Raw genomic sequence first — 56632 nt, 5'->3', positions numbered from 1 at the left:
CTACTACCAGAGTGATACCATCCGTGCGCTGCTCGCGCTCCTGACCGTGATCTTTCTCATTCCCTACATCGTGGTCCAGTTGCTCGCCGGCGGACTGGCGTTGGAGGGAATCACGAACGGTCTGGTCTCCTTCGAGATGGGCGCGGCGTTCATGACCGTCGTCATCATCGTCTACACCGTCATCGGCGGGTTCCGGGCCGTCACCTGGACCGACTCCATCCAGGGTGTGTTCTTCTTCCTGATGGCGTGGATCCTGATGGTATACTTCCTGATCGACCACGGCGGCGTTAGCGCCTTCTTCGGCGACTACGTCAGCCAGTTCTCCAAGGGCATGAGCTACACCGGCCTCCTCGGGGTCGACCTCATCACCTTGCACGTGGCACTGTTCCTGGCGTTCGTCGTCGGGTTCATCTTCCAACCGGAGTTCTACCGGCGCGCCATCGCGTCGAAGGACCTCTCGACGCTGCGAACTATCTCGATCGGTGCCGGTGCCATCGTGCTGCTCGCGTACATCCCGACGATGTTCCTCGGGTTCGGTATCAAGATGGCCATGCCGGGCATCGAGAACGCCGACAGCGCGTTGCCGGTGTTCCTCGGGGAGCAGTACCCCTACCTCGGCACGGTCGTCATCGCGGCCGCAATCGCAGCCATGATGTCGACGGCCGACTCACTGCTGTGTACCATCTCGGCGACCGTCGTCGACGACTTCTACCGGCCGTACGTCAACCCCGACGCTGACGGTGACTCCCTCGAGCGGATCGGCTGGGCCGTCATCGCCGTCTCGATGATCGTCGCCTTCGCCGTCAGCCTCACCGAGCCTGGATTCATCGCGGAGATCACCGCCATCGCGTTCACGGGCTTTCTGGTCCTGTTCTGGCTCACCATCGGGATGTTCTACTGGGACGGCGCCACGGCGGCAGGCGGTATCGCGTCGCTCGTCGCCGGCCTGGTCACCATCTTCGGCGTCAAGTACGGCGGCCTTGGCCTTCCCCAGCTCGTGTCGAGCTTCGGGTTCGTCATCTACACATTCATCGTCACCGGCGTCGTGTTCTTCGCCGTCAGCCTGGTGACCACGCCGCTGCCCAAGGAACACATTGCCGAATACCAGTCACTGTTCGACAGGCACCTCCCCGGCGATGCCGACGGTAGGGAGCCGAACCCGGCCGAGGTCCCGGCGGGCATGGACGACTGACTGGGCCGTCCCACCGCGGCGCTTTTGCCGGTCGCCCGCGAGCAACCACTATAAACGTGACAGGGATCTCCGGACTCCCGGAGTTCGAACCGAACGACGACATCGCCGACCCCGTCGAACGCGAGACGACGGTCCGGGACGGCGACGTCCTCGTCGTCGCGAGCACCATCATCTCGAAGGTAGAGGGCCGCACAGCCGACCTCGCGGCGTTCCCGCCGAGCGAGAGCGCCAAGCAGATCGCCGCTACCCTTGAGGAGGCCATGAGCGAACAGCGGGACCTGCGGTTCGTCCAGGCCGTCATCAAGGCGAGCGACGAACTGTTGCTGGAGACGCCGTTCGTACTGGCGGTCACGCCGTTCGGGCACATCTCTGTCAACGCGGGCATCGACCGCTCGAACGTCCCCGACGCGAACCTGCTCCTGTTGCGCCAGCCCGTCGGCAAGCGCGGCTCGCATCCCCGAACGCCTGTCCGCCGACGCGGCGCTCGTCATCACCGACAGCCCGCGCTGGCCGTTCCGCCACGGCCAGCGCGGGGTCACCCTCGGCTGGGCGGGCATACCCGGCGAATCGGGACTGGCGTGGCGAGCACGACCGCGAGCGCCGGAAACTCGGCGCGACGGTCCAGTCGGTCGTCGACGAGTTGGCGGGCGCAGGGAACCTCGTCACCGGCGAGGGCGGCGGGGGCGGCCCGCGCCACTTGTCTGTGATTTCGCATGCGGCAACCGCGCCGACGACACGCTGTTCCGCACACCGGCGGAGGACGTGATTCGAGAGGTGCTGCTGGCGTACGAACTCGAGCGAAAGAAATCGTAGTCCGGACAGACGGGCCGTCGGTTACTCCTCAGCGTGTTCTTTGAGGTTGTCGAAGAACGTGTTCATATCGGATTTGATCTTGCGCTTCATGATGCGCGAGCCAAGCGTCGCCAGCTTGCCGGTGAACTCGACGTCCATGGTGTAGGCGAGTTCCGTGCCGTCGCCGTTCTCCGAGAGGCCCATCTGGGCGTCCGCGGTCATAATGCTCCCCGTCAGTTCGTCCTCGCCCGTGACGTCGGCGACCATCCGGTCGGGCGGCGTGAGTTCGGTCATCTCGACCTCTCCGTTGAGCTCGACGTTGACGCCGGCGATGCCGCGTTTGATTGTCCCGTTGTAGTGCGTCTCGCTGATCCGTTCGACCTCCTCGGCGCCCGGAACACACAGGACGAGCGCTTCCGGGTCAGAGATCGTCTTCCATACCGTTTGCTGGTCGGTACCGATACCGACCTCTCCATCGAATTGCATATGGTATGACCTCACACCGGACGACTAAAGGTTTTACCGTTGCTCGGACTACCGCTTCCTCAGAACGAAAGCGTCAGCGGACGCGGTCTGGCTCCCGGCCCGGTCGACCATGCAAACTGGCCGCCGCAAAGGCTACAAGTCATTTACTGGTCCGTTGAGAACGGCTTTGACAACGTCGGACGTACGATCCTGTGGACGTGATGAATTTCTATATGCTTCGGACACTGATAGCAATTCTGTTCCGGGAGCTGAAGCAGTTCTAAAGGTACGAGAGGAAGTTCGCGACGGTGCCTGCGGCACCGGGGACGATCCCAATTAGCCAGCTGGTGATCGAATTCTGGGCTTAACACTGCCCTGGTTCTCCCCTTCTACCGTTGACCGGCAAGCGGCTCATGACTATCAATCAATGAAAAAGGTTATACTCAGTAGCTGATTGAATATAACTACATTTGCCATGGTCACGCTAATCCAACGTTCTGAATTGGGGGCGGGCGGCCGAACACAGTGGCGGCGTTACGTGGGTGATTCGCGATGACGCTACTCGAGGTCTCGGATCTCCGCACTGGGTACGGAGATCTGCAGATTCTGGATGGAATCGACCTCTCCGTGGAAGACGGCGAGTACGTCACTATCATCGGCCCGAACGGAGCCGGCAAGAGCACATTGATGGACTCGATATTCGGCCTGACCGACCACAAGGGCGGGACGGTCACGTACGCCGGGGAAGACATCACCGCCCTTGAGACCGAAGAGCGCATCCGACAGGGGATGAACTACGTCCCCCAGGATGACAGCATCTTCGAGAAGCTCTCGGTCATCGAGAATCTGAAGATGGGCGCGTACACCGAGGGTGAACTCTCCGACGCGAAGCTCCAAGACGTCTACTCGCGGTTCCCCGTCTTGGAGGAGCGGACGGCCCAGATCTCCGAGACCATGAGCGGCGGCCAGCGGCAGATGCTCGCCATCGGCCGTGCACTCATCTCGGAGCCGGACCTCCTGTTGCTGGACGAGCCGAGCTCGGGGCTGGCCCCGCACCTCGTCGACGATCTCTTCGACAAGATCGACGAGATTAACGCCGACGGCACGGCCGTCCTCATCGTCGAGCAGAACGCCGAGGAGATCCTCCACCGGGCCGACCGCGGCTACCTGCTGACCGACGGCCAGATCCAGCGCGAGGACTCCGCCGATGGCATGCTGGCCGACGAGGAGATCCGCCAGAAGTTCCTCGCAGGCTGACTCCCCGGCGCGTCCCGATTCGCGGCCATCCGAGCCGTAGATTTATATTCTTCGCTCGTAATCTCAACCTGTGACAACCCTCGACCTACAGCTTCAGCGACAGGGAGTTTCGAGTTCCGAAACCGTGAGCGTTACCGTCGACCGCATCGCTAACTGCGGGTGGACGGGCCGCAACGAGGAGGAACTCCGCAAGCACATCGAGGAACTCGAGGAAGAGGGCATCGAGGCGCCCGACGAGTTCCCGGTCATCTACCCCAAGCCGTACCACCTCATCACAACGAGCGACGACATCGAGGTCCTCTCTGCGGAGACCTCCGGCGAGGCCGAGTTCGTTCTCTTTCCCCAAGAAAAAACTGATGAGGTATACGTCGGCGTCGGGAGCGATCACACCGACCGGGAGATGGAGACCGAGAGCATCGTCGTCGCCAAGGGCCTCTGCCCGAACGTCGTCGGCGAGAACCTCTGGGTGCTCGACGACATCATCGACCACTGGGATCAGATCGAACTCCGCAGCTGGACCGGCAGCGACGGCGAGCGTGTGCTCTACCAGGACGCGACCCTGGAGGCCATCCTCTCGCCGGCGGACCTCTTCGACCTCGTCGAGGAGAAGACGACCGAGCCTACCAAGCACACCGCCGTCTTCTCGGGCAGCGTCGGGACCGAGACCGGTGACCTCATCCACGGCGACTTCTTCGAGGTGGAATTGCACGATCCTGTCCTCGACCGCACCATGCGCGCCGAGTACGATGTCTCGCGGCTCGGCTGGGTCGTCGACGACTGATACGGACTACTGTACGTCACTGCCGGTGCAGCCGCGACCGTCCTGCGGTTGCACCGGTACATCGGTACAGCAGACCGTATGACAGACGCGCCGCTGTCCGTTCGCGGCACCCGAAAAAATCGCAGTAGTCAGTGAACGCGCCGATCAATCGGGATGCGAGGCGCCGGGAAACGGAGTCAGTTACCGTCTTCGTAGTAGCGCGTCTCGAAGGTCATGCAGCCGATGGGGGTCTTGTAGGGGCCGTGTTTCATGCCCGGCGTTCGGCAGGCGTAGGTGCCGGCCTGAAAGACCTCGTCGAGCGTCGTGTCGATGAGGCCGCCCGAGATGACGTAAACCTCCTCGTAGAAGTCGTGGCTGAGGACCTCGTCGGTCTCGACGCCCGGCTCGAACTTGAGGATGCGGCTGTGGCTGCCGTCCTCGTCCATGTAGAGGACCTTCTCGTAGATTCCGTCTGGGTACCCTTCGACGGGCTCCCACTCGATGTCGCTACCCTCCGCTAACGGGTCGAACAGCTCCTTGTCTTCGGTTGGCATTCGATCTCAAAGTTGTCTGTACCGGTTATTATAAGTTGTGGTCGGCGGGGTCGTGCCTGGTGAGCGGGTGCGGCGACGATGGTCGCGGCCTCGCTGCGCCGGCGTGACAGCGAGCAACAGTTAAGGGCAGACCCGCCCGTTGTGTTTGTATGCAAATCGCGAGCGTTCAGTTAGAGGCAGGAGCGAATGCGGAAGACAACGTGGCGAACGCCGAGGAACGGATCCGCGACGCCGCCGACAGCGGCGCGGATCTGGTCGTTCTCCCGGAGATATGGAACCTCGGGTACTTCGCGTTCGACGACTACGAGTCGGGCGCGGAGCCGATCGACGGCCCGACGATGACTCGCCTCCAGTCGCTGGCGGACGAACTCGACCTCTACCTCCACACGGGGAGTATCGTCGAGGCGGACGGCGACGACCTTTACAATACAAGCGGGCTCGTCTCGCCCGAAGGCGAACTCCTCGACACGTACCGGAAGATACACACTTATGGATACGGCTCCCGCGAGCAGGAGCTGCTGACGCCCGGCGAGCGCGTCGTTACAGTCGAGACGGAGTTCGGCACCGTTGGGCTGGTTACCTGCTACGACCTCCGGTTCCCGGAGCTGTTCCGGGCGCTGGTTGACCAGGGTGCGGACCTGTTCCTGGTCACCTCGGCCTGGCCCATCCCGCGGCTGGAGCACTGGCTGATGCTCAACCGGATGCGGGCGGTTGAGAACCAGGTGTTCCTGGCCTCCTCGAACCTCGTCGGACAGAACCAGGGCGTCGAACTTGCGGGCCACAGCCTCGTCGTGGACCCGTGGGCGACGCCGCTCGCCAACGCTGGGTTCCACGAGCGAACCGTCGTGGCCGACGTCGACATGGACATGGTCGCGGAGGCGCGCGACGACTTCCCCGCGCTGGCCGACCGACGGTTCGACCTCTCCTACGACCTGTAGGGCGGCGAAAACCGTAGGAAATTTCCGATAGATTGCTGCAACTCACGTGCCACATCGCCCTAGAGACGGGTGACCGGGTGAGCGCCTTCGAGACCATCGCCCGCGGAGAAGCCCTTGACGTGACAGAGCCGACGGACGAGACGAACCCACATCCTCGTTCGGTCCCTCTTAGCGGTTCTCTCTTCGATTCACCGGCGATCGTCCGCGCCGGGTCAGACCGATTCGTCGATGCGTGGGTGTATCGGTCCCTCCCGTTCCTTGACGTGTTTCGGGTCGCGGTCGTTGTGGACCGCGAGGAGTTCGGCGACGATGCTGTGGGCGATGCCGTAGGGCGTGCCGCTCCCGAGGTCGAGCCCGACTGGGGTGTATATCCGCTCGCGGTCGCGCTCGCCGAGGTCGACCCCGTCCGTGGCCATGTCGTCGCGAACCTCCTCGAAGCGGTCGCGCGGGCCAAGTAGCCCAACGTAGGGCACCGGCGTCGCGAGCAGTTCCTCGAGGGCGAGTCGGTCGTCAACGAAGTTGTGCGTCATCAAGACGGCGTAGGTGGACTTATTGAACTCGACGGCAGACCGGAGGTCCGCCGGGGAGGTCGATAGGACCTCGTCGGCATGGGGGAACCGGTCCGGGTCCGCGGCTGCGCCGCGGAACGCGACGACGGTCACGCGGAAGTCGCAGTTGTTCGCGAGTTCCGTCACCGGTCTGATGTCGGGGCCGCTGCCGAGGACGACCAGCTCTGGCGGCGCGGCCATGACGTCGACAAACGCGGTCACTGTTCCCTCGGCCGTCTCGACGGTCACGGTCGCAGACTGGTCCTGGTCGAGTAGCGCCGTGACGGTCCCCTCGATTTCCGTGTGGATCCACTCGGGCAGGTTCTCGTCGTCGGTGAACCCCACGTCCGGGCGGTAGACAGCCCGTGCACCGGCGGGGGCGTCGCCGTCGAGGATGGTGACCGTCGCGATGCCCTCCCCGGCCGCACTCGCCTCGACGACCGGACGGAACGACTCGTCGATCGGTTCGAGCAGCACGTCAATGATGCCGTTGCACCCGACGCCGAGTCCCCAAACGTCGTCCTCGTCGTTCATCAGGTCATAGGTCTCGACGCGGGGTTCGCCAGTGTCGAGTACCTCGGCCGCGAGCCGTCGCACTTCGTCTTCGAGACAGCCTGCGGTAATGTTGCCGACGCCGTCGCCGTCGGCATCGATGATCATCTTCGCCCCTGGGCGGCGATAGGCGCTCCCCTCGATATCCACGATGGTCACGAGGACTGCCGACCGTTCGGCCGCGAGGGCGTCCCTGATGCCGTCGATGACGTCCGCTTCCGGGACGCTCCAGTCGGATTCCATGTCCATAGGTAGGATCACTGATTCACAAAAGCGTTCTCCCCATCGGCCCTGGCGACGTCGACTCCGCTCTCGTCCACGTCGAGTTCGACGGTCCCGCCGAGGTACTTGCGGGCGCGGCTGTCGCCATGGAGGAGTACCTCGATGAGATCGGCTGGTTTGTCTCCGTCCATCGCGAGTCGGAACGAGTCGATCGCCGCCACCTCCGGGCCCATCCGCTCGGCGATGGCCCCGGTGGTCATGGAACAAGGCGCCGTGGTAGTCGACCCGGAACACGAGCGACCGGATGACGAGGGTGCTGTGCCGCCGCGCCGCCCCGGTGCGACGACGACATCGGCCTCGGGGGCGAAGGGTCGTTCGAACGCGGTCGGTATCGCGAGCGCGAGGTCGGCCATGACGACGGCAACAGAGTCCAGTCGCTGGAGTCCCAGTCGCCGAAATTCCGTAGGAATCTTTTTGTAACCACGAACTGCACGTTCGTGCATGACACGTTTCGTCGTCGGGACACAGAGTGTAAAGGACAGCAAACGAATCGGTGAGTACCTCGCCGAGCGAGCGACAGGGGACGATGAGATATTCGTCGTCAACGCCCTCGCGGACGGGTCGGACGACACCGACCTCGTCAAGGCCGGCAAGCGGGCGGCCGACGAACTCGAGTCGGCCCTCGGAAACCTCGACGTCGAGACCCACCAGTTCATCCGGGACAAGGACCCGTCCGAGGAACTCCTCGCGTTCGCAAGCGAGCACGACGCCGATGAGCTCGTCATCGGCATCCACGAGCGCAACCCAACAGGGAAGGTAATCTTCGGGAGCACCGCACAACAAGTGCTTTTGAACACATCGATCCCCGTCGTCTCTGTCCCAATCCGGGACTAGAGCGCTACTCTACCCCTTCGTACTCGCGGAGTTCGAAGCGCTGTATTTTCCCGGTCGCCGTCTGGGGCAGGGTGTCGACAAACTCGATTGCTCGGGGGTACTGGTACTTCGCCAGCCGGTCCTTGACGTGGTTCTGGAGCGTCTCGACTAGGTCGTCGCTGGATTCATACCCCGGCGCGAGGATCACGAACGCTTTGGGAATCTCGCCGCGGCGCTCGTCGGGCACGCCGATGACGCCGGCGTCGACCACGGCGTCGTGGCCGGCCAGCGACTCCTCGATCTCCTCGGGGCTGATCCGGTAGCCCGAGCAGATGATGACGTCGTCCTTGCGGCTCTCGAAGTAGAGGTAGCCGTCCTCGTCCATTCGGCCGAGGTCCTCGGTGAGGAGCCAGCCGTCCTGGATCTTCGCGGCGGTCTTCTCCGGCTTATTCCAGTACTCCTTGAAGCAGATGGGCCAGCTGGTTTCGTAGTCGACGGCGATCTCGCCGAGCTTGTCGCGCTCCTCGTAAGGTTCGCCCGTCTCGGGGTCGACGATCACTACGTCGGCGCCGAGCGTCGCCTTGCCCATCGAGCCCTCGCGAGAGACGCCGATTGCCTCGCACTCGCAGACGATGGGGTCGGCCTCGGTCTGGCCGTACACCTCGTTGACTGCCGCGCCGTCGAACACGTCGTTGGCCCACTTCTTGATGCTCTCGCCAACGGACTCCCCGCCGCTGGAGATGGCGCGCATGCTGCTGACGTCCACGTCAAGGTCGTCCGTTTCGACCTGCATCATCATCCTCAGGGCGGTCGGTGGCGCAAAGAAAGCCGAGACGTCGAAGGTCTCGATGACGTCGAAGGCCTCCTCGGAGTCGAACTTGTCGCTCTCGACCGCGACGGTGGGCTGGCCGTAGAACAGCGGCGGGAATACGACGAGGTAGAGCGTGCCGATCCACGCCCACTCGGTCGGCGACCAGAACACGTCGTCGTCCCGAACGTCGTGGTTGCCGATCGTGTTGACGAGCATGGGCAAGAACCCGAGCAGGAGGCGGTGAGCGTGGACGACGCCCTTCGGGTCGCCGGTCGTCCCGCTGGTGTAGAGGATGATGGCGGTCTCTTCGGGGTCGGTCGTCACGGGCTCGAACTCGGAGTCACCGCCCTCGACGACGTCCCAGAGGTCGCGTTCACCCGGCTCCGGGTCGTCGACAGCGACGGTCAGGACAGTGTCGCAGCCGTCGACCTGGGCGCAGCCTTCGCGGAACGATTCGACGTTGCCCGCGTCAACGACGGCGGCGACGCAGCCGGCGTCTTCCAGGCGGTAGGCAACCGAGTCCGGCCCGTGGAGGACCGACAGTGGGACGGAGACAGCCCCGAGTTTCCACGCGGCGACGTGAGCGACGACGGTCTCGGGCTTCTGCGGCGTGTTGACTGCCACACGGTCACCCCGTTCGACCCCCTGGTCGGCCAGGTAGTTCGCCAGCGCGTTCGTGTACTCGCGGAGTTCGGCGAACGTGATCGCAGTCTCGGTGCCGTCGGCGCGTCGGGTGTAGATGGCGACCCGGTCGCCGTCCTCGGCCCAGCGGTCGCAGACGTAGTCGGCCATGTTGAACTGCTCGGGGATCTCCCACTCGAAGGCCTCGAACAGCTCGTTGTATCCGCTCCACTCCGCCTCGTAGAAGTAGTAGGCATCCAGTCTGGGAACGTTTGACATTGTCCGTTCGTGTACGAAGAGGCGTAAAAAAACTTTTTATCCGCCGCTGACACGGCCAGCGCGCCCGCCACGGGCGCACCGTCACCTGACAGCTCTCAGAGGTGTTCCTCGAGCAGCCGGCTCTATTGGTAATTCACTCCGTTTCTTCCGCGCTGTGTCCTCACTAGAGTCCGTACAACTGGGGTTGGTGGCCGGTTTGGCGGTCGGACGGCTGAATAGAAAGCCACGTGGTCGATGACTGGTATGTGCTTCTGACGGTCCGGTGAATGACGAGAACTTACTTTATCCAGGCTCCTCTCTCTGGGGTAAGGATGTCCACAGACGAAATGCGTGCGGTCGGCTTCCATAAACACGGCGGCATCGACAATCTCCAGTTGCTGTCGGTCCCGAAACCTGACCCGGGGCCAGAGGAGGTGCTCGTGGACGTGAAGGCTGCGGCCCTCAACCACCAGGACCTCATCGCCGTTCGAGAGCTCGATCACTACATTCCCGACTACCCATTCTGGGGCGGCGGGGGTATCGCTGGCGTCGTCGCCGAGTGCGGCGAGCGCGTCGACGACTGGACGGCCGGTGATCGCGTCGTCGTCAACCCCGCACTCTCCTGTGACGAGTGCGAGTTCTGCCTGCAGGGCGAGCAGTCAATGTGCGCCGACTACGAGGTCTTCGGCGAACATCGGAAAGGTGGGTTCGCCGAGTACGTCCCGGTCCCCCGGGAGAACCTGCTTTCGGTCCCGGACGACTACGACCTGCGGACGGCCGCGGCGGCGCCGATGGCCGCCGGAACCGCCTGGCGGGCGCTGGCCGACCGCGCCAAGGTTCGACCGGACGACGACGTCCTCCTCGTTGGCGCAACCGGTGGGGTCGGCACCTACGCAGTCCAGTACGCCACAGAGGTGCTGAACGTCCAGACGCTGTACGGGACCACGAGCAGCGAGGAAAAAGCCACGTTCCTCCGGGACCTCGGCGTCGACCATGTCATCGACTACACCGAGGAGGACTTCGACAGCCGCATTTGGGAGCTGACGGACAAGCGCGGCGTCGACGTGGTCTACAACAACGTCGGCGGCGACACGTGGGTCCCGTCGATGCGCTCGCTCACCCACGGCGGCCGGCTCGTCCTGTCCGGGGCGACGGCCGGACCAAACCCCGCTTCCGAACTCCGTCTGATGTTCGTCCGCCAGCTCGAAATTTACGGCAGTACAACCCACAGCCGCACCGCCTTCGAGACGGCGATGGGGTTCATCTTCGACGAGACCGTCGAGCCGGTCGTCCAGGAGCGACTGCCACTCGAAGAGTACGAGCGCGCCTTCAAGCTGATGGACCAGCGAAAGCTCTATGGAAAGGTCGTCCTGACGCAGGACTGAGCAGCGGTTCCCGCCCTGGCGAAGCCGGCACCGTCGATGGTTTGCAGCGTCTCGACGAACGCTGTGGCCCCTAGCTCGTTGAGGATTGCTTCGCTGTACAGTATCATCCGGAAAGCACGCCGGGACCTATGCCTGGCGACTATCTAAACCACCACCTCTGTCCGGGCCGGTCGCCGGCGGCCAGCGATCGTTCGGCGAGTCGATACGAAACACTATTGTTAATGTCGTTCGGCTGGAGGTGCCAGTATCCATGCTCCTTGGACGAATCCTCGACCAAGCGGCGACGCGCTGGCCGGACGCCGACGCGATGGTCCAGGGCGAGCGCCTGCTCACCTACGACGAGTGGAACCGCCGCGTCGACCGTGTCGCGACTGCGCTGGCAGACCGGGGCGTCGACCCGGGCGACCGAGTGGGAATCCTGACCCGTAACCGTATCGAACAGGCTACGGCGTACTTCGCGGCCCAGAGACGCGGGGCCGTCGCGGTCCCGATGAACTTCCGGCTCTCGCCTGACGACCTCGTCCACCTGGTGACGACGGCCAAGACGTCCGTGTTGCTGTACGACGAGGAAGTGGCAGACTGCGTCGCGGACGTCCGGTCCGACCTGACACCCGTCGAATACTACTTCTCGACGGGAGCCAATCCGGACCTGGGCGAACCCTTTGCAGCTCTGGGCACGGACGCGCCGGCGACGGCACCGGACGACGGCGACGTCGACCCGACGGACCTCGCGGTGATGATGCACACCTCGGGGACGACAGGGCGGCCGAAGCTTGTCGAGACCGACCATCGGAGCGTGTGGGCCAACGCGATGGCTTGCTTGAGCGAGTTCGACTACTGGCACACGGATCGGGTGCTGCACGTCGCGCCGATGTTCCACTCGGCAGACTACCTGAATGTGCTGGTGCCGAACGTGCTCGTCGGCGCGACGAACGTCATGCAGCCACAGTTCGATCCCGAGCGGACGCTCGAGTTGTTCGAGTCGGAATCGATCACCGTCATGCTGGGGGTGCCCACCCACCTCAAGCGGCTGATGGCCGTCGGCGCGGATGGGTACGACTGCTCGTCGCTACGCCTCGTCCTGAGCACCGGCGCGCCCGTCCCCGACGACGTCACCGAGTGGATCACAACCGAACTCAGCGAGCACAACTACAACGTCTACGGGCTCACGGAGACGACGGGAATGGTAACCCTCCGGGACCCGACGATACCCGCAGCCCGACCGGACGACTACTGCATCGGGAAGCCGTTCCTCAACGTAGACGTGCGCCTGATCGAACTGGGCGAGGACGCTGCGCCGACGGACACTGTCGAGACGGGCGAACGCGGCCGGCTCATCGTCCGCGCGCCGAAGCTCATGCACGGCTACTACGAGCAACCGGAGAAGACCAAGGCGACGCTCCACGGAGAGTGGCTCTACACCAACGACATCGCGCTACTGGGTGAGGACGGTCGCTACTACATGTTTGACCGCATCGACAACGTCGTCATCTCCGGCGGCGAGAACGTCTACCCCCTCGAAGTCGAGCGCACGCTCCGGACCCATTCGGACATCGCGGACTGCGCCGTGACTGGCGAGCCGGACGACGACCTGGGCGAGCGCATCGTCGCGTACGTTGTTCCGGCCGACGAGTCACTCACCGAGGACGACATCGAGGACTACTGGCGCTACGAGCAGACGGCCGTGGCGGACTATAAGCGGCCGCGTGCGATCCACTTTGTCGACGAGCTACCCGAGGTTCCGTAATCTCAATCCGCGCTGTGCGGGGACGTGAACCCACAGTCGGGGCAGACGATGTACCCCCGCGTTCGCTCGATCGTGGACTGACGTGAGGATCGTGTCGTCGTCCAGGTCGTCGCGCTTTTTTTGACCCTGTCTTGCCAGGCCTTTTTGGCCCGTTCGTCGGACGTGTGAAACTTTGGCCGGGTTGTCCTGGAAGATAGCCCGGCCTCGGAGAGCAATCGTCGGACGTGGCGATCACAGTATTCCACGTCGAACTCGTCACGGAGGTATGCGCTCGCGAGTGGAACAGACCACGCGGGTGCCTCAAATCCAACGTCCTGTGGAGACTCATGAAGTATCTCGACGAACTGCTCATGCTCTTCTTCAGTGAGTTTGGACGGTCTGCCGGAACGGTGTTCATCGTAGACGACGTCCTCGAACGGCTCGTCGGCGAGCCGTTCGAGTCGGTCAAGCCACCGTGAGAGCCATCCAGCGGTGTACCCGTAGCGATTGGCGATCTCTTTCAGGGTAGCATCGTCCTCCTCGAGGTAGTTGATCGCCGCCATCAGCCGCTGTGCTGGCTTCTTTCCCTCGACCTCCGCGAGTACGTTGCGAAGGTCGTCAGTAGATACGTTATCGAGAGTGGGCATACTGATACGAGACACTCTTGCTTGAAAAAGATTCAGCCGATAGTATAAATCTCGACAAACTGCCCGATCAGATACTCTGTCGGTGGGAGCGGAAATTCGACATGCGCGAACTACGCAGCCTCTCCGCACAGCCTCTCCGCACTTCGGCGGAACAGGCTGGCTGGACCGGAGAAGTCACCATCGACGCCAGTGGATTTCAGCGAGGCCAACCAGCCACCATTACCGAAACCGATCAAATCACTCGTTGCAGACGCTGAAGACGACGACTTGATCGACGTGAACTCGCTGGCGATCAAGGATGCCCACGACACGGAAGAGTTGGGACGGTCACGTCGGGATGCAGGTCTTCCGTGCTCCGACATAAGACCTGCGAGTACTAGCTGCTGACGCGAATTATTTGTAGAGCGTCCTCCGCGAGGAGTGTCGCTCCGAATCAACGCGGCCATTGATCAAGCATCGCGAACAGACGCCGTTGCAGAAGGCACACAACGCATGAATGGACGATAACGACTACTACCAGCACTGGATGAGTAAGAGGGGCTTCTCGCTGTTGAAGCAAGACGACGGCGAGCAGACACGGAAATGTATCGGCCATAACTTCACGCAGGCGGCGAGTTAGGGCTTACCGCCTGCTCCTCTTCTTCGGACGTATCCGGGAGAAGCATTACCGTCGTCACCTAATCAAAGCAGCTCAAATACCATAGTTCTGACCGTTTAGCAAATACTGCTAGTGACAGTTACTTCCTCTTCTGATATCCTGAATCCGTCACTGACGCCCTGAAAGCCCAAGCAATCGACCTTACCCCGATACAGTCTCTTGTTCAACACGGTAAAATGCAACCTTGATGACCCCCCCGTGTGAAAGGCATACCGTGACGATCATTCCCGACGATTTCACCGACTTATTCGAGCGCCCGTCACACACCGTGCTGGTGACTGTGGACCCGGACGGCACCCCGCACCCGACCGTGGTCTGGGTGGACTACGACGGCGAGCACCTCCTCGTCAACACGGCCGATGGCCGACGGAAGGTCCGGAACATGCGCAACGACCCGACGGTTGCGCTTACTGTCATCGACCCCGAGAACCCATACCGCTACCTCACGGTCCGAGGTAAGGTCATCGAAATCACCGAGGACGGGGCTGAGGAACATATCAACGAACTCGGCAAGCGGTACATGGACATCGACGACTATATGGCCGAGATGGGCGAGGGCGAGACCCGGCTGGTGGTCCGCATCAACCCCGAGGAGGCCATCCCTGTCGTCGCAGCCTGAACGATCAGCATGAGCGCGTTGACCAGCCCGCGGCCGCCGGACGGCCGGTGACTATCCAGTCCGCAAACAGGTGGTCAGACGTTCGAAATCACAACCATTATCAGGTCATTACCCTATGAGACGTGCATGGCAGACGACTCCTACAAACACTACATCGACGGCAAATGGGTAGCCGGCGACGGCCCTGAGACCTTCGAGAGCGTCAACCCGGCAACCGGCGAGGCTATTGCAACGTTCCAGCGGGGGACGCCGTCGGACGTCGACCGGGCGGTCGACGCAGCGGATGAGGCCTTCGAGGAGTGGCGCAACCTCTCCTACATTGACCGTGCCGAGTACCTGTGGGATATCTACCACGAACTCCGCGAGCGCACGGACGAACTCGGGGAGATCGTCACTAAGGAGTGCGGCAAGGAAATAAGTGAGGGGACGGCCGACGTGGTCGAGGCCTACCACATGGTCGAATGGGCGGCCGGCAACGCCCGGCACCCTCACGGCGACGTGGTCCCGAGCGAGATTCCAAGCAAGGACTCGTACATGCGGCGCCAGCCGCGGGGTGTCATCGGCTGCATTACCCCCTGGAACTTCCCCGTCGCCATCCCATTCTGGCACATGGCTATCGCGCTGGTCGAAGGCAACACCGTCGTCTGGAAGCCCGCCGAGCAGACACCGTGGTGCGGCCAGATCATCGCCGAGATGTTCGACGACGCCGGCATTCCCGACGGCGTATTCAACATGGTCCAGGGGTACGGCGACGCCGGTGCGGCCATCGTCGAGGACGACCGTGTGCCGACTGTCCTGTTCACCGGCAGTGCCGAGGTCGGCCACGAGATCGGCGACAAGCTTGGCGGCGAAGCGGGCCGCGAGGTCTCCCTGGAGATGGGCGGGAAGAACGGCATCATCATCACCGACGAGGCCGACCTCGACGTCGCCGTCCACTCGGCGGTCATGTCCTCGTTCAAGACGACCGGCCAGCGCTGCGTCTCCAGTGAACGCCTCATCGTCCACACGGACGTCTACGACGAGTTCAAAGAGCGATTCGTCGAGATGGCCGAGCAGGTCGCCGTCGACGACCCGCTTGACGAGAACACCTTCATGGGTCCTGTCGTCGACCGGGGGCAGGTCGAGAAGTTCCACAAGTGCAATGACCTGGCGCGCCAGGAGGGCGTGAACGTCTTGGTCGACCGTAGTGAACTTGACGTCTCGGAGATTCCCGACGGCCACGAGGAGGGGTACTGGGTCGGTCCATTCGTCTACGAGACCGAGTACAGCCCGGACCTGCGCTGCATCAAGGAGGAGGTCTTCGGCCCGCACGTCGCGCTCGTCGAGTACGACGGTGACATCGAGGACGCGGTCGAGATCCACAACAGCGTGCCCTACGGCCTCTCCGGGGCCATCGTCAGCGAGGACTACCGACAGATCAACTACTACCGCGACCACGCAGAGGTCGGCCTGGCCTACGCCAACCTGCCCTGCATCGGCGCGGAGGTCCAGCTCCCCTTCGGCGGCGTCAAGAAATCCGGAAAGGGCTCGCCCAGTGCCCGTGAGGCCATCGAGGCCGTCACCGACCGTACCGCCTGGACGGTGAACAACTCCAAAGACATCGAGATGGCACAGGGCCTGTCCGCGGACATCAAGACCGACGAGGACTGACGGGACATAGGGGTCTTCAAGTTCGTCTTCGAGCGTCGTGATGCTCTGGGCGATCTGATCGATCATCGCCGTCTGTTCTTCGTTGGTCGCGGCGACGTGCTTGATGCGTTCGTTGGTCGTCTTGACGCTGTCGGCGATCGTCTCAACGTTCTGCTCGGGGAGACCGTGGCCAGGGAGTTCGTCTATACGGCCGACTACGTAGACGCTGAGCAGGCGCTAGCGCGGGGGCTACTCAACGACGCGTCCCGACGCGGACCCCGAGACGGCCGCCGAGCGCGAGGCCGACCTCTGGTGGGAGAAGTTCGCCACCGAGAAGCGCGAGCGGCTCGTCGCCGCGTTCCACGAGGGTGAGGACTACCGGTCCGAGAGGCGCTCGCCCTGCGGGAAGATGGTCGCACCGACCTCGTCGGCGGCGTACTTCTCGGCGTAGCCCGCCTCGTACTCGATCAGCTGGAGGAGGATGCCGCCCGTCTCCCGCGGCGAGATGAACGCCTCGTCGTACTTGGGCCGCTGGGTCCGGTCGACCAGGCTGACGCCGTTCTCCTCGAGGTGGGCGGTGAAGTCGTCGATGTTGGCGACCTCGAAGGTGACATGGTGCAGGCCCGGTCCGGACTTCTCGATGAAGTCGGTCAGGAAGGTCCCCTCCTCAATCGGGACGAGCAATTCCACTCGGCTCTCTGGACCGATCTCGTAGTAAAGCCACCGGGAGCCGAGGAAGTCCAGTTCCTCGTCGACCAGCGTTTTGGCCCCGAGCAGTTTGAGGATCGGTTCGATGGTGTCGGCATCCTCGACCGCCAGCCCGACGTGGTCGAGCAGGATGCGCAGATCTCGCTCCTGAGACATACACTCCGGATTCGCTACGGTAGCACTTATACTTCCCTCCGGACCCCCGGGACACGCCCGAAAGCCGAGACGTATCTCGGCTCCCAAACTATTGATATGAACGTACGGGATTACTAACGTTCGTCGGCACGCCGGTCGCAGCCGAGCGCCATCCTCGACGCGGGCAACGGCAGCGCTATCGCGACCCTTTCCAGTGACGCCGAGTTCCGAGATTCGGCTGAGCACCCACTACTGCGTGTCGAAGGGTTCGGTGCGGCTGCTAACCTACTCGCTGGCCGTCGCGCTGGGTCCCAAAGGGATGCGGACCAACGCCATCCTGGGGTCATCGAGATGCCCACGACGACCGAGGACGTCCCTATCGTTGGCTCGAAGATGAGCGAACGTTACTGGGAGGTCGCCCAGAGAGGTCGCCCCACCCGGGCGGTGAGACGAACCGCAGGACGTCGCCGATGCCGCCCTCTACCTTGCGAGTGACATGGCCGGGTACGTCAACGGTGAGTCGCTCGTGGTCGACGGCGAACGTATCAACACGAACTAGCGGTGCCGAGCGTCCGCGACCGACTTACCGACTCTTCGAGCCCCAGCCGAAGGCGAGCCAGCCACCGTCGGCGTGCATGATCTCGCCGGTCATGTAGTGGTCGCCGGCGGCAAGGAACAGCGCGCAGTTGGCCATCTCCTCCAGCGTCCCGAACCGGCCCATCGGGTTGCGGTTGTGGATGTGCTGGTCATCGTAGCCGTAGTAGGGCCAGTCGTCTTCGTCGAGGGTCTCGTCGTCATCGCCGGACTTGCGGGTCTGGGCGTCCAGTTCCGTGCGGATGAACCCGGGCGCGAGGGCGTTCACCTGGATGTCGTGCTCGGCGAGTTCGACCGCCAGTGCCCGCGTGAGGTTGTTGACGCCGCCCTTCGAGGCGTTGTAGGGACCGCGGCCCTGGACACCGATGCTCCCGAAGATGCTGGAGATGTTGATGATCTGGCCGGTGCCGTCCTGCTCGACCATCTGCTGGCCGGCGGCCTGTGCGCCGAAGAACACGCCGGTCAGGTTCACATCGATGACCTCACGCCACTCCTCCTCGGTCATCTCCAGGGCCGGGCTTATGTTCGAGACGCCGGCGTTGTTGACCATCACGTCCACGCCGCCGAACTCGTCGACGGCGGCGTCCACGAGAGCCTGAGCGTCCTTCCGATCACTCATGTCGCCCTCGACGGCCAGCGCTGTCCCGCCGGCCGCACGGATGTCCTCGGCAGTCGATTCGGCGCGCTCCTGGGAACGTGAGTTCGTCACGACATTCGCGCCCGCCTCAGCGTACGCCTCCGCGATGCCCATGCCGATGCCGCTGCTCGAACCCGTTACGATGGCTGTCTTCCCGTTGAGGGAGTCTTGCATACGTCACCTCTTGCGAAGGATCCAGAATAAAACTATGGGGCGGCGAAAGGATTTTCAGCCAATTGCGCGAACCCGTGGTACATGGACACATTCAGCGTCGCACCGGATGTCTACGGGATCGAACTCGCCTTCGAGGGGACGATTGTGGCCTACCTCCTCGACGACGAGCGGCCGACGGTGATCGAGACTGGGGTCGCGGCTGCGTCGGAGACGCTCCTTGACGGGATCCGCGAGGCAGGCGTCGATCCGATGGCCGTCGAACACGTCGTGCTGGGCCACGCCCACCTCGATCACTCCGGCGGTGCGCAGGCGCTGGTCGACGCCGCTCCGGACGCGACGGTGTACCTCCACGAGTCGATGACCAAATGGCTCACCAACCCCGGCCGGTTCGACCGCCTCGTCGAGAGCTCCCGCGAAGCGCTGGCCGAGGCTTTCCCGGAGGTAGGCGCCCCAGACGGGCCGCTTCCGGCCGAGCGCGTCCAAGCTGTCCCCGACTCAGGGACCGAGATAGACACGGGCGACCGGACGCTGGAGATCGTCCATACGCCGGGGCACTCGCCCGACCACGTCTCCGTCTGGGACCCCGAGGCGGGCCTGCTGTTCGCCAACGAGGCGCTGGGGCGGTACTACCCGGCGGCCGACACCTGGGTGCCGCCGACGACCCTGCCGAAGTTCGATTTCGACCAGGTGGCGGCGAGCATGGACCGGCTAGCGGCGTTCGACGCGGAGATGCTGGTGCTTTCGCACGTCGGCGTACGACCGGACGTGGACCGGGCGTTCGAGCGGGCACGCGATCGGCTGGCAACGTTCCGCGAGCGGGTGCCGGAGCTGTACGCGGCCAACGACGAGGACCTGGCGGCCACCCGCGAGGCGGTCGGCGAGGAGCTGGTCGCCCTCCAGCCGGAGTACTCGGCGCGCGAGCACGAGACCCAGTCGCGGATGGCAACCGACTGCGTCCTCAACTCGCTGGAGCTGCGCTGACGCCAGCGGCTGGGACCCATACTTTCTTCGTCCAGTCCTGCGATGGGGAGACATGGTCGGTACTGATCAGCGGATTCGCCCGTTCCTCTGGCGTGCGGAGCGGCTGTACCCCGACGTCGAGATCGTTTCCCGGACCGACGACGCGGTCCACCGCTACGACTACGGCACCTACGGTAACCGCGTCGCACGGCTGGCGAATGCGCTCGCGGCCGCGGATATCGGCCCTGGCGACCGCGTCGCATCGCTATGCTGGAACCATCACCGCCACTTCGAGACGTACTTCGGAGTCCCATGCATGGGCGCGCAACTGCACACGATCAATCCGAATCTGCCAAAGAGCCACGTCGAGTACATCGTCGGCGATGCAGAAGACGACCTGCTGTTCGTTGACCCCCACGAGCGCGAGACCCTGGAGGCGCTGGCGGACAGCGAGGCCTTCGAGAGCGTCCAGCAGTACGTGGTAATGGGCGACGAAGTCCCCGAGACCTCCCTGGACCCGGTCGTCGATTACGAGTCGTTCCTCGCGGACCACGAGCCGTCCTACGACTGGCCCGACGTGGACGAGGACCAGCCGGCTGGAATGTGCTATACCTCGGGCACCACGGGCAAGCCAAAGGGCGTCGAGTACACCCAGCAGATGATCTGGTCGTACACGATGAGCACGCTGACGCCCCAGATGCTCGGCATCACGGACGCCGACGTGGTGATGCCGCTGGTCCCGATGTTCCACTCGACCGGCTGGGGGTTCTCCTGGGCCGCGACGGCCGCCGGCGCAAAGCAGGTCTACCCGGGGCCATCCCCAGACTCGGCCGACCTCACCCGGCTCATCGAGGAGGAAGGCGTGACGCTGACCGCCGGCGTCCCCACCATCTGGATCGACCTGCTGGAGTACCTGGAGACCCACGACGCGGACATCTCGTCGCTGGAGCAGATCGTCGCCGGCGGCGCACCGGTTCCTGAGAGCCTCATCCGCCGGCTCGACGAGGAACACGGCGTCGAGGTGCTACACGCGTGGGGGATGACCGAGCTGACCGCCATCGGGACGGTTGCCCACCTGCCGCCGGACATCGCGGCCGCCGACGCCGAGACGCGGTACACAAAGCGCCAGAAGCAGGGCCGGATCGTCCCCGGGCTGGAGTTCCAGGTCGTCGGTGAGGACGGCGACGAGGTGCCGTGGGACGATGCGACGGTGGGCGAGCTGTACGTCCGCGGGCCGTCGGTGACGACCGAGTACTATCGGTGTCCCGAAGCCAACGCCGAGGATTTAACCGCTGACCCCGGGGGCGATAGGGGCGGCGAGGGCGGCGAGTGGCTGGCGACGGGCGACCTCGTCACAGTGGACGCCGAGGGGTACGTCACGCTCGTTGACCGGGACAACGACATCATCAACAGCGGTGGCGAGTGGATCTCCAGCGTCGAGTTGGAGAACGCGATGATGGGCCACGACACCGTCAGCGAGGCGACGGTCGTCGGCGTCCCTCACGATCGCTACCAGGAGCGTCCGCTGGGGTTCGTCGTCACTGCCGAGGGCGCGACGATCGACCCCGACGTGCTCCGCGAGGAGTTGCGCGAGCGGATCCGGGCGGACTACCCGAAGTGGTGGACGCCCGACGAGATCCGGTTTGTCGACGAGATTCCCCGGACTGCGACGGGCAAGTTTGACAAGATAACGCTGCGCGACGCCTACAGGGACCACGACGTCGAGACGAACCTCGAACCGGAGGAGTAACGTCCCCGCCGTAGCTTTTACCTGCTTGCGCGCGTCGGGGCCCCTATGGCAGTATCCGACGACACGGTCTGGATGCAGGAACTGACGTGGCAGGACTTCGAGGCGTACGTCGAGACCGACGACCACCCGACGGTGATCGTCCCGATCGGCTCGACCGAGCAGCACGGCCCACATCTCCCGCTGGGGGTGGACGCCTACCAGGCGAAGGACATGGCCGAGGAGATCGCCGAGCGGACGGGCGTGCTCGCCGCGCCGCCCATCTGGTACGGCGACGCCGACCACCACCTGGCGTTCCCCGGGACCATCTCGTTGTCGAGCGAGACCGTCGTCGCCGTCCTGACAGACGTCTACGAGAGCCTGCTCTCTCACGGCGTCGAGAACATAATTACGGTCAACGGCCACCGGATGGCCAACAATTCGGCGATCGAGCTGGCGTCAGACGCGGTCAAGGATGATCACCCCGACGCGTTCCTCGCGACGATCGACCTCGTGCTGTTCGGAGTGCAGATCTACCGCGAGATGCGCGAGTGTGACCCGGAGGCCGGGTTCCACGGTGGCGAGTTCGAGACCTCGTTCATCATGCACAAGCACCCCAGTCTCCTCAAGGAAGAGGAGTTCGTCGAGCAGTCCGGCGGAGGATGGACGCGCTTCACCTCCAACGACTACATCAACCTCGACGACAAGGTGATGACCGCGAAGTCGCGCCACGACTGGCCCGAGGATGCTCTCGGCCACCAGGGCGACCCCACCAAGGCCAGCGCCGAGAAGGGAGAGGAACTGATCGAGCGCCTGTGCGACAACGCCGAGGAGTTCTTCGACGACCTCCGGGCGTTCCGGGAGGCCCAGCGCAGCGACGACGGCGACTCGCTGGGGCTGAGTTACTGAGGGTCGCCAGGGAACGGCTGGACCGGCCCGCCCTCAGGCCGGACTGGCCCGGACCGGGCGGAGGAGGAAGGTGGCCAGGCCCGCGGCCAGGATGAGGACGCCGCCCAGCAGAAAGGTGGCGTTCCAGCCGATGGAGACGACGAGACCGCTGGCGACGGTGCCGCCGGCGACGCCGCCCCAGAGCTTCGCGGAGTATAGCACTGCGTAGTTCGCCGAGGAGTGGGCCCGCCCGTAGTACTCGCCGACGAGGCTCGGAAAGATGGCGTACGGGGGTGCGCGCAGGAACGCCGCGACGGCAGCGAGGGCGACGAACGTCGGCGCGATCCCGGCCTCGGCGACGGTGACCAGGCCGGCGAGCGCCACGCCGCAGAGGGTCAGCGCGACGCCGACCGTCCGCTCGCGGCCGAACTGGTCGGAGAGCCCGCCGACGATGACGACGCCAAACGCGTCGCCGAGTGCGACCAACGAGGCGGCGCCGGTGGCCGCCCCGGCGGAGATGCCTGCGTTCGCGGCGAACGCGATGATCTTTCCGATGAGCATCAGCGTCACGCCGTTGACGATCACGAAGATGCCGTACAGCAGCCAGAACTGCCAGGTCTGGACGGCCTCACGCCAGGTGTACCCCTTGTCCACGTTGTCAGTCGTGTCCGCGTCACCCGGTTCGGTCGCGGGCTCGGCGTCTGCGCCGGTCGCGTCAGCACCGCCGTCGGTCTCCGCGTCGCCGGCCGTGAGCGCCGCCGGGTCGCGGAGGATGGGGACCGCCACGAGCGCGACGAGGCCCGCCAGCGCACCGAGACTGAGTAGCGTCCCGACGAAGTCCGTGACGATGAACTGGCGGACGAACGGGATCAGGACGAAGCTCAAGCCGCTATAGGCGACCATGGCGATGCCGGTCGCCAGCCCGCGACGGTCATCGAACCACTTTACCGGCGTATTGGCGGCGACAGAGTAGACGATGCCGACGCCCATACCGCCAAGCGAGTAGAACAGGTAGACGCCCCAGATGGAATCGGCGAGGGCCGTCCCCGCGTATCCGCCAGCGAGTAGCACGGTGCTGGCGAGCATCGGGAGCTTCGGGCCCCAGCGGTCGCGGACCCAGCCGGCCGGAAACTGGACGGTCGTCTGGGAGACGACGAACAGCGTGAAGACGGTCCCAATGGCCGCCTCCGACGCGCCAAGACGCGTCTCCAGCGGGAGCCTGATCGACGACCAGGCAAACTGGTAGGTGCCGGCGACTCCCATTGCCGCGGCCGCGACGAGGACGAGCCACCAGGGCGAGAAACCGAGTTCCTTCTGTTCCATCGTGTACTCTTCGGCACCTGCGTCCGGAGGCCTAATATAAGTATCCGCCCGCTGGGCCTGCGACGGTCGCGTCGTTTCGCCAGTAGCTTGCGATCGGTCGGGAGTTCGAGACAATAGTCCGCTTAGCATTCATTGCCCGGTACGACTGGGCACGCCCTCGATCTCTTTGACGGGCAGATTACGCCGCTCCGGGTCGACCGTGTGGAGGGCCCTGAGGAGCCCATTCACCTCGCCGCCCGGGAGTACCTGGACGCGCGGGACGGCGACCGAACGTCAGGATTCGCGTCAGAGAGGAGGGTGGTCACCAGGGCGTCGTGCGATCAATTACGCCGACCCGTCCGGGTAGCTCGAGGTCCACCCACCGCATTTCGTCGTCACCCCAGGCGGTCGGGTCTCCGCAATCCACGTGGTCGGCCGCTGCGACCGGGTCGTCCGTCCCGAGGAGGTACGCGCAGGGTAGCGGCCCGAACTCCGCGACGCGCTCACCGAGCCAGCCATCGGCCCCATGCGGTTCGGCGAGGGTCGCGGGCGTCTCAGGGAACCGCGCCAGCGTTGCGTCGAGGCTGTCGTGGTCGACCCGGGTCGGGGCGCCGCAGTCGAACAGCGAGCGGTAGTGGTCCACGTGGTCGTCGATCTCGGGCACGCCGACCACGACCTCAACAACTCCGTCCAGCGGGAGGGCAGCTAGTTCGTCGGAGATGTTCACCCGGCGCTCGCGGGGCGTCCGGTCGCTGACGAGGAAGGGGACGGCGGTCCCGAGTTCACGGTCGCCCACGATGGTGAGGTCCCACTCAACGAGCTTGCCATCCGGGCGCTCGCGCTGGTAGTGAGTGGGACCGTCGACAGCGATGCCCTGGTCGGCGATGCGCTCGGTATTTTCGTGGATGTCGTCGACGAACAGCGCCCATGCGGCGGGGCCGGCGTCCCCGTCGATCTGGACGTCCCACCACGGCGACTCCACGTTAGGGTCAAGCTTCGAGATGAGTTCGACGTACGAGCCGTTCTCGAAGCCGACAGTGTAGTTGTGGGTCACGCCGTTGGAATGCTCGCCGCCATACTGCGGCGGCAGGCCCGCCGCCGCGAAGGCGTCGCGCATGCGCTCGATGTCCCGGTCGGCGTAGACGACGTGGTCGATAGCGTCGTTCATACCGGCGGGACGGCGGCCCGCCACAAAAACAGTTCGCCCGGCGCTCATTCCTGGGTCAACACGACCTTCCCGTAGAGCTTGCGGTCGTCCATCCGCTCGAAGGCCGTCATGTACTCCTCGAGGGGGAACGTGTCGTCGATGACCGGCTCGACGTCGCCCGACCAGACGTACTCGTAGAGTTCGGCGAGTTCGTAGGAATTGGCCCCGGAACTCCCGACCACATCGAGCTGGCGCATGAAGAGCTGGCGGATCTCCGTCGCCGGGTTCGGGCCGACGGTCGCCCCGGAGGTGACGAGCCGACCGCCCCAGCGCAGCGTCCGCATCGACTTGACCCACGTGTCGCCGCCGACGTTGTTGTAGCAGACGTCGACGCCCTGCTTGTCCGTCAGCTCCCAGATGGCCTCGTCGAAGCGCTCCTCGGTGTAGTTCACGACGTAGTCGACGCCGAGGTCCCGGAGGAACTCGGCCTTCTCCTCGCTGCTGGTCGTCGCGTACAGGGTGTCCACGTTGAGGACGTTCTTGCAGATCTGAACGGAGAAGGTGCCAACGCCGCCGGTCGCGCCGACGACGAGGACGTCTTCCGTTGGCTGGACCGCCGCCCGGGGGACGAGTGCGCGCCAGGCCGTGCCGCCGGCGACCGGGACTGAGGCCGCCGTCACGAAGCCGGTGTCGTCCGGGATCGGAATCAGGTTCTTTTCGGGCATGGCGACGTATTCAGCGTGGCCGCCTCGTCGCATCTCACCCATCATCGTGAACTCCTCACAGAGCATCTCTTCGCCACGGACGCAGAACCGACAGTCGCCACAGGAGATGAAAGGGACGGCGACGACGCGGTCTCCCTCCGACCACCTGGTGACGTTGGCCCCGACCTCGGCGACGACCCCGGCCACGTCGCCGCCACCCCAGAAGGGGTACTGCGGGACGTAGTGGTCGAGTTCACGGACAGCGAACAGGTCCATGTAGTTCAGCGCCGACGCTTTCACGTCCACCAGGACCTCGTCGTCGTCGACCTCAGGGGTCGGCACGGTAAGGAGGTCGTAGTTCGAGAGCGGTCCGTGCTCGTGGAAACCAACTGCTTTCATTTCCTAAGTAGTCGACTGGCCCGTTCAAAAAGGTTGCTTGGACCCGGCGTTGCATCGCGTGACGTGGTTCGCCCCGGTAGTTTGATGACCATTACGACCGATTTATGCGACTAGATACCATGGAGTACGCCAACACGCTCAAAGCGATCGGTGAGACGCCGGTAGTGGAACTGCCCTCGATGAGGCCCGACGGCGGCGCGTCGATCTATGTGAAGTGGGAGGGCGCCAATCCCACGGGCAGCCTAAAAGACCGGATGGCGCTGGCGATGATCGAGGCGGCCCGGAAGCGCGGCGACCTCGAACCCGGCGACCCGGTCGTAGAGTTCACCGGCGGGAGCACGGGGACGAGCCTCGCGTTCGTCTGCGCGGTCCTCGACCACCCGATGCACGTCGTGACCGCCGACTGCGTGGCTGAGGAGAAACGCGCGTCGATGTCGGCGCTGGGAGCGAACCTCGAGGTCGTCGAGACGCCGAACGGGGAGTCCTACGACGGCCTGTTCGACGACCTGCAGGCGGCGGCCGAGGACCTCCAGGCACGCACCGGCGCGTATTTCACGAACCAGTTCGACAACCCCGACCAGCTGGCGGGGTACCAGGAACTTGGCGCGGAGATACTCGACCAGCGGCCCGGCGTCGACGAGTTCGTCATGATAGTCGGCACAGGCGGGTGCGCGATGGGGACGTCGAATGCGCTGGCCGAACGTGGCGCGGACGTGGACGTCTCGCTCGTAGAGCCCGCGGAGTCGCCCGTCCTCACAAAGGGGCGCGCGGGTGGCCACGCCGTCGAGGGAACCGCCATCGTCAGCTATCCGCCGCTCGTCAAGCAGGGGCGCTACGACGCGGTCCACACAATCCCCTCAGAGGAGGGAATCGAATGCGTCCGAGACCTCGCGCGCGACGAGGGGCTGCTCGTCGGCACGAGTTCCGGGATGAACGTCGCGGCTGCACGGCAGGTCGCGGCCGAGCGAGATCCCGAGGACACCGTCGTCACGGTGGCCTGCGACACCGGCCTGAAGTATCTCTCTGACGATCTCTACGACGGCCTGGAAGGGTCGTCGGTCTGCATCTGCTGACTGTGCCGCCGTCGACCCAGAAGCGACGCCACCGGACCAGCGACAGCCGCGCGACCAGCGAACGCCACATGGGCAGCGGCCGACAATCAACCGGGTGACGCCTCGCCCGATTTCCGCACCGCGGAACAGAGTAGCTCACTGGGATACTGCAAGGAGTGATTCATTCGCGCGCCCTCACTCGATTTTCGTTATTTTCGGAGGACGGGTCGACGGAACTGTTATCCTCGATGCGGAACGCTGTGGTGGCGGTCATCCCGCCTCGGCAGGGAACAGCGTGCCCAAAGAGGCGACTTGGCCGACGTCGCGGACCCGGTGGAGGTCGCGCCGGTCGACGTCCTTCGGTTTCTCGTCCAGGGACGTCCTTGAGGAGGCGAAACAGCAGGGGACGGCGTGGGAGTGCTCGGCCGCGTCGGCGGTAGCTAGCCGGACCCGCGTGGTCCGGCTAGCTACCGCCGCTCGGCGGGTATCGTGGCTATGCGGGCGGGTTGAGGTCACGACGCCTAATAGTCGGATGGCGCTGCCAGGTGGCGACGGCCACGTCGACTTTGGGGTGATCACTCCCGGTTGGATTCGAGCCGTTCGCGCCACTCGTCGGGGACGGGAATCGCGCCCTCGCGGTCGTCGTCCAACGCCACGCGGACGGCCTTGGCGGTGGCGACGGTTACGCCGTCGACGGAGAGTTCGTGGTCGAAGACTATGCTCTTCTCGCCGACCTCCGTGACCGTGACTGCCGACGTGACCGTGTCGCAGATTTCGATCTGTCGTTCGAAGTTGAGTTCGAGGCGGACGATAGCGAGCGGGACCTCGTCGATCTGAACGTCGAGTAGTTCGCCGAACATGGCCGTGGCGGCGTGTTCCATGTACGTAGAGTACACGGCGTTGTTGATGTGGCCCATCGCGTCGCTGTCGCCGTATCGAGCGGTGAGTTCCATCTCGTAATCGGACATGGTTAGCTCGCTCGCCCGGCAGTCACGTGACTGTTGTGGTTCGGCCCTTACAGCCCAAGCAGGCGGTTGCCGATAATCTCCTTCTGTATCTCGTTGGTGCCCTCGTATATCTTGGTGACGCGGACGTCCCGGAGGTACCGCTCGACGGGGTGGTCGGTGACGTAGCCGGCTCCGCCGAACACCTGGACGGCTTCGTCGGCCACCTCGAACCCGCGGTCGCTGGCGAATAGCTTCGCTATGCTCGCGAACCGCTCGGACAGCTCGATTTCGCCGGCGTCGTACAGGCCCGCAGCGCGGTAGGTCAGCGAGCGGGCCGCCTCGACGTTCGTCGCCATCTCGGCGATCTTGTGGCGGATCGCTTGAAATTCGCCGATTTTCTGGCCGAACTGCTCGCGTTCCTGTGCGTAGTCAATGGCGGCGTCGAGCGCGCCCTGGGCCGCACCGAGTGCCTGCGCGGCGACCTGGACCCGAGCGGGTGCCATGGCCTCGTTGAAGTACTGCCAGCCGCGGTTCTCCTCGCCGACTAGGTTTTCTGCGGGGACGCGCACGTCGTCGAAGACGATCTCGGCCGTGTCCGAGGCGTGTAGCCCGAGCTTGTTGTCTATCTTGCTCGTGGTGACGCCATCGGCATCGAGCGGGACGAGGATGGTGCTGATGCCGTCGTATCTTGCTCCGGGGTCCGTCTTGCAGACCAGCAGGACGGCATTGGCGATCGACCCGTTGGAGATCCACATCTTCTCGCCGTTGACGACGTACTCGTCGCCGTTCCGCTCGGCCCGGGTCTCTATACTCGCGACGTCGCTGCCGTGAGCGGCCTCGCTGATGCCGATGGCGATGGACTTCTGGCCCGCGGCGATACCCGAGAACCACTCCTCTTTCTGCTCTTCTGTGGCGTAGTTGTTCATGACGTATAGCGTCGAGTTGAACGCCATGAGGTCGATGGCGGCCCCGATGCCGGGGTCCGCGCGCCACAGCTCCTCGGTGACGATGGCCGTCTCAAGGACGTCCATGCCGGCCCCACCGTACTTGGCCGGGATGAACGGGCCGACCAGGTCGGCGGCGGCCGCCTTCTCGACGACGTCCCACGGGTACTCGTGGCTCTCGTCGTACTCACTGGCGACAGGTTCGATCTCCGCCTCACCGAACTCACGGACGGCAGCGCGAATCGCCTGCTGCTCGTCGTTCAGCATGAACTGTCCGCTGGTTTGGGATGCCATAGCAAAGCTGTGCGTGGGTGCGGGTTTATGCTTTTCGACGCCCACCGACATCGCCCCATCGCGTCGGCCAGCGGCCTCATCACAAGTGATTTGACCGTCGCGAGTGACGTCCATCCATGGCTTACGAGCACATCGTACGCAACATCGACGGTCCAGTCTGCCGTGTCACCTTTGACCGCCCGGAGCACCTAAACGCCGTCTCGGTCGAGATGTGGGAGGAATTCCGCGAGGCGCTGCTGGCCGCTGATGACGACCCCGACGTTCGGGCAGTGCTGATCGAAGGGAAGGGCGACGCCTTCTGCGCCGGCGATGACATCCAGGACATCCGTGACTTGGAGACGGCGACGGACGTGCTAGACTACTGTGAGTACATCCGCGAGGCCAGCGGCACCATCGAGCGCATCAACACTCCGGTCGTCGCCAAGGTTGACGGGATCGCCTACGGCGTCGGCTGCGAGATCGCAGGACTATGTGATGTCACCGTCGCCACCGAGGACGCCGCGTTCAGCCTCATCGAGCCGAAGATCGGCGTCAGTTCGCTGAATGGCCTGTTCCGCTTCCCCGACCTCATCGGGACCAAGCCGGCCCGCGAAATGATGGTGACCGCCCGGACGCTCGACGCCGCAGAGGCCCACCGCGTCGGCCTGGTCTCGGCCGTCGTCCCGGCGGACGAGGTCGATGACGTCGTCGACCAGCGCATCGAGGAGATAATCGAGAGCGCGCCGCTGGCCGTCGAACTGACGAAGAACCTCGTCAACGGGGAGCGCGAGGGGGCTAGCGAGGCGGCCACCGTCCTCGCGAACACCTTCATGACGGCAGACCGGGTCGAGGGGACCAGCGCCTTCCTGGAGAAGCGCGAGGCCGACTGGCAGCGCGACTGAGCGGTCGTGGGGGTCCGCGGGGACGGGCGGGCTCTCCACACGAGTACCCTGCGGCGAAGAGTATATGTCTCGGGGCGGGCTCGGTTGGTACTATGGCAGATAGCCCCACCGGTAGGCTCGCGTATCTACAGAGCCCCGAAACTGTCGAGATAAAGGAGTACGAGGTCCCGTATCCGGAACCCGGGGCGCTGGTGACCGAAATCGAGCAAGCCAACGTTTGCGGATCGGAACTGCACATCTGGAAGGGCAATCACCCGGTGCTCGACCAGATGGTACTGGGCCACGAGGCCCTCTGCCACGTGAGCGACCTCGGCGAGGGCGTCGAGACCGACTACGCCGGCGAACCCATCGAAGAAGGCGACCTCGTCTCGCCGACGTACTTCATCGCCTGCGGGAAGTGCCAGTTCTGCGGTGCGGGCGAGTTCCGCTCCTGCGAGAACGCGCTCCAGCACTGGCTGAAGGACCCTGATCAGTGGCCGCACTTCCACGGCACCTTCGGGACACACTACTACATCCACCCCGAGCAGCACTTCTACAAGGTTCCGACAGAGATTCCGCCAGGCGTCGCCGCCGCGGCCAACTGCGCGCTCTCGCAGGTCCTGTTCGGACTGGACGAAGTCGGCCTTTCCTGCGGCGAGTCACTCGTCGTCCAGGGCGGCGGCGGCCTCGGACAGAACGCCATCGCCGTCGCCAACGAGTACGGCGCCGAGACCATCCTCGTCGAGGGGGTCGACGACCGCATCGAACGCGCCCGTCGCTTCAGCGTCGACCACGTCGTCGACTTCCGCGAGTACGAGACGCCGGAAGCCCGCGGCGAGCGCGTCGCGGAACTCACCGGCGGCCTCGGCGCTGACGTGGCCATCGAACTCGCAGGCATCCCGCAAGCGTTCGCCGAGGGTCCGCACCTGCTCCGGAACGGCAGCCGGTACCTCGAGATCGGCAATATCACCCCCGGGCACACCGCTGAGTTCGATCCGGCGCTGCTCACCCGGAAGAACATCGACGTCGTCTCGACGATGCGCTACGACCCATGGTACCTCGGGAAGGCGCTGGACTTCCTCGCAGAGACCGTCGACGACTACCCCTACGCCGAACTCATCGACGCAGAGTTCGACCTAGTGGACGTGAGCACGGCCCTGGAGAAGTCCGACGCCCGCGAGGTCGGGCGGGCCTCGCTCATCCCCTCGCACGGAGACTGACCGCGGTCGAAAAAGCGGTCGCATGGGATTCGAGATGGCCATTCGCCGCCGGTCAGCGGTCCTGGTTTCGCATCTGTAGTTCCTCGATGAACGCCTCGCAGTAACCGTACTCGCGCAGGACCTCCTCGGTCGCGTTGCCCAGCGCCGGCGGCGCCTCGTGGATGTCCGGCGGCGTCTTGGTCATCCGGAAGGGGACGCCGGTGAGCTCTATCTCGCCCAGTTCCTCGTGCTCGACGGTCCGGATCATGTCGTTCACTCCGACCTGCGGATCGTCGACAACCTCTTCCATCGTCTGGACGGGACCGCCCCAGATATCGTGTTCGACGAGCTTGTCGATCCAGTAGTCGGTCGGCTCCTCGCGGAGGACGTCCTCGATGAGCGGCTTTATCTCGTCGCGGTGCTCGTAGGCGGTCTCCCAGGAGTCGTAGCCCTCGAGCGAATCGATCCCGAGGGCATCGCCGACGACGGAGGGCGTGGTCAACGAGAGGGTCATGTGTCCGTCGGCAGTCTCGTAGACGCCGAAGGGGGCCTGATAGTACGGGTGGGAGATGCCGGTCTTGCTGCGCTCGGGCAGCTCGCCGGTATTGAGGTACGTGTCTATCTCCATCGACTGGAGGTGGACCGACGCGCTCAACAGATCGGTTTTGATGTGCTGTCCATTGCCGGTCTGCTCGCGATGGTACAACGCGGAGACAGCCGCGAACGCGAGCATGGCCGCCGAGTAAAAGTCGTTCAGCGGGAGGCCAACGGGCGTCGGCGGGTCGTCGGCGCGGCCATTGAGCGTCGCCAGGCCGGAGACACCCTGGATGATGAGGTCCTGGCCCGGCCGGTCGGTGTAGGGGCCCTCCTCGCCGTAGCCAGACGCCGAGCAGTACACGATGCCGGGGTTAATCTCCGAGAGGTCGTCGTAGCCGAGGCCGAGCCGGTCGACCACGCCCGGTCGGAGGTTTTCGACGAACACGTCCGCGTCCGCGATGACGTCGTAGAGGACCTCCAGTTGCTCGTCGTCCTTGATGTTGAGTTCGACGCTGCGCTTGTTCCGGTTGGCCGTGAGGAAGGTAAGATTGACGCCGTCCTCGTAGGCGTTGGCCATTGACCACGACTGGCGCATCCACTCGCCGCCGGGTGCCTCGATTTTGATGACGTCGGCGCCCATATCGCCGAGGAACTGCGTCGCCAGCGGCCCTTGTACTAGCTGCGAGAAGTCTACAACGGTAACGTCGTCTAACGCTCCAGGCATACGTCTCCGAATCGTGGGCAGCGACAAAGAGTTAACGGTGAGGCGGCCAAACGGCCCCCTCGAGCGGTTTTAGCCGTGGAGCTGCTCGGCCGCCAAGAGGAACCAGCCCTGGCCATAGGAGGCGACTTCGAGGGGGACGTCCGGGCCACCCGGCGGGACTGCGACGCGGGTCACCGCACCCTCGTCGTCGATGACGCCCTTGCAGACCTCGAAGGCGCGCTCGGCGGCCTCGACGTAGCCCTCGTCTGCGCCGAGCAGCCCCTGCTCGACGCCCTTGTGGAAGGTGTACGCGAACTGGAGGGTGCCGGAAGCCTCCTTCGCGGTCCACGGATCGTCGGGGATGTGATGCCAGAAGCCGCTCGCGTCCTGCAGGTCGAGCATGGCAGCGCAGACCCGCTGGAAGCTATCGACCAGGGTGTCGTAGTTCTCGTGGTCGTCGGGGACGTACTCGAGCATGTTGAGGATGCCCGCAGCGGCCCAGCCGTTACCCCGGAGCCAGAAGGTGCTCTCGGGGTAGGTATTTGGCGTCTCACGCCACTCGTGGCGAAAGAGGTCCTCGTAGGGGTCCTGGAGCAGCTTCTCCTGGGCGACGACGTGGTCGATTGCCTCCTCAAGCGCGGCCTCGTCGTCCGTCACATCGCCGTAGCGCGCGAGTGGTAGTGCGACCAGGTAGATGGAGTCGACCCAGAGTTCGATGGGTTCCGAGGCGAAGGAGATGGTCCCGTCCTCGAGCCGCGTGGCGTCCTCGAGCAGGAACTCGACCTGTTTCCGCGCGGCGTCGAGGTACCGTTCCTCGCCGGTTCGCTCGTAGAACTCCAGGCAGCCGTTGACCAGGGCCGACGACTCCGACTGAGCGCGGGCACCGTCATCGAGCCACGGCTTCGGGTCGTCGTAGCCGAGCTTCCCTTCGCTGCCTTGGAGTTCGATCTGTCGGTCAATGAGGTTCCGCGCCGCTTCGACGAACTCCGACTCTCCGGTCGAGATGAGGCCGTCGATGGCGAGCGACATCTCCCAGTCCTCGCCCTGCATGTCCCGATGGTACGTTTTATGCGCTACACGTTCGACTACCGCCGCCGTCGCGTCATTCATGAGTCAGTGGTTTTCTCTCCGCCCGCGATAATAAGCGTTCGCCCCGTGAGGCTGGACAAGCGGCCGTCACCGGACCGAACGCCGAACCAATGAAAGTCACTCTCCCACCCTCCGCAAGATATGCGAACACGTAGCAATGAAGGAGGAATTGCTCGCGTCGGTCTTTCTCGACCGCGCTACCGACCTGGTGTCGACAGGGCGACCGCGTGGCGGTCCTCTTGCAGAACACCCACTGGTTCCTCGAGATGCTGTACGCTTCGACCCAGCTGGGCGCTATCCAGGTAGCGCTGAACTACCGGCTGACGCCCGACGACTATGTGACCGGCGAGGTGTGCACACCGACGGCAGCTGGCTCGCCTTCGGCTGGGGCTCGAAAGGGCGGTAGCGACAGATACCGGTGTGGACCCCGACTCAGCGGTAGGTACAGCAGTAGTCCACGACCGTCTCGACGTCGAGGCCGAACGTAGTGTCCGACGGGACGGTGAACACGTCGCCGGCCTCGTAGCTGTTCACGTTGCCGTCGACGTCGACCGTGAGTTCCCCGGCGACGATCTCTATCTCCTCCTCGTCGTCGGTCTCGAAGGTGTACCCCCCGGGGAGCATGATTCCCAGCGTCTTCCGCTGGCCGTCGGCCGTCTCGACGTCGCGGCTGGTGACCTCGCCGTCGTAGTAGATATTGGCCTGCTTTCCGATACGCGCGTCCTCGAAGTGCTCGTCCGTCATCGACAGGAATAGCGACCGTCAGCGGGATAAATTTTCCGCGATCGCCCGCAGAACCACCGAAAGCTATAACGGGGTGCCTGGGCAGTTCAATAGTATCGCCATGGGTGACTTACACCAGCAGATGGGCAGATACGGACACAACGAGGTAAAGTTCTTCAGGGACGACGCGACCGGCCTCCGCGGCATCATCGGCATCCACGACACGACTCTCGGTCCGGCCGCCGGTGGGACGCGCCGATACGCCTTCGAGTCAGAGGAAGAGGCCCTCGAGGACGTCCTCAGACTCTCTCAGGCGATGACCTACAAGTACGCCATCTCGGGTATCAACATGGGCGGCGGCAAGGGAGTCATCTGGGTCGAGGATGACGACCACGACAGCGAGGACCTCTACCGGTCGTACGGCCGCATCGTCGACAGCTTCGAGGGCCGGTTCGTTACGGGCGGTGACGTCGGGACCGACGCCAAGGAGATGCGCTGGATCGGGATGGAGACCGACTATATCATTGGGCTACCCGAGCAGTTCGACCACCCCGAGGGCTTCCACGGGGGCGGCCTGGGGGTGCTCCGCGCGATGGAGGCCTGCTGTGACCTCGCCTACGACGGCGACCGCAACCTGAGCGACCTGCACGTCGCCGTCCAGGGGGCCGGCGATATGGGTGCAAGCCTCATCAAGTACCTTACCGACCACGGCGTCCAGGTGACGCTCGCTGACGTCGATGAGGCGCAGGTCGACTACATGGAGGACGAGTATGGCGTCGGCTCGGTCGACCCCGAGGACGTCTATGACGTCGACTGTGACGTGTTCGCGCCCTGTGCGCTCGGAATGATCCTCAACGATGACACCATACCGAGGTTGGAGTGCGACATCGTCTGCGGCGCGGCCAACAACCAACTCGACGATGTCGAGCGTCACGACGAGATGCTCCGCGAGGCGGGCATCCTCTACGCGCCGGACTACCTGGCCAACTCCGGCCGGACCATCGATGACACGGACCTGCTCCGGAAGGGCGGCTACAAGCACGACCGAGCGCGGGCGATGATCGACGACATCTACGACCGCATGGTGACCATTGGGGAGCGCGCCGAGCGCGAGGACCGGCCGACCCAGACCATCGCAGACGAGATCGCCGAGGAGCGCATCGAGGCCATCCAGCAGTCTCGCTCGAAGGTCTACGAGCGCCGCCAGCCGGACTGGTAACGACGGACCACATACATTACCATGAGCAAATCGATACGCAGAGACATGGACGTGCAGGTACTTGACAAGGACGGGTCGGTGCTGCCCGACGCAACCGTCCCCGACCTCGACGACGAGACACTCGTCGATATGTACGCGCAGATGCGGCTGTGCCGGTCGTTCGACGAGCGGGCGGTCAGCCTCCAGCGCCAGGGCCGCAGCGGCACCTACTCGACGATGCTGGGCCACGAGGGGTCGCTTGTCGGAAGCGCCTTCGCACTGTCCGAGGAGGACTGGATCGTGCCCTACTACCGCGACCAGGGCGCGACGGTGACCCACGGGCTCCCGCTTGAGAACATCCTGATGTACTACATGGGCCACGAGCAGGGAAGCGTCATCCCCGAGAACCTCAACGTGATGCCCATCTGCATCACCATCGCGGACCACATCCCCCACGCGACGGGCATCGCGTGGGCCTCGAAGCTCAAAGGCGAAGAGAGCGCAACCGTCTGTTACTTCGGCGATGGCGCAACCAGTGAGGGCGACTTCCACGAGGGGCTGAACTTCGCCGGCGTGATGGACACGCCGAACATCTTCTTCTGCATGAACAACCAGTGGGCCATCTCGACGCCGTTCGAGCGGCAGACCGCCGCCGACACCATCGCCCAGAAAGCCCAGGCGTACGGGTTCGACGGCATCCGCGTCGACGGTATGGACCCACTGGCGGTATACACGGTGACCCAGCAGGCCCGCGAGAAGGCGCTCGACCCCGGCGAGGACCAAGCTCGGCCCACCCTTATCGAGACGCTGTTGTACCGCATCGGCGCGCACAACACCTCCGACGACCCCACGGCCTACCGCGAGGACGAGGAGGTCGAGGAGTGGCGCGAGCGGGACCCGCTGCCGCGGTTCGAGACGTTCCTCCGCGAGCGGGGCCTACTCGACGACGAGGCGATAGACGCCATCGAGGGCCGCAACGCCGAGCAGGTCGAGGCTGCCGTCGAGGCCGCGGAGAACGTGACGATAGCCCCTGACGAGATGTTCGAACACGTCCACGCCGAACAGCCGTGGAACGTCGCCGAGCAACAGGAATACCTGCGTCGCCTTCGCGAGGAGTTCGGCGATGAAGAGCTGGTGGACTGATATGAGCACGGACAACACGGCACCTGAACGAACACTCGTCGAAGCGGTAAGCGACGGACTCCACACCGAGATGGAGCAAGACGACAGCGTCGTCGTCCTGGGCGAGGACGTCGGCGCGAACGGCGGCGTCTTCCGCGCCACGGACGGCCTCTACGACCGGTTTGGCCGCGATCGCATCGTCGACACGCCCCTGGCTGAGTCAGGGATCATCGGCACCGCGGTCGGGCTCGCCGCCAACGGTATGCGTCCGGTTCCGGAGATCCAGTTCATGGGGTTCGTCTACCCCGCGTTCGACCAGATCGTCAACCACGCTGCACGCCTGCGCACCCGGAGCCGCGGCCAGTATACCTGCCCGCTGACCGTCCGGGTACCCTTCGGCGGCGGCATCCGCGCACCGGAGCACCACTCCGAGTCCAAGGAGGCCTTCTTCGTCCACGAAGCCGGCCTCAAGGTGGTCGTTCCCTCGACGCCGTACGACACGAAAGGCCTGCTCGCGTCGGCCATCCGCGATCCCGACCCGGTGATCTTCCTCGAACCGAAGCTGATCTACCGGTCGTTCCGCGAGACGGTCCCCGAAGAGCCGTACACGGTTCCGCTGGGCGAGGCCGCCGTCCGTCGTGAAGGTGAGGACGTTTCGGTGTTCACCTGGGGCGCGATGACCCGCCCGACGATGGAGGCCGCTGAGAACCTGGACGCCGAAGGGATCGACTGCGAGGTGATCGACCTGCGGACCCTCTCGCCCATCGACCGGGACGCTATCGTCGATTCCTTCCGGAAGACCGGGCGGGCGGTCGTCGTCCACGAGGCGCCCAAGACAGGCGGGCTGGCTGGCGAGATCACGGCGCTTATCCAGGAAGAGGCGCTGCTTTACCAGGAGGCACCGGTCACCCGGGTCACGGGCTTCGACGTGCCCTACCCGCTGTACGCCCTGGAAGACTACTACTTGCCGGAGGCCGCCCGCATCGAGGACGGCATCCGTGAGACCGTCGAGTTCTAACATGACGGTCGAGTTCGTACTCCCCGACGTGGGCGAGGGGCTGACCGAGGCGGAGGTCGTCCGGTGGCTCGTCGAACCCGGCGATCCGATCGCCGAGGACCAGCCCGTCGTCGAGGTCGAGACCGACAAGGCGATCGTCGAGGTGCCTGCCCCCGTCACCGGGACCGTGCAGGAACTGCACGCGGAGGCCGGCGACGTCGTCGCCGTCAGTGACGTCCTCGTCACGTTCGCGACGGACGGCGGGGATGCTGACGCAGCCGAAGTGGACGAAGCGGTCACCGCTACGAGCGACGATACGCGCGAGAACGGCGGCCGCGGGACGGCCACCAACGGCCGGACGTTCGCCCCGCCTCGCGTGCGCCGGCTCGCCCGCGAGCTGGGCGTCGACCTCGGGTCGGTCGCCGGCTCCGATGCGGGCGGGCGCGTCACCGAGGGCGACGTGCGCGCGGCGGCGGACGACGCGGACGACGGTGACACGGACGCTGCACAGGGCACGGCAGGCCGTGAACCGAGCGACGACGGCGCGGCAGTGGAATCGATCCCCGCAACGACCGCAGGGCAGTCGAGCGCGACTGGCTCGCAGCCTGCGTCCGGGACGGCCCCGACCGACCGCGAGCGGACGCTGGCTGTGCCGGCCACTCGCGGGCAAGCTTACGAGCTGGACGTCGACCTGAACCGGGTGCCGGCGGTTGAAAAGCAGAACGGTGAGGCGTTCGTCACCGCCGAGGCCGTCCGGGAGTTCGCCGCTGGCGACGGCGCTGCCCAAGCGAGCGAGGGCGACGCCGGAGCGGCGGCGAGCGGATCGGCGTTCGCCACGGCAGGCGGGTCGGCAGCGGCGCCGAGCCCCGACGAGGGACCTGCGGCCGGGGACCGCGTCCTGTACGAGGGCGTCCGGCGGACCATCGGCGAGCGGATGGAGCGCTCGAAGTTCACCGTCCCTCACGTCACTCATCACGACGAGGTGGACGTGACGGAGCTTGTGGCGACCCGCAAGCGACTCCGCGAACGGGCGACCGAGCGTGGCGTTGACCTCACCTACATGCCACTGATCCTGAAGGCCGTCGCCGTCGCGCTGCGGGAGTTTCCCCGCTTCAACGCGCGCCTCGACGAGGAGGCCGAGGAGATCGTCCTACTGGATGAGTATAATATCGGCGTGGCCACCGCGACCGACGCCGGGCTCATGGTGCCGGTCGTTGAGGCTGTCGACGAGAAGTCAGTGCTGGAAGTCGCCGAGCGGACGAACGAACTGGTCGAGAAGGCCCGCGACCGGACGATCGGCCACGACGAGCTCCAGGGTGGGACGTTCACCGTCACCAACTTCGGCGCCGTCGGCGGCGAGTACGGGACGCCGATCGTCAACTACCCCGAGACCGCGATCCTCGGCCTCGGGACTATCAAGAAGAAGCCCAGGGTCGTCGAGACCGACGGGGCGGCCGACGGCAACGGCGTGAGCGGCGAGGTCGTCCCCCGGCACGTCCTGACCCTCTCGCTGTCGTTCGACCACCGGGTCGCCGATGGCGCGGACGCGGCCCGGTTCGTCAACGCCGTCAAGGCATACCTTCGGGACCCCAACCTTCTGCTCCTGGAGTGATCCGTCCGACATTGTCGGACGGGGCCGTCAGGAGTACTTTAGCGCGACTTCGATCTTGTTGGCCGTTCGCTTGACCAGCTCCGGCACCTCCTCGGTGAGGCGGTCGCCGCGCATCTTGCTGGCGAGGCCGGAGACACTGACGGCCGCCAGGCGGTCGCCGCCGTCGGCGTTGACCGGCGCGCCGACGCACTGGATGCCCTCCGCGCGTTCCTGGCGGTCGAGGGCGTAGCCCTGCTCGCGGATCGTCTCGATCTCCTCGAACAGGCGGTCCGGATCGGTGATCGTGTACCGAGTGATCCGCGGGAGGCCGACCTCGTCGACGATCTCGCGGATCTGATCGTCGGGCATCTCCGAGAGGATGGCCTTCCCCAGGGCGGTCGAGTGTAGCGGTGTCCGGAATCCGGGGTACGTGTCGAGCCGTGCGGCGTCAGTGCCCGTGCTCTTGTAGATGTAGACCCCTCTGCCGTGCTCCTCGATCATCAGGTTCGCGTGGTCGCCCGTTTGCTCGGCCAAACGGTCCAGTTCCGGCTTCGCGATCTCGTAGACGAGCATGTTTTCGCGCTCGTACTCACCGAGTTCGAGGAATTTCGTGCTTATACGGTAGCTGCCGTCCAACTTGACGACGTACTCCAGGTCGTGCAGTGTCCGCAGGTGATCATGGACCGTGCTCTTGGGCGCGTCTAAGTGGTCGGCTAACTCGGTCACGCCGGCGCCGTCGAGCTCGTGAAGGAGTTCGACGACGCGGAAGCTCGTCCGTGTCGCCTTGATGTTGACGGGATCATCGGTCGCCATACCCACCGTATTGGGCCGGCCCCATCATAAATCTGTCCGGTATCGTCGGACCGATTGCTGGTCCACGCAGTCACCCACCCACTGGAGATTGAGCGATTTTCCGGAAATTCGGCCACGTACCGTGCCATAACTGGGTTTCCGATATCTAGTTGACCGACCTATCAGCACACGGGGAACCTCGAGACTGTCCAACGCGTTCGACATCGTCGGACAGATATGTCGCTGTGAAACCGTCACCGCAGGACTCAGCCAGCGAGGACCCGAAAACCATCCGTCTGGGGTTTTCGGGACAATCGCGCCTGGACTGTACGAGCCAATGCTTTAGTAGTGCAGGTGAGTACGTACCCGCATTAAAATGACGCGAACAAACGCTGGAGTGGATGAGCCGACTTACAAGGCAGGAAAAGTCATCGAACGCTACGACCTCAAGGGGATGGGTGAGCGGCTGGAGCGGCGCTGGCTGGGCGTTGACGGCGAGGCCCATAGCCTCCGCAAGCTGGCAGAGGAGTTCAACCTCGCCGTCCTCGAAGCGGCACTCCGGGCGAGCGGCGATCAGCCACTCACCGGGGAGGTCGAGACCGCCTACCGCGCGCTCGTCGACGAGGACGTGAGCAGCGGCGACCGAACGCAGGTTCGCCGGACGCTTGAGCGCAACGGAATTGACGTCGACCGCCTCGAAGGAGACTTCGTCACCCACCAGGCGATATACACGTACCTGACCAAGGGCCGGGGTGTTAGCAAAGAGACCGGCAACGCCGACCAGGTCGAGTCGGCCCGCGGTACCATCAAGCGCCTGCAGAGCCGGCTGAGCGCGGTCACGGAGACCTCCCTCTCACAGCTCCGCGACGCGGGTGTGATCGCCCTCGGCAAGTTTGAGGTACTGATCACAGTCGACGTAGTCTGTACGGATTGTGGCGCGCACAGGTCCGTCACGGAACTCCTCGACGAACAGGGCTGTGAGTGCGACGTGTAAGCTGCCGTCGGGCGACGGGGCCATTACATCACTACAACCGTAATGGGATGCCAGCGTCACGCGGTCGGTGGCATCAGACGGCCTCGACGTAGTGGTAGTCCTCCGAGAGTGCGGCGGCGTCTTCGGGCAACAGGGCGACGATAAGGTTGTCGGCGTAGTTCTCGAGGTACTCGATGAGCGTGGCGATTCGGTCCGAGTCGATGGCTTCCAGGGAGTCTAGCATGATGAACGGCACCTCCTCGTAGACCTCGTGGGTGAGGTAGCCAGCAAGCGAGAACACGAGCCCGGTCACCTCGCGTTCGCTCTCGCTTAAGTGGTCGACCGTGTCCTCGTAGGTCGCCCCCGACTCGGAGGTCCGAACGAGGTGGAGGTCGAACACGCTCTTCTGGACTTTCCGGCGTCCCTCACGGACCTTCTGCTCCTTGCGCTCGATCCAGATCCGCTCGATGTTGCCGTACTCGAGGACATTGAGGACGTTGTCCATGTGGGTGTTGAACTCCTCGATCGCGCGCTCCTCGATGCGCTCGACGTGTGTCCGGAGGTCGGCCAGTTTCTCTTTGATGTGGGCGCGCTCAGCCTCGAGTTCCTCGCGGCTGTCGAGGCGCGCTTCGATCTCTTCGAGGCGTTCGTCCACTTGGTCGCGCTCGGACTGGTATTGCTCGAGTTCGAACTCGAGCTGGTTGGCCTCCTTGTGCCGACCGAGGATCTTGCTTTCGGTCTCGTCCTGGAGGGCTTCGACTGTCTCCTCGAGATCTGTGACTTCCGCTTCGTACTCCTCGCGGTCCTCAGTCAGGCGCTCGATCGAGTCCTCGCGGTTGTCGATCTCCTCCGCGATCTGGTCGAGCTTCTGCGTGATCTCCTCGCGGCGCTGCTGTTCGTTTCGGTACTCCTGCTGTTTGGCCTTGAGGTCGTCTATCTCTGCGTCGATCTCGTTGCGCTCCTCGAACTTAGCCTGGCGGAGCGACCGGAGCTGGTTGACAGTCTCCTCGATCTCGGCCATCTGAACGTTCGATCCGCATGTCCAGCAGGTTACTGACTGCTGGTCGTCGAGGAGTTTATCCGTGACGTCGCCCGAATCGCTGTTCTCCGTGAGCGCATCAATGATGTCGTTGTCGCCGTCCTCGAGCATCTCCTCGTTGAACGAGACGACATTCTGGAGCTCGGAGATGGTCGAGTCTAGTTCCTCCATCCGACCACGCAGGCGCTGAAGCCGGGCGTTTATCTCGTTTATCTCGCTCTCCGGGGCCTCTGGGAGCGAGTCGAGGTCGTCCTCAAGGTCCGCCTTGTCCTCGCGTAGGGAGGCGAGGCTCTCGCGCTCGATTTCGATGTTGTGACGGACGTCTTCGAGGCGCGAACGGGCCGACTGCAGGTCGCTCATGTACTCCTCGAGTTCCTCCGTCTCCTTGCGAGTCTCCTCAACGCTGCCGTCCGCGGCCTCGATCTCCTCGCGCTTCGCCGTCAGTTGCTCCTGTGTTTCCTCAATCCGAGAATCGATCTGCTGGCGCTCACTTTCGAGTTTGGTCTGTTTGTCGGCCAGCGAGTCGATCTCCTCCAGTTCCTCGGTTATCCGCTTTTTTTCGTCGAGGAGCTGGTCGATGCGCCGCTGGATTTCGTCGGTGTCGACCGGCCGCATGATTATTTCCCGGAGGTCGGCGCCCTGTTCGACGGCTCGGCGCGCCTCGTTGTCCTCTAGCAGCGCCGCAAAGAGGTCCATGATCTCTGGGTCCGAGAGGTACGGGTCTCCGCCGGTAACGACCCGCCCGTTCTTGCGCTTCAGTGTCCGCGTGTAAGTCTTATCGTCAACCGTCAGCTCAACACTCCCCTCATCCGCGTCGCCCTTGAGCACGGTTTCGTTGCCCCCCAACGCGACCAGTATCGCCTGTAAAAACGATGTTCGGTTCGTCGCGTTCCTCCCGGAGAGGACGGTTACTCCCGGAGAAAGATCGACGTGCGTCTCGTCGATTCCTCCGATATTCTCGACTTCGACATTCACCCTTGTCCTCTCTTTTTGCATGCCTCCTGGTTTGGGATTGGCATGTATAGTCCTTGTTGTGTTCATACGCAAGGTCAGTCCTTGTTGTGTTCATACGCAAGGTCACGACCCGTCAGGGGAACCTCCGCCAACCGGAACGTCGCCGCCGAGCGGCCGCAGTGGCCCCAAGGCGGGCGACCGGAATTCGCCTATCATGTCCCGGTATGGACCGTCCGGCGGCTGGGCCATACCATCTCTAGGAATGGATCCATAATCCGAAAGGAGGGTCCGTAACCCGACCTAACCTTTGTTAATGCACATTAATATACGGAATTCCGGCACTGTCTAGTTCCTTGACTTCGCACGTTAGACGGACATACCCTCAATCTGGTGCGTTAGCTCGTTGATACTACGGTTTGGACTGGTGAGTGCCCAAGAGGAAAGGGGTTGAACGCTCTCGCAGAAGGATCGTTTGACGTCGGTACGGAGTGGACCTGCGTGTGCGAGAACCGTTCCAAGGGCGCTGTGTACAGCACCGAACTCGAGAAGACTGTATGCCAGCATCAGTAGGTGTCAGTTGGAGTGATCGGGGTTTGGTTTGAATACTCGTTTCGGAAGCGTTCGCTCGAGTTGCCGGATTCGAATAGCGTACCGATGCAGCCACGATTCAGAAGTGACGCAGACCATTCACACTGGCATCTGCGGCATGCTGTAATTCGCAGCCTCGAAAACCAAGATCCTGCCTGGTCCTGGTATCCCTAAAGAACGACTCCACTCGCCATCTCATCGAGTTGTACGCGATGAGATGGGGTTCACTCGTCCGTCGAGTTTGCGCTCGTAGACACGATCGGCCTCGCGGAGCAATCAGCCTCATGGCAATTGATCGCCGCAACGCCGCAAGCGTCATCCGCGTGCAAGGGACAACACACGTGAGACCAGCGCGTTTTGTGCGTCCCAGCTGCTAACATCTTTTTGGGTTCAGCTCGTTCGTCGGGAGACAGATCGACAGCAAACTGGTGGGTTCGCGGCATGATTGATTTCAGAACACATCTGAATACTACTGAAACGATGTCCGAGATATCCTGAACGGTCTTGGTTTGGTGTTTCTGCCTCGTCGAGAAACACTCGGACTGGTCGATCGAATTACACTTACAGACATAAGTGATTAAATCTATATGAGGATCGTGTCGTCGTCCAGGTCGTCGCGCTTTTTTGACTCCGTCTTGCCAGGCCTCTTGGGCCCGTTCGTCAGACGTGTGAAACTTTGGCCGGACTGTCTTCTAGGACAGCCCGGTCTCGAAGAGCAATTGACGGACGTGGCGGTCACGGTATTCTACGTCGAACTTGTCACGAAGGTACGCGCTCGCGACCGGAACAGACCACGTAGGCGCGTCAAACCCAACCCAACGTTCTGCGGAGACTTGTGGAGTGACTTGTCGAACTGTTCATGCTTTTCAGAGAGTTCAGACGGTCTACCGGAACGGTGGTCATCGTAGACGACGTCCTCGAACGGCTCGCTGACGATCCGTTCGAGTCGGTCAAGCCACAGTGAGAGCCATCCAGCGGTGTACCGATAACGTTCAGCGATCTCTTTCAGGGTAGCACTATCCTCCTCGAGGTAGTTGGTCGCCGTCATCAGCCGCTGTGCTGGCTTCTTTCCCCGTCCTCTGCGAGCACGTTGTGGAGGCCGTCGGTAAATACGTTGTCGAGAGTAGGCGAACCGATATGAGACACTCTTGCTTGAAAAAAATTTAGCCACTAGCATCAGTACACGACAAGAACAACGTGATCGATAGCCTCAACAGTTCACGTGGTCTCTACGCGCTCTAACAGCATAACGTGCGAAATCAAGAAACTATACAGCGCCGATCGAGCGAATTCACTGTGAGCGGACGAACCGCCGTAGCTGGCCCCACCCAGGATTCTCGACGCGGCCCGACCTATCGACGCGCGGACGTGACACATCGCTGGCGTTCGTGACAGTGTGTCCGACGATGTCGGACGCGTTTTGCGACCGGTCGAGGGGCCGGTGGCTGCCCGTCCCCATAGCGTCGGGAGTGGGGAAGGACTCCATACCCGGGTAGTGTATCACTCCACCAATATAATATAATATAATATAATATAATATAATATAATATTGATAAGATTTTGGGCGGGCACGTCGAGACGGGTGGTCCGGGCGTGCTCCGAGACGTGGGCCGGCCGGGGAGATGTTGGACGGCGAGTGACGGCAGAAACGGGCAGGCGAGACAAAGCCTATTAGCGTCCGTGGCAAACAGAGGAGGAATGACACAGCCAGTCATCGCAGCGGTTGGGGCTTCCAAGGTCGACGACGCGGACCTCCCGGGACGCGACCTGTTCTCGGTGGCACTGGCGGAGGCCTTCGACGGCCTCCCTGACCCGGCGTCGCTGGTAGAGGCGTTGTACGTCGGCAACCAGTCCGAGCAATACGAACACCAGATTATGCAGGGGACGTTGCTGGCTGAGTGGGCCGGGCTGCGCAACGTCCCCGCCGAGCGCGTTGAGGCGTGTGCCGCCGCGGGCGCGCTCGCCCTCCGCCACGCGGTCAAGGACGTCCGAAATGGCGAGCACGACGCTGTCCTAGCCTGTGGCGTCGAGAAAATGTCCGCCGGGGGGACCGGTGGCACGACCGACTCGCTCTCGGCGGCGTTCGACCGCCCGCTCGAGCAGCGCTCAGGCGTGACCGCGCCGAGCCAGTACGCATTGCTGGCCCAACGATACCTCCACGAGACCGATGCGACTGAGCGCGACCTGGCCGAGATCGCCGTCAAGAACCACCGGAACGCGGTAGCGAACCCGCGCGCGCAGTTCCGCAAGGAGGTCGACGCCGAGACCGTCCTGGGGTCGCCACCGGTTGCCCCGCCGCTGAAGCTCTACGACTGCGCGCCGGTCGGCGACGGAGCCGCGGTCGCGCTCGTAACGACCCCCAAGGTGGCCGCCGACCTCGACGTACCGGCGGTCGCCGTGTCCGGCACTGGCGCGGCCGCGAGCAACATCGGCGTCGCCGAGCGGGACATGACCGAGGTTGAGGGCGCCCGTGTCGCCATCAACACGGCCTACGACGAGGCTGGCATCACCGCAGCGGACGTCGACATCGCCGAGATCCACGATGCCTTCACCGTCTCCGAGGCGCTGCTGGCGGAGGCGGCCGGATTCGCGCCGAAGGGGACCGGCTACCAGAGCCACCTATCCCAGGGCGAGCGGGCGAACGGCTGGACTGACGTCGCGCTCTCGACGAGCGGTGGGCTAAAGGCACGCGGGCACCCCATCGGTGCAACCGGGCTCTACCAGGCCATCGAGGGCTACGAGCAGCTCACCGGTGCGGCGGGTAAGCGGGCCCGACCGGACGCCGACACGGCGCTGCTGGTGAACGAGGGCGGCATCGCCGACGCGATGACCGTTGCCCACGTCCTCGAAGCGGAGGTGGCGGGATGAGCGACGACGACCGAGCGGGGTGTGACGGGAGTGACACTCGCGACCTCGACGCCGACAGCCCGCTGACGCTGCCCGGCTTCTTCGATGCGCTTTCTGACGGCGACCTTCTCGCCGGCGTCTGCGAGGACTGCGGCCAGGTGCTCCTGCCGCCCCGACCGGCCTGCTTTGCCTGTGGCAGTCGGGATGTGGCGCTTCGTCCCCAACCCTGCGAGGGAGAGGTCTACAGCTACACCGCGGTTCACACACCGCCACCTGCGCTGGCGGACGATGCGCCGTATACCGTCGCGGTGGTCGAACTCGCCTCTGGCGGCCGGCTGCCCGGCCGGCTCGACGCCGATTACGAGGACGTGGACATCGGCGACCCCGTCACACTCAGGACTCGAGAGCCCACCCAGGCCGAGCTATCGACTGCGCTCTCGTACGAGACCGACTGGCCGATCCACGTGTTCGTACCGCGGTGAGCGACAGCCCGCCGAGGTGATGGGAGCGTTTCGGGGGGTATCGGGTCAGTCCGCCATACGGACGGGTGTCTAGGGGATGGAATTATTTCGCAGTGTGACCATTGTCCCGGCGTGCGAGTCGTTCCGAGCGGTTGCGTGCCAGCGAAGACGGTGGCGAGCTGCGCCAACTATGTTCCGTCTCGCGGACCGCCGGCTCGTGTGGAACATTTTATTACCCCTGGGCTCGGCTCGTGGGTATGGTTGCAGGTGACGATTCGTCGAGCCGTCTCACGGAGCGGGCTAGATCTGTCGAACACTCCGCGATCCGAGAGATGTTCGAGCGAGCAGCCGAGTACCCGGACCGGGACCTGGTCCACCTGGAGATCGGTGAACCGGATTTCGACACGCCGGAACACATCGTCAAGGACGCGTTCATGATAGCGCGGGACGGCGGCACGCACTACACCTCCTCAGCTGGGATGCCCGAGCTACGGGAGGCCATCGCTGACCGGACTGGCAGCAACGCACAGTTCAACCCGGAGACCGAAGTCGCCGTCACGACTGGCGCCATGGAGGCGCTGTACCTCACCCTCCAGACGATTGCCGAGGACGGCGACGAGGTCGTTGTCCCGACTCCCAGCTGGCCGAACTACCTGACGCAGATCCGGCTCGCGGGCGCGACCCCGGTCGAGGTGGCGCTTCCAGCGTCGGACGGCTTCGACCTGGAACCGAACCGCGTCATCGAACAGATCGGCGAGAACACGGTAGCGGTCATCCTCTCGTCGCCGTGCAACCCGACGGGCCAGGTGTTCTCCCGAGACGCCGTAACCGAGGTCCTCGAGGCCGCGGCGGCCCACGGCTGTTACGTGATCGCCGACGAGGTGTATGACCGCCTCACCTACGGCGACCACTCGACGGGCATCTCGACATACGCGGACCACGACGAGAACGTGATCACCATCAACTCCTGCTCGAAGACCTACGCGATGACCGGATGGCGGATCGGCTGGCTCGCCGGCCCGGCGGACGTCGTCCAGGCAGCGGCGCAGGTCCACGGCTACACCTCGTCGTGCGCCCCCAGCGTCTCCCAGCACGCCGCTATCGCCGCGCTGACTGGCCCACAAGAACCGGCCGAGCGAATGGCGGCGGCCTTCGCCGATCGCCGGGACTACGTCGTCGACCGCATCGCCGAGATCCCCGGTATCTCAGCCCCCACGCCGGAGGGCGCAATCTACGCATTCATCGACGTCGCCGACCTGGCGGGCACGAGCGTCGAGATCGCCCATCGCCTCCTCGACGACTACGGCGTTGTCACGGCCCCCGGTGAGGGCTTCGGCGAGGCCGGTTGCGGCTACCTCCGGATCAGTTTCGCTAATAGCCGTGATCGCCTCGAACTCGGCTTCGACCGCATCGAGGCCATGGTCGAGGACGAACTCGAGGCGTAGCCGCCCCACCCTCCCCGTGGCGGACTGTGAACGCGGGATTCGACGGGTTTGCTATCGCCGGGATGCTCTCTCAGCCGTCGAGTGCCACGAGAGTCGGGAGCGGGCGATTTCGAGTTCAACCACCAATCGTTGGTCTTTCCGGGCGAGAAAGCGAGATAACGGCAGAACACGCATAGCTAGCATTGTGACACGCCCAGTTATAGGCAGAGTAGGCCGACCATCTCATAGTGATTAGGATGAATCTTTACCAGTAAGATATGGTCAGATGTTTGGTTCGTTGATCACGCTCAGTCCTCGTGGAATGTAGTCTTTCAGCGTCGAGAGATCTGGAATGAGTCGATACTTGAACCATTCCTGCAATTGGTCCCAACACCCTTCGACGGCGTTCAATTCGGGGAGTTTCGACGGGAAGTACCACACTTCGAGATTGTCGCCGCGCACGCACGAGACCGAACTGTCTCCGACAGTTTCGGTCTCGCGCTCTCCGCTCACGTGCTCCCAGAGATCCCTCGCGTAGAAGTAGCCCGCTCGGTCCAGAAATACCACTAATTCCTCACCGAACTTGTCGGACAACGTCTCTAACAGCCGAATCCCGTAGGGCCTGGTTAAATTCTCTTCTGTCCAGCAGTAGAAGCTGTCACCGTCGTCGGTGACAGCGCCCAGCACTGTCACCGACTTCCAGGAAGTTGCCGTCTCTATCGTCGGGTTCGAACCGATCGGGTACCAGCCACGCCGCTGGACGGTTCCAACGTGCTTGGTGAATTGATCGACAACAACGACGGTCTTCTCGTTCAGTTCGAGCTGTTTTTTTCGACTGTCTCTTGGAACTCGTCCTTCTCTTCGGGATCAGCCTCGTGGTGTCGAGGCCGTGCTGTCCGCAAGGACAGCCCGGCCTCTCTCAGCAACTCGTACGCGTAGTTTTCGTGGTATTCGACGCCGTACTCCTCTTTGACGTGGTGAAGCAGGAGCTTGGCTGACCACGCTTGCTGATCGTAGCCAAGTTCGGTTGGCGGCTGTTGCAACTGTTCGAATAGCTGCTCACGGTCTTGTCCCTCGATCTTTGCTGGACCTCCTGGTCGAGGAGCGTCGTAGGGGGCTTGCTCGATCGGTTTTTCCTCGAACCGATCGAGCCAGTTGCGGATCGTTTTCTCGACGACTCCATGGCGTTCAGCCAACGTATCGAGTTGATCGCCCTGCTTGCGCCCGATCGCCGCGAGAACACGTTCTCGCGGCTTCCCTTCGTCTATCTGCTCTTTGAGCTCGTAGAGTTCCTCAAGCGTAATCTCGTCGAGCCGACCCATTACCAACTCTACTACGTCTATCGGTAAATAACCTCCTTAATCACTATGAGACACTGCCGACTGATGCTCGCGCGGTATGCTACTCTTCGGAACGGTCATCGCCGGCGACGCAGAGTTGCTCGAGTAGCTCTTCGAGTACGTCCCCCCGTTAGAGGCGTCGCTGTCGTTCGAAGAGATGGAAATCGCGGCGAAACTGGGCTACCTCGAGATGATCGAGAGCGGGACGACGACCTGCGTCGACCACCTCTCGGTCAACTACGCCGACCGCACGTTCGAGGCGGCTGGCGAGACCGGTATCCGCGGGGTGCTCGGCAAGGAGTGGACCAGCGGTCACCGGCGGGCTCCTCAAGGACGCCGACGAGGGACTCGCCGAGAGCGAGCGGCTGATCCAGCGGTACCACGGGGCGTTCGACGATCGAATCCGGTACGCGGTCACGCCACGGTTCGCCGTCTCCCGTAGTGAGGTGTGTCTGCGCGGGGCCCGCGAGCACGCCGATGCCTACGACGGCGTCCGCATTCACACCCACACCAGCGAGAACCGCGACGAGATCGAGACCGTCGACCCGAGTACAGAGGTCAGAGAGGGGCGCATAGCCTACTACGAATGGTCACTCGAAGCTGCTGAGCCGCGGACCGGAGACGGCTCGCTCGCCGTCTCGAAGGACCGCGACGGCGCCGAAGCGGACGGTATCTCCGGCCGAACTGTCGTCGTCGAGCTGGGCGACGAGCGTCACGCCGTAGTCGAACCGGACCAGTCCGAGCCGGCTCGGCGAGCGAACGCCCGGCAGCGTCGCGTGGACGGTCGTCGCGGAGACGACCTCTCCCCGCCGGATCCGGTAGGTGTCGACCGCCTCGGACCGACACGTTGGGCACCGCCCGCGCGTGTAATACCAGCAGTCTCCGCACGATTCACAGGTGAACGCATGGTCGATCGGAACGTCTCGAGTCATGATCTCTGCAGAACGGTACAGACCGCGTTGTTTCCGAATCCGGCGACGTTGAGCGCGAGCCCCGTCCGCGGATCGTCGACACGTCGCTCTTCGGGGGCGTCGCCGCGCAACTGCCAGGTCAGTTCGACCACCTGCGCGACGCCGGTCGCGCCGAGGGGGTGGCCGCGGGCCTTGAGCCCGCGGCCAGGATTGACCGGCAGCCGGCCGTCGACGGCCGTACTGCCGTCTACCGTCGCTTGCCAGGCCTCGCCGCGGTCGTAGAATCCCAGTTCCTCGAGTTCAAGTAACTCGAGGATCGTGAAGGCGTCGTGAACGCAGGCGACTTCCACGTCGTCGCGCGCGACGCCGGCGGCGTCGAGCGCCCCGCGCCCGGCCCGCTCGACGCTCTCGATCTCGAGCGGACTCGATCGTTCGGCGACTGCGTGCGTGCCGGTCGCGCCGGTGATGCCGGCGATCCGAACGCCGTCACCGGCCGTTTCGAGAACAACGGCGGCGGCGCCGTCGCTCGTCGGACAGCAGTCGTACAGTCGGAGGGGGTCCGCGACGGGCGGCGAGGCTCGCGCCTCCTCGAGGGTAATCGGTTCCTGAAACTGCGCGTACGGGTTCGCCGCGGCGTTACGGTGGTTCTTGACCGCAACCCGCGCGAGCGCCGTCCGATCGACGTCGTACGTCCGCAGGTAGCGGTCGGCCGCCAGTCCCGCGAACGACGGAAGGGTCACGCCCTGCGCGTACTCCCGGTCGTGGACGAGCTGACTGATGAGTTCCGTCGCCTCGTCGGTCTCGGCCGACGTCATCGTTTCGGCGCCGACGACGAGGGCGCAGGACGACGCGCCCGCCTCGAGCGCGTGGACGGCGCGGAGGACGGCGCTCGCGCCGCTTGCGCTGGTGTTCTCGATCCGATCCACGATCGCCCCTTCGACGCCGAGGGCACCACAGAGCGCGTTTTCGATCCCCGTTCGCCCCTCGAACGCCTCCGCCGCCATGTTGCCGACGTGAACGGAGGTCACGTCCGCCGGTTCGACGGCGGCGTCGGAGAGAGCCCGCCACGCCGCCTGCTCGGCCAACTCGAGGGCGGACTCGGGACCCTCGGATTCGAACTGGGTCATTCCGACACCGGTGACAAATGCGTCGGTCATCTCGATCGGCGCCCCATCACTCCGTCCCGAACGCGCCTCGCTCCGCGAGCGCGTCCAGTTCGTCCCCGTTGTAGCCCAGTTCCCGGAAGACGTCCCGATTGTCCTCGCCCAGCTTCGGGGGCGGGGACTCGAAGCCGCTGCTCGAGCGGTCGTACTTCAGTGGGTGTTCGATCACGGGGATCTCCCCGTGGTCAGGATGGTCCATCGTCGTCACGGTGTCGCGGGCCGCCGTTTGCTCGTTGTACAGGGCCTCCTCGACGTCGTGGACCGGGCCGGCAGGGACCCCGGCCTCCTCGACGAGCAGCGCCATCCACTCGTCGGTCGTCAGCTCCGTGAACATCGCCTCGAGTTCGGCCTCGAGTTCGGACATGTGCTCGACGCGGTCCGCATTCGTCTCGAAGCGGTCGTCGTCGACGAGGTCGGGCCGATCGATCGCGTCGCACAGGCTCCGCCAGAGCTTCTGGTTGAGGCAGGCGACGTTGATGTGGCCGTCGGCGGTCTCGAACGTCTGGTAGGGGGCGAGCACCGGATCCATCGTTCCCATCCGCGAGGGAGACTCGCCCGCGAACACCTTCCCGGCCTGTTTGGTCAGCCACGGCAGCGCGGCGTCGAGCATTCCGAGGTCAATGTACTCTCCCTCGCCGGTCCATTCCCGGCGGTAGAGGGCGTTCGAGATGCCGAACGACGCCCACATCGCCGTGATGAGGTCCGTCATCGGGAGGCCGACTTTCACCGGCGGTCCGTCCGGTTCGCCGGTGACGTTCATGATGCCGCTCATCCCCTGAACCATCAGGTCGTAGCCGGGCCGCTCGCGCCAGGGCCCCGTCTGACCGAACGCGGAGATCGCGCAGTAGACGATCTCCTCGTTGTGCGAACGGATCGTCTCCTCGTCGACATCGAGCCGCTCGGCCGTCCCCGGTCGGTAGTTCTGAATGAAGACGTCGGCCTCGCTCGCGAGGTCATACAGCGCCTCGTGTCCGGCCTCGCTCTTGAGGTCGAGTTCGACGCTCCGCTTGCCGTAGTTGACGGTCCAGAAGTACGGCGACTCGCCGTCGATAAACGGCGGCCCCGAGTGCCGATTGTCATCGCCCACGCCGGGCCGTTCGACCTTGATCACGTCCGCGCCCTGATTGGCGAGCATCAACGAGCAGAAGCCGCCGGTGACGAACGTGGTTAGATCGAGGACTCTCACGCCGTCGAGAATTCGATCGCCGGTAGTCATATAGTACCACGACTGATCAGTTCAGTCGACAAAAGCCTTCCTATCGTCACTCGAAGACGGTCGTCGGGATCACGTCGACCTGCGCTCCCGCCTCAAGTTCGGGACGCGCAAGCCGACCGTCGTCGACCGTCGCGTCCTCACGCTTGCAGACGGTGTCCGCACCCCCGGGCAGCGGCGCGCCCGTCGCGATCTCGATCGCCTGCCCGACCTCGATCGTCGGCGGTTCCGTCTCCGGGAACACGCGCTGCTCAACGATCTCGAGTGGCCCCTCGTCGGCCGCGGCGAAGGCGTAGCCGTCCATCGTGGCGCGGTCGTTCGACGGCCGGTCGGTCTCGGCGGTCACGTCCTCGGCGAGTACTCGGCCGGACAGTTACTCGAGCGACGCCGTCGTCGTCGGCTGGTCCTCGAGCGCGGCGTCGCGACAGGCGAGCGTCCGGTCGATCGCGTCGTCCAGCGGAAGGAGGTTTTCGTGGTCGGATATGCTCGGAGTTCGACGCGGAGAGAGAAAGTCCTTGTGACGAACTCTCGCGATCGGGCGACTGACTACTCCGCTCTTGCTGATCGCCCGCCGTTGTCAGTGTCGTCCGCGCCGGCCATTTCGTCTCGTTCGGCTCGGACCGTCTCGATCGCCGCCTCGAGTTCTTCGTACAGCGCCTCGACGTCCTCGGGGAACACCTCGACGGGTTTGGGCTGACTGTGCGTGTGGATGCGGACGCGATCACGGTGGCGGTAGGTGCGATAGACGCTCCAGAGAGAGAACAGGACGATTCCGATCCCGACGAAGGCGTTCTCGGCGATCGAGTAGACGCCGAAACCGGCGAACGTGAGGCTCAGTATCGCGAGAAACCAGTCGAACGATTCGTTGCTGATCTCGCTGACGTTGGTGTAGGGGACGCTCGTCGTCTCGTCGTCGCGGCGGACGAGGACGCGGCGGTCGGTCACCGCGATCTCGTCGCCGGATCGAAGCCCGCCTCGGAAGTTGAGTCGCTCTCCGGTCTCGAGATCGAGGCCAGTTCGGCTCGGCATTACCGTCACTCGACGAGCGCTCGTATTCAAACTTTCCCCGGTCAAGCGTAAAATCCGCGGTGGATCGGCCGACTAGTCGGCCTTGTCGACCGGTTTCGGTTTTTCGGACGACCCGATCCGCTCGAAGAACGTGACGAACTCCTCGTCGTCCTCGGCGAGCTGTTCCCAGTGCTCGAGACCGCGTTCTTTGCGGGTTCCGCGAATCGTGTTGTCGAGCACGAAGGCGATGGTGCCGCCGACGGCCATCGTGGTCGATCCGAACACGTAGATCGTGTCGGAGACGATCTGTTGCCCGAGGACCGGTCCGATCAGCGTCGCACCCGAGGTAATATCCTGAAACGCGGCGGCGCTCCCAACGTTCGCCATGTACTCCGGAATGGCGAGTCCGAGGAAGAGCGCGATCCCGATGATGAAGACGTTACGCGACGCGTCGAGGTCGACGTACTTGAGGTTCGATAGGCCGACCGCGGCGATCTGTCCGAACATCGCAATGTACAACGCACCGACGATAGGGCCCGGAATCGTCGTGATCAGGGCGCCGAAGTAGCCGACGAATCCGACGATCAGCATGACGATCGCGCCGATCTGGACGACGTATCGGGAGGCAACACCGGTGATACCGATCGCGCCGATGTTTTCACCATAGGAAGTTGAGCCGTTGCCCGTCCCCATGATCCCCGCGATGACGTTCCCGATTCCCTCCATTCCGATACCGTGGTTGATCCGTTTTTCGCTCGGCGCACCGACGCCGGCGATCCGGGCGACGGCGTAGTAGTCACCCATGCTTTCGATCATGGACGCCATGACGCCGGCGAACATCCCGATCGCGAAGGCGGCGGTAAACTGCGGCATCCCCCACTGCAGCGGCGTGATTATCTGTATCGCGGACGCGTCGGCGATCGCTCCGGTATCGACGTAACCGAGCGTATTTGGACCGTAGATGCCGGTCACCGAGAGGACTGTAGCAGTGATCCAAGCGGCGACCACCCCCAGCAGAACGGGGAACAGTTTCGCGTAGCGACTGTATTGGTCGAGGTACTGCGAGAACAGTACGATCAGGAACAGGGTGAACCCGAGCAGCCACCAGTTCTGATCTGCTCTCGTGACGTCTGCGGTGCCGACCAGCGAGAGACCGATCAGCACGATCACTGGCGCGATGACGACCGGCGAGAGGTAGTACTTGAGTTTGCCCAGGGCACCGACGTAGCCGAGCAGAACCTGCACCAAGGCAGCCGCGATGACCGCGCCTTGTAACTCGAGGATCGTTGCTTCCCACCCGGTGCCCATCGCCGCGATGATCGCAAGCGCCGGTGCGAGCAGGGCGAACGTCCCGCCCTGAACGATCGGATACCGGTTCCCGGCCGTCGTCTGTAACAGGGTCGCGATCCCCGAGACGACGAAGAACGTGCCGACGAGTCGAGCCGTCTCTGCTGCGGGCATCTCCATCGCACCCGCGAGGACCAACGGAATCGCGACCGTCGCGCCGATCATCGTCAGATAGTGCTGTAACCCGAGCAGTATCGACGTGCCCAGCGGCGGTTTGTCTTCGATGCCGTATTCGACGAACGATGCCTCATCCCGGGAGATTTCCCCCCCGTCCGTAGTGATCTCATCCGATGTGTCGCTGTGATCCGTCATTGATATCACCACCTGTACCGTAGTGCGTGTGTCGAGCGTTTACACTTGTACAGGTATAGCATGATTGGCAGAGCGAATACACATAAAGATATCGCTGCGAACAATGTCCGCTTGGTCATCAATTAGTAGGGCTGTTCGATGAACGATTCCGTAGCGTTCGTCGACTCTCATTGCCAGACAAGATAATCGGTCTGGAGACTCGTGGAAAATATCGGATCTGAAATTCCGACGGTTCGCGCCCGCGAGAGGTTCAGTCGAACCGCCGTATCGAGAGACCCTGTTTCGGCGGCGATCGAAGCGTAACCGGGGAATAAACTATTACACTCCGACCGAATCAATAAACGTGATGGCAGCTGATCCGGACTACGCAGTCACCGCTGAGTTAGACGTGATGGTCGAGATGCGAGACGGTACCGAACTCGCGACGGACATTTATCGGCCGACCGACCCCGAGACGGGGGAGCCGATCGACGATCCGAAGCCCGCGCTCCTCGACCGGACCCCCTACGGGAAGCGCGGCCGAATGGAGCGCCACGGCGAGTGGTTCGCCAAGCGCGGCTACGTCGTCGCTATTCAGGACTGTCGCGGGCGATTCGACAGCGAGGGCGAGTACTACATCTTCGTCAACGAGCCCGAAGACGGCTACGACACCGTCGAGTGGCTCGCCGACCGGGCCTACTGCGACGGCCAGGTCGGCACGATCGGCACGTCCTACGGCGCATGGGTCCAGACGGCGCTCGCCACGCAGGACCCGCCACACCTCGAGGCCATGTTTGTCAACCAGGGCGCGGCGAACGGCCGCGAGGCGACGTTCCGCCACAACGGCGCCTTCGAACTCCGCTGGCTCTGCTGGGCGTACACCCTCGGCGGCGGCTTCGCGAAGCGGGCACTCGAGGATTCGGATATCCAGCAACGGCTCGCCAACGTCGACGTCCGGGATGTGCTCGCGAACGGCCCTGTCCAGCCGGGACAGTCGCCGTTGCGACACATCCCCGACTACGAGGGGTGGGCGTTCGACATCATGACGCGAGGGGCCGCGAGCGACGAACTCTGGCAGGAACCCGGGCTCAACTTCGAGGCCTACTACGACGAGATGGCGGACGTCCCGACCGTCTACTCGGGC

Annotated in this window: 49 protein-coding genes and 6 pseudogenes (2 of these 55 running past the window's edge); 28 read left to right on the top strand and 27 right to left on the bottom strand. The window is 64.2% G+C overall.

Translation table 11 applies throughout. The features are described 5' to 3' along the window. Together NJU76_RS25385 and cofE are read left to right on the top strand one after the other, a co-directional pair. Positions 1 to 1192 carry the 3' portion of a sodium:solute symporter family protein gene (locus NJU76_RS25385; protein ID WP_254533186.1) on the top strand. 353 nt of this gene lie to the left of the window's left edge, so 1192 of the gene's 1545 nt are visible here — the last part of the coding sequence; its start codon lies beyond the left edge, outside the window; the stop codon is at positions 1190 to 1192. Positions 1193 to 1242: 50 nt separating this feature from the next. Next, positions 1243 to 2005: pseudogene (gene cofE / locus NJU76_RS25380) on the top strand (coenzyme F420-0:L-glutamate ligase). Between the two features lie 21 nt (positions 2006 to 2026). Here the strand turns inward: cofE and NJU76_RS25375 are convergent. Then, on the bottom strand, positions 2027 to 2470 hold the full coding sequence (locus tag NJU76_RS25375; RefSeq protein ID WP_254533185.1) for an SRPBCC family protein: 444 nt from the start codon (positions 2468 to 2470) through the stop codon (positions 2027 to 2029). A gap of 531 nt (positions 2471 to 3001) precedes the next feature. Between NJU76_RS25375 and NJU76_RS25370 the strand changes: the two genes are divergently transcribed. Both NJU76_RS25370 and NJU76_RS25365 read left to right on the top strand, forming a co-directional pair. Next, positions 3002 to 3706, top strand: a complete 705-nt coding sequence (locus tag NJU76_RS25370; RefSeq protein WP_254533184.1) for an ABC transporter ATP-binding protein — start codon at positions 3002 to 3004, stop codon at positions 3704 to 3706. A gap of 70 nt (positions 3707 to 3776) precedes the next feature. Further along, a complete protein-coding gene (locus NJU76_RS25365; RefSeq protein WP_254533183.1) occupies positions 3777 to 4487 on the top strand; it encodes a DUF2848 family protein in 711 nt (236 codons plus the stop codon). 176 nt (positions 4488 to 4663) lie between these two features. On the opposite strand, the gene NJU76_RS25360 is transcribed toward NJU76_RS25365, so the two are convergent. Further along, entirely contained in the window at positions 4664 to 5020 is a 357-nt protein-coding gene (locus tag NJU76_RS25360) for a cupin domain-containing protein (RefSeq protein WP_254533182.1), read from the bottom strand. A gap of 149 nt (positions 5021 to 5169) precedes the next feature. On the opposite strand from NJU76_RS25360, the gene NJU76_RS25355 reads away from it, so the two are divergent. Next, positions 5170 to 5958 carry a carbon-nitrogen family hydrolase gene (locus tag NJU76_RS25355; RefSeq protein WP_254533181.1) on the top strand — a complete coding sequence of 263 codons (789 nt, stop codon included), beginning with the start codon at positions 5170 to 5172 and terminating at the stop codon, positions 5956 to 5958. Positions 5959 to 6170: 212 nt separating this feature from the next. Here NJU76_RS25355 and NJU76_RS25350 read toward each other — a convergent pair whose 3' ends face one another. Further along, a complete protein-coding gene (locus NJU76_RS25350) occupies positions 6171 to 7301 on the bottom strand; it encodes an XdhC family protein (RefSeq protein WP_254533180.1) in 1131 nt (376 codons plus the stop codon). A 14-nt stretch (positions 7302 to 7315) separates the two neighbouring features. Further along, on the bottom strand, positions 7316 to 7783 hold the full coding sequence (locus NJU76_RS25345; RefSeq protein ID WP_254533179.1) for a glycosyltransferase family protein: 468 nt from the start codon (positions 7781 to 7783) through the stop codon (positions 7316 to 7318). Here NJU76_RS25345 and NJU76_RS25340 point away from each other — a divergent pair. Then, positions 7782 to 8174 (top strand): universal stress protein, encoded by a 393-nt coding sequence (locus tag NJU76_RS25340; protein ID WP_254533178.1) that lies wholly within the window; start codon positions 7782 to 7784, stop codon positions 8172 to 8174. The genes NJU76_RS25345 and NJU76_RS25340 overlap by 2 nt on opposite strands. 4 nt (positions 8175 to 8178) lie before the next feature. Here NJU76_RS25340 and NJU76_RS25335 read toward each other — a convergent pair whose 3' ends face one another. After that, positions 8179 to 9864, bottom strand: coding sequence for an acetate--CoA ligase (locus NJU76_RS25335; RefSeq protein WP_254533177.1), 1686 nt, complete (start codon positions 9862 to 9864; stop codon positions 8179 to 8181). Between the two features lie 311 nt (positions 9865 to 10175). Here NJU76_RS25335 and NJU76_RS25330 point away from each other — a divergent pair, with 311 nt between their 5' ends. Beyond that, positions 10176 to 11228, top strand: coding sequence for a zinc-binding dehydrogenase (locus NJU76_RS25330; RefSeq protein ID WP_254533176.1), 1053 nt, complete (start codon positions 10176 to 10178; stop codon positions 11226 to 11228). A 250-nt stretch (positions 11229 to 11478) separates the two neighbouring features. Next, positions 11479 to 12975, top strand: a complete 1497-nt coding sequence (locus NJU76_RS25325; RefSeq protein WP_254533175.1) for a class I adenylate-forming enzyme family protein — start codon at positions 11479 to 11481, stop codon at positions 12973 to 12975. Positions 12976 to 13056: 81 nt separating this feature from the next. Here the strand turns inward: NJU76_RS25325 and NJU76_RS25320 are convergent. Continuing rightward, positions 13057 to 13601, bottom strand: a pseudogene (locus NJU76_RS25320) (helix-turn-helix domain-containing protein); the annotation flags it as partial. 50 nt (positions 13602 to 13651) lie between these two features. Here NJU76_RS25320 and NJU76_RS25315 point away from each other — a divergent pair. The 3 genes and pseudogenes from NJU76_RS25315 to NJU76_RS25305 all read left to right on the top strand — a co-directional run. Then, a pseudogene (locus NJU76_RS25315) lies at positions 13652 to 14220 on the top strand (transposase); the annotation flags it as partial. 253 nt (positions 14221 to 14473) lie between these two features. Then, entirely contained in the window at positions 14474 to 14878 is a 405-nt protein-coding gene (locus NJU76_RS25310; RefSeq protein ID WP_254533174.1) for a PPOX class F420-dependent oxidoreductase, read from the top strand. A 126-nt stretch (positions 14879 to 15004) separates the two neighbouring features. Further along, the gene (locus tag NJU76_RS25305; protein ID WP_254533173.1) at positions 15005 to 16528 is read left to right on the top strand and encodes an aldehyde dehydrogenase family protein; all 1524 of its coding nucleotides are present in this window, start codon (positions 15005 to 15007) and stop codon (positions 16526 to 16528) included. Between the two features lie 354 nt (positions 16529 to 16882). Here the strand turns inward: NJU76_RS25305 and NJU76_RS25300 are convergent, their stop codons facing one another. Next, a complete protein-coding gene (locus NJU76_RS25300; protein ID WP_254533172.1) occupies positions 16883 to 17371 on the bottom strand; it encodes a VOC family protein in 489 nt (162 codons plus the stop codon). Between the two features lie 442 nt (positions 17372 to 17813). Between NJU76_RS25300 and NJU76_RS27280 the strand changes: the two are divergent. Then, positions 17814 to 17909 (top strand): annotated as a pseudogene (locus tag NJU76_RS27280) (3-ketoacyl-ACP reductase); the annotation flags it as partial. 24 nt (positions 17910 to 17933) lie between these two features. Here NJU76_RS27280 and NJU76_RS25295 read toward each other — a convergent pair. Next, positions 17934 to 18755: an SDR family NAD(P)-dependent oxidoreductase gene (locus NJU76_RS25295; RefSeq protein ID WP_254533171.1), complete on the bottom strand. Its 822-nt coding sequence runs from the start codon at positions 18753 to 18755 to the stop codon at positions 17934 to 17936. 81 nt (positions 18756 to 18836) lie between these two features. On the opposite strand from NJU76_RS25295, the gene NJU76_RS25290 reads away from it, so the two are divergent. Genes NJU76_RS25290 through NJU76_RS25280 form a run of 3 tightly spaced genes read left to right on the top strand, consistent with a single transcriptional unit; the run spans position 18837 to position 22350 of the window. Next, positions 18837 to 19736 carry an MBL fold metallo-hydrolase gene (locus NJU76_RS25290; RefSeq protein ID WP_254533170.1) on the top strand — a complete coding sequence of 300 codons (900 nt, stop codon included), beginning with the start codon at positions 18837 to 18839 and terminating at the stop codon, positions 19734 to 19736. A 52-nt stretch (positions 19737 to 19788) separates the two neighbouring features. Beyond that, positions 19789 to 21465, top strand: coding sequence for a long-chain fatty acid--CoA ligase (locus NJU76_RS25285; protein ID WP_254533169.1), 1677 nt, complete (start codon positions 19789 to 19791; stop codon positions 21463 to 21465). Positions 21466 to 21510: 45 nt separating this feature from the next. Further along, on the top strand, positions 21511 to 22350 hold the full coding sequence (locus NJU76_RS25280) for a creatininase family protein (RefSeq protein ID WP_254533168.1): 840 nt from the start codon (positions 21511 to 21513) through the stop codon (positions 22348 to 22350). A gap of 33 nt (positions 22351 to 22383) precedes the next feature. Here the strand turns inward: NJU76_RS25280 and NJU76_RS25275 are convergent, their stop codons facing one another. From NJU76_RS25275 to NJU76_RS25265, 3 genes are all read right to left on the bottom strand, one after another. Beyond that, the gene (locus NJU76_RS25275) at positions 22384 to 23652 is read right to left on the bottom strand and encodes an MFS transporter (protein ID WP_254533167.1); all 1269 of its coding nucleotides are present in this window, start codon (positions 23650 to 23652) and stop codon (positions 22384 to 22386) included. 301 nt (positions 23653 to 23953) lie between these two features. Continuing rightward, positions 23954 to 24799 (bottom strand): VOC family protein, encoded by an 846-nt coding sequence (locus tag NJU76_RS25270; RefSeq protein ID WP_254533166.1) that lies wholly within the window; start codon positions 24797 to 24799, stop codon positions 23954 to 23956. A gap of 44 nt (positions 24800 to 24843) precedes the next feature. Beyond that, positions 24844 to 25881, bottom strand: coding sequence for an alcohol dehydrogenase catalytic domain-containing protein (locus tag NJU76_RS25265; protein WP_254533165.1), 1038 nt, complete (start codon positions 25879 to 25881; stop codon positions 24844 to 24846). 119 nt (positions 25882 to 26000) lie between these two features. On the opposite strand from NJU76_RS25265, the gene NJU76_RS25260 reads away from it, so the two are divergent. Beyond that, positions 26001 to 26954, top strand: coding sequence for a PLP-dependent cysteine synthase family protein (locus NJU76_RS25260; protein WP_254533164.1), 954 nt, complete (start codon positions 26001 to 26003; stop codon positions 26952 to 26954). A gap of 554 nt (positions 26955 to 27508) precedes the next feature. On the opposite strand, the gene NJU76_RS25255 is transcribed toward NJU76_RS25260, so the two are convergent. Further along, positions 27509 to 27901 carry an acyl-CoA thioesterase gene (locus tag NJU76_RS25255; protein WP_254533163.1) on the bottom strand — a complete coding sequence of 131 codons (393 nt, stop codon included), beginning with the start codon at positions 27899 to 27901 and terminating at the stop codon, positions 27509 to 27511. Between the two features lie 47 nt (positions 27902 to 27948). Continuing rightward, positions 27949 to 29118 (bottom strand): acyl-CoA dehydrogenase family protein, encoded by a 1170-nt coding sequence (locus tag NJU76_RS25250; protein ID WP_254533162.1) that lies wholly within the window; start codon positions 29116 to 29118, stop codon positions 27949 to 27951. A gap of 116 nt (positions 29119 to 29234) precedes the next feature. Between NJU76_RS25250 and NJU76_RS25245 the strand changes: the two genes are divergently transcribed. Further along, entirely contained in the window at positions 29235 to 29999 is a 765-nt protein-coding gene (locus tag NJU76_RS25245) for an enoyl-CoA hydratase/isomerase family protein (protein WP_254533161.1), read from the top strand. Between the two features lie 92 nt (positions 30000 to 30091). After that, positions 30092 to 31198 (top strand): zinc-binding dehydrogenase, encoded by a 1107-nt coding sequence (locus NJU76_RS25240; RefSeq protein WP_254533160.1) that lies wholly within the window; start codon positions 30092 to 30094, stop codon positions 31196 to 31198. A gap of 52 nt (positions 31199 to 31250) precedes the next feature. On the opposite strand, the gene NJU76_RS25235 is transcribed toward NJU76_RS25240, so the two are convergent. The 3 genes from NJU76_RS25235 to NJU76_RS25225 all read right to left on the bottom strand — a co-directional run bounded on the left by NJU76_RS25235 (position 31251) and on the right by NJU76_RS25225 (position 34250). Then, a complete protein-coding gene (locus NJU76_RS25235) occupies positions 31251 to 32438 on the bottom strand; it encodes a CaiB/BaiF CoA transferase family protein (RefSeq protein WP_254533159.1) in 1188 nt (395 codons plus the stop codon). A gap of 69 nt (positions 32439 to 32507) precedes the next feature. After that, positions 32508 to 33527, bottom strand: coding sequence for a glycoside hydrolase family 88 protein (locus tag NJU76_RS25230; protein WP_254533158.1), 1020 nt, complete (start codon positions 33525 to 33527; stop codon positions 32508 to 32510). Positions 33528 to 33938: 411 nt separating this feature from the next. Continuing rightward, entirely contained in the window at positions 33939 to 34250 is a 312-nt protein-coding gene (locus NJU76_RS25225; protein WP_254533157.1) for a pyrimidine/purine nucleoside phosphorylase, read from the bottom strand. 100 nt (positions 34251 to 34350) lie between these two features. Between NJU76_RS25225 and NJU76_RS25220 the strand changes: the two genes are divergently transcribed. From NJU76_RS25220 to NJU76_RS25205, 4 genes are read left to right on the top strand one after another with little or no spacing between them, the layout of a single operon-like run. Further along, entirely contained in the window at positions 34351 to 35448 is a 1098-nt protein-coding gene (locus NJU76_RS25220; protein ID WP_254533156.1) for a Glu/Leu/Phe/Val family dehydrogenase, read from the top strand. A gap of 21 nt (positions 35449 to 35469) precedes the next feature. Then, positions 35470 to 36570 carry a pyruvate dehydrogenase (acetyl-transferring) E1 component subunit alpha gene (gene pdhA / locus NJU76_RS25215; RefSeq protein ID WP_425604321.1) on the top strand — a complete coding sequence of 367 codons (1101 nt, stop codon included), beginning with the start codon at positions 35470 to 35472 and terminating at the stop codon, positions 36568 to 36570. A gap of 1 nt (position 36571) precedes the next feature. Then, positions 36572 to 37567: an alpha-ketoacid dehydrogenase subunit beta gene (locus tag NJU76_RS25210; RefSeq protein ID WP_254533154.1), complete on the top strand. Its 996-nt coding sequence runs from the start codon at positions 36572 to 36574 to the stop codon at positions 37565 to 37567. A 1-nt stretch (position 37568) separates the two neighbouring features. Next, entirely contained in the window at positions 37569 to 39158 is a 1590-nt protein-coding gene (locus NJU76_RS25205; protein ID WP_254533153.1) for a dihydrolipoamide acetyltransferase family protein, read from the top strand. Between the two features lie 27 nt (positions 39159 to 39185). Here the strand turns inward: NJU76_RS25205 and NJU76_RS25200 are convergent, their stop codons facing one another. Next, a complete protein-coding gene (locus NJU76_RS25200; protein ID WP_254533152.1) occupies positions 39186 to 39950 on the bottom strand; it encodes an IclR family transcriptional regulator in 765 nt (254 codons plus the stop codon). Positions 39951 to 40305: 355 nt separating this feature from the next. Between NJU76_RS25200 and rdfA the strand changes: the two genes are divergently transcribed. Then, the gene (gene rdfA, locus NJU76_RS25195) at positions 40306 to 40923 is read left to right on the top strand and encodes a rod-determining factor RdfA (protein ID WP_254533151.1); all 618 of its coding nucleotides are present in this window, start codon (positions 40306 to 40308) and stop codon (positions 40921 to 40923) included. A 73-nt stretch (positions 40924 to 40996) separates the two neighbouring features. Here rdfA and NJU76_RS25190 read toward each other — a convergent pair whose 3' ends face one another. Together NJU76_RS25190 and NJU76_RS25185 are read right to left on the bottom strand one after the other, a co-directional pair. Beyond that, entirely contained in the window at positions 40997 to 42937 is a 1941-nt protein-coding gene (locus tag NJU76_RS25190; RefSeq protein ID WP_254533150.1) for an archaea-specific SMC-related protein, read from the bottom strand. Between the two features lie 1144 nt (positions 42938 to 44081). After that, positions 44082 to 44620, bottom strand: a pseudogene (locus NJU76_RS25185) (winged helix-turn-helix domain-containing protein); the annotation flags it as partial. A gap of 561 nt (positions 44621 to 45181) precedes the next feature. On the opposite strand from NJU76_RS25185, the gene NJU76_RS25180 reads away from it, so the two are divergent. From NJU76_RS25180 to NJU76_RS25170, 3 genes are all read left to right on the top strand, one after another. Further along, complete coding sequence (locus NJU76_RS25180) at positions 45182 to 46351, top strand: thiolase C-terminal domain-containing protein (RefSeq protein ID WP_254533149.1); 1170 nt, start codon at positions 45182 to 45184, stop codon at positions 46349 to 46351. Beyond that, on the top strand, positions 46348 to 46812 hold the full coding sequence (locus NJU76_RS25175; protein WP_254533148.1) for a Zn-ribbon domain-containing OB-fold protein: 465 nt from the start codon (positions 46348 to 46350) through the stop codon (positions 46810 to 46812). The genes NJU76_RS25180 and NJU76_RS25175 overlap by 4 nt, the downstream gene beginning before the upstream one ends. A 236-nt stretch (positions 46813 to 47048) precedes the next feature. After that, complete coding sequence (locus NJU76_RS25170) at positions 47049 to 48236, top strand: pyridoxal phosphate-dependent aminotransferase (protein ID WP_254533147.1); 1188 nt, start codon at positions 47049 to 47051, stop codon at positions 48234 to 48236. Positions 48237 to 48497: 261 nt separating this feature from the next. On the opposite strand, the gene NJU76_RS25165 is transcribed toward NJU76_RS25170, so the two are convergent. Together NJU76_RS25165 and NJU76_RS25160 are read right to left on the bottom strand one after the other, a co-directional pair. Then, positions 48498 to 49031, bottom strand: coding sequence for a transposase (locus NJU76_RS25165; protein ID WP_254533944.1), 534 nt, complete (start codon positions 49029 to 49031; stop codon positions 48498 to 48500). Beyond that, positions 49028 to 49537 carry an IS630 family transposase gene (locus NJU76_RS25160; RefSeq protein ID WP_254533146.1) on the bottom strand — a complete coding sequence of 170 codons (510 nt, stop codon included), beginning with the start codon at positions 49535 to 49537 and terminating at the stop codon, positions 49028 to 49030. Before NJU76_RS25160 ends, NJU76_RS25165 begins: the two co-directional genes overlap by 4 nt. Positions 49538 to 49625: 88 nt before the next feature. Between NJU76_RS25160 and NJU76_RS25155 the strand changes: the two are divergent. Continuing rightward, positions 49626 to 50118, top strand: a pseudogene (locus tag NJU76_RS25155) (amidohydrolase family protein); the annotation flags it as partial. A gap of 27 nt (positions 50119 to 50145) precedes the next feature. Here the strand turns inward: NJU76_RS25155 and NJU76_RS25150 are convergent. From NJU76_RS25150 to NJU76_RS25125, 6 genes are all read right to left on the bottom strand, one after another. Continuing rightward, positions 50146 to 50487: a Zn-ribbon domain-containing OB-fold protein gene (locus tag NJU76_RS25150; protein ID WP_254533145.1), complete on the bottom strand. Its 342-nt coding sequence runs from the start codon at positions 50485 to 50487 to the stop codon at positions 50146 to 50148. Continuing rightward, a complete protein-coding gene (locus NJU76_RS25145) occupies positions 50484 to 51623 on the bottom strand; it encodes a thiolase family protein (protein ID WP_254533144.1) in 1140 nt (379 codons plus the stop codon). The genes NJU76_RS25150 and NJU76_RS25145 overlap by 4 nt, the downstream gene beginning before the upstream one ends. 16 nt (positions 51624 to 51639) lie before the next feature. Next, positions 51640 to 52845: a CaiB/BaiF CoA transferase family protein gene (locus NJU76_RS25140; RefSeq protein WP_254533143.1), complete on the bottom strand. Its 1206-nt coding sequence runs from the start codon at positions 52843 to 52845 to the stop codon at positions 51640 to 51642. A gap of 46 nt (positions 52846 to 52891) precedes the next feature. Next, the gene (locus tag NJU76_RS25135) at positions 52892 to 53215 is read right to left on the bottom strand and encodes a MoeA family protein (protein WP_256567137.1); all 324 of its coding nucleotides are present in this window, start codon (positions 53213 to 53215) and stop codon (positions 52892 to 52894) included. Between the two features lie 173 nt (positions 53216 to 53388). Next, entirely contained in the window at positions 53389 to 53871 is a 483-nt protein-coding gene (locus NJU76_RS25130) for a hypothetical protein (protein WP_254533141.1), read from the bottom strand. A 72-nt stretch (positions 53872 to 53943) separates the two neighbouring features. Beyond that, complete coding sequence (locus NJU76_RS25125) at positions 53944 to 55509, bottom strand: uracil-xanthine permease family protein (RefSeq protein WP_254533140.1); 1566 nt, start codon at positions 55507 to 55509, stop codon at positions 53944 to 53946. A gap of 346 nt (positions 55510 to 55855) precedes the next feature. Here NJU76_RS25125 and NJU76_RS25120 point away from each other — a divergent pair, with 346 nt between their 5' ends. Continuing rightward, positions 55856 to 56632, top strand: partial view of a CocE/NonD family hydrolase gene (locus NJU76_RS25120; protein WP_254533139.1) — the 5' end (the start) only. The gene runs 1113 nt beyond the window's last position; 777 of the gene's 1890 nt are visible here — the first part of the coding sequence; the start codon lies at positions 55856 to 55858; the stop codon falls past the right edge of the window.

It is taken from the genome of Natrinema gelatinilyticum, from assembly GCF_024266705.1.
Taxonomy (GTDB): Archaea; Halobacteriota; Halobacteria; order Halobacteriales; family Natrialbaceae; genus Natrinema; species Natrinema gelatinilyticum.
This window is presented reverse-complemented; position numbering and strand designations above follow the sequence as displayed.

Excerpts from the sequence above, each read along its gene's own strand:
- NJU76_RS25150 (WP_254533145.1), bottom strand. The coding sequence starts at position 50,487 with ATGACTCGAGACGTTCCGATCGACCATGCGTTCACCTGTGAATCGTGC.
- NJU76_RS25335 (WP_254533177.1), bottom strand. The coding sequence starts at position 9,864 with ATGTCAAACGTTCCCAGACTGGATGCCTACTACTTCTACGAGGCGGAG.
- NJU76_RS25245 (WP_254533161.1), top strand. The coding sequence starts at position 29,235 with ATGGCTTACGAGCACATCGTACGCAACATCGACGGTCCAGTCTGCCGT.
- NJU76_RS25340 (WP_254533178.1), top strand. The coding sequence starts at position 7,782 with ATGACACGTTTCGTCGTCGGGACACAGAGTGTAAAGGACAGCAAACGA.
- NJU76_RS25330 (WP_254533176.1), top strand. The coding sequence starts at position 10,176 with ATGTCCACAGACGAAATGCGTGCGGTCGGCTTCCATAAACACGGCGGC.
- NJU76_RS25200 (WP_254533152.1), bottom strand. The coding sequence starts at position 39,950 with ATGGCGACCGATGATCCCGTCAACATCAAGGCGACACGGACGAGCTTC.
- NJU76_RS25170 (WP_254533147.1), top strand. The coding sequence starts at position 47,049 with ATGGTTGCAGGTGACGATTCGTCGAGCCGTCTCACGGAGCGGGCTAGA.
- NJU76_RS25255 (WP_254533163.1), bottom strand. The coding sequence starts at position 27,901 with ATGTCCGATTACGAGATGGAACTCACCGCTCGATACGGCGACAGCGAC.
- NJU76_RS25205 (WP_254533153.1), top strand. The coding sequence starts at position 37,569 with ATGACGGTCGAGTTCGTACTCCCCGACGTGGGCGAGGGGCTGACCGAG.
- NJU76_RS25240 (WP_254533160.1), top strand. The coding sequence starts at position 30,092 with ATGGCAGATAGCCCCACCGGTAGGCTCGCGTATCTACAGAGCCCCGAA.
- NJU76_RS25140 (WP_254533143.1), bottom strand. The coding sequence starts at position 52,845 with ATGACTACCGGCGATCGAATTCTCGACGGCGTGAGAGTCCTCGATCTA.
- NJU76_RS25160 (WP_254533146.1), bottom strand. The coding sequence starts at position 49,537 with ATGGGTCGGCTCGACGAGATTACGCTTGAGGAACTCTACGAGCTCAAA.
- NJU76_RS25175 (WP_254533148.1), top strand. The coding sequence starts at position 46,348 with ATGAGCGACGACGACCGAGCGGGGTGTGACGGGAGTGACACTCGCGAC.
- NJU76_RS25325 (WP_254533175.1), top strand. The coding sequence starts at position 11,479 with ATGCTCCTTGGACGAATCCTCGACCAAGCGGCGACGCGCTGGCCGGAC.
- NJU76_RS25285 (WP_254533169.1), top strand. The coding sequence starts at position 19,789 with ATGGTCGGTACTGATCAGCGGATTCGCCCGTTCCTCTGGCGTGCGGAG.
- NJU76_RS25220 (WP_254533156.1), top strand. The coding sequence starts at position 34,351 with ATGGGTGACTTACACCAGCAGATGGGCAGATACGGACACAACGAGGTA.
- NJU76_RS25180 (WP_254533149.1), top strand. The coding sequence starts at position 45,182 with ATGACACAGCCAGTCATCGCAGCGGTTGGGGCTTCCAAGGTCGACGAC.
- NJU76_RS25290 (WP_254533170.1), top strand. The coding sequence starts at position 18,837 with ATGGACACATTCAGCGTCGCACCGGATGTCTACGGGATCGAACTCGCC.
- NJU76_RS25300 (WP_254533172.1), bottom strand. The coding sequence starts at position 17,371 with ATGTCTCAGGAGCGAGATCTGCGCATCCTGCTCGACCACGTCGGGCTG.
- NJU76_RS25280 (WP_254533168.1), top strand. The coding sequence starts at position 21,511 with ATGGCAGTATCCGACGACACGGTCTGGATGCAGGAACTGACGTGGCAG.
- NJU76_RS25305 (WP_254533173.1), top strand. The coding sequence starts at position 15,005 with ATGGCAGACGACTCCTACAAACACTACATCGACGGCAAATGGGTAGCC.
- NJU76_RS25270 (WP_254533166.1), bottom strand. The coding sequence starts at position 24,799 with ATGAACGACGCTATCGACCACGTCGTCTACGCCGACCGGGACATCGAG.
- NJU76_RS25360 (WP_254533182.1), bottom strand. The coding sequence starts at position 5,020 with ATGCCAACCGAAGACAAGGAGCTGTTCGACCCGTTAGCGGAGGGTAGC.
- NJU76_RS25130 (WP_254533141.1), bottom strand. The coding sequence starts at position 53,871 with ATGCCGAGCCGAACTGGCCTCGATCTCGAGACCGGAGAGCGACTCAAC.
- NJU76_RS25265 (WP_254533165.1), bottom strand. The coding sequence starts at position 25,881 with ATGAAAGCAGTTGGTTTCCACGAGCACGGACCGCTCTCGAACTACGAC.
- pdhA (WP_425604321.1), top strand. The coding sequence starts at position 35,470 with ATGAGCAAATCGATACGCAGAGACATGGACGTGCAGGTACTTGACAAG.
- NJU76_RS25225 (WP_254533157.1), bottom strand. The coding sequence starts at position 34,250 with ATGACGGACGAGCACTTCGAGGACGCGCGTATCGGAAAGCAGGCCAAT.
- NJU76_RS25250 (WP_254533162.1), bottom strand. The coding sequence starts at position 29,118 with ATGGCATCCCAAACCAGCGGACAGTTCATGCTGAACGACGAGCAGCAG.
- NJU76_RS25345 (WP_254533179.1), bottom strand. The coding sequence starts at position 7,783 with ATGCACGAACGTGCAGTTCGTGGTTACAAAAAGATTCCTACGGAATTT.
- NJU76_RS25125 (WP_254533140.1), bottom strand. The coding sequence starts at position 55,509 with ATGACGGATCACAGCGACACATCGGATGAGATCACTACGGACGGGGGG.
- NJU76_RS25275 (WP_254533167.1), bottom strand. The coding sequence starts at position 23,652 with ATGGAACAGAAGGAACTCGGTTTCTCGCCCTGGTGGCTCGTCCTCGTC.
- NJU76_RS25295 (WP_254533171.1), bottom strand. The coding sequence starts at position 18,755 with ATGCAAGACTCCCTCAACGGGAAGACAGCCATCGTAACGGGTTCGAGC.
- NJU76_RS25370 (WP_254533184.1), top strand. The coding sequence starts at position 3,002 with ATGACGCTACTCGAGGTCTCGGATCTCCGCACTGGGTACGGAGATCTG.
- NJU76_RS25355 (WP_254533181.1), top strand. The coding sequence starts at position 5,170 with ATGCAAATCGCGAGCGTTCAGTTAGAGGCAGGAGCGAATGCGGAAGAC.
- NJU76_RS25235 (WP_254533159.1), bottom strand. The coding sequence starts at position 32,438 with ATGCCTGGAGCGTTAGACGACGTTACCGTTGTAGACTTCTCGCAGCTA.
- NJU76_RS25230 (WP_254533158.1), bottom strand. The coding sequence starts at position 33,527 with ATGAATGACGCGACGGCGGCGGTAGTCGAACGTGTAGCGCATAAAACG.
- NJU76_RS25210 (WP_254533154.1), top strand. The coding sequence starts at position 36,572 with ATGAGCACGGACAACACGGCACCTGAACGAACACTCGTCGAAGCGGTA.
- rdfA (WP_254533151.1), top strand. The coding sequence starts at position 40,306 with ATGACGCGAACAAACGCTGGAGTGGATGAGCCGACTTACAAGGCAGGA.
- NJU76_RS25260 (WP_254533164.1), top strand. The coding sequence starts at position 26,001 with ATGGAGTACGCCAACACGCTCAAAGCGATCGGTGAGACGCCGGTAGTG.
- NJU76_RS25145 (WP_254533144.1), bottom strand. The coding sequence starts at position 51,623 with ATGACCGACGCATTTGTCACCGGTGTCGGAATGACCCAGTTCGAATCC.
- NJU76_RS25350 (WP_254533180.1), bottom strand. The coding sequence starts at position 7,301 with ATGGAATCCGACTGGAGCGTCCCGGAAGCGGACGTCATCGACGGCATC.
- NJU76_RS25190 (WP_254533150.1), bottom strand. The coding sequence starts at position 42,937 with ATGCAAAAAGAGAGGACAAGGGTGAATGTCGAAGTCGAGAATATCGGA.
- NJU76_RS25375 (WP_254533185.1), bottom strand. The coding sequence starts at position 2,470 with ATGCAATTCGATGGAGAGGTCGGTATCGGTACCGACCAGCAAACGGTA.